A 57,162-nucleotide genomic window follows, 5' to 3' on the forward strand; every position below is an offset into this window, starting at 1 on the left:
CCGGCGCGTTCGGTTTCGTGAGTGGCGAACTGCATGCTCAGTTTGTCCAGCCGCATCCCGGGCCCGGGCCGCTTGCCGTAGAACGACAGCGACACCTTCGATGCGTCCGCCAGGTCGAAGGTGAGGTGGTCGGGACCTTGCGCTCCGACGCCCGAACCGGCAGGGAACATGCTCCTCGGTGGCTCTCGGAACGCTATCGAAATGATGCGTTGGCCTTCGGCGAGACGTTTCCCGCTACGGAGGTAGAACGGCACACCTGCCCAGCGCCAGTTGTCTATTTCGCATTTCAGTGCGACGAACGTGTCGGTGTCGGAATCGGGGGCGACACCTTCCTCCGAGCGGTAGCCCGTATATTGTCCGCGCACAACATTTTTCGGGTCCAGCGGGACCATCGATCGAAACACCTTGTTCTTCTCTTCACCGATCGCACGCGGTTCGAGTGCCGTCGGCGGTTCCATCGCCATGAACGCGAGCACCTGGAACAGGTGAGTGACGACCATGTCCTTGTACGCACCGGTGGACTCGTAGAACCCGGCCCGACCGTCGAGGGCGAGCTCCTCCGGGATGTCGATCTGAACGTGATCGATGAAGTTGCGGTTCCAGATCGGCTCGAACAGCCCGTTGGCGAAACGGAACGCCAGGATGTTCTGCGCCGGTTCCTTGCCGAGGAAGTGATCGATTCGATAGATCTGTTCTTCGTCGAAGGTCTCGTGCAGGCGAGCGTTCAGGTCGATTGCGCTCTGCAGATCGGTTCCGAACGGCTTCTCCATGATGATGCGCGATCGCTTGACCAGGTCTGCGGAGGCGAGCGTATCCACTACGGCCAGTGCAGCTCTCGGCGGAACCGACAGGTAGTGCAACCGCCTGGCGTTGCCCTCCGAGTTCGATCTCGGCCTCGGCTACCGCGGCACCCAGCGCCGCCGGCCCGGCTTTCTGCGAGACGTACGTCAGCCGCGACGCGAACTGCCGCCACTGTTCGTCGCCGACTTTGCGGCTGGAGTACGCATTGATCGATTCGCGAGCGAGGGCGCGAAATTCGTCGGTGGACATCTCCTCGAGCGAGGTACCCACCACGCGGATGTTCGGTGCCAGCTCGGACAGCGCCAAGTGCATCATCCCGGAGAGCAATTTCCGTTTGGCGAGATCTCCCGTCGCCCCGAACAGGACGACGACCTGGGGTGGGAGTTCGGTGTCGATGCCTGTCGGAAAAGTGGTCATGCTCGAAAATACTGGCACCGATCCGTACCGAGCGCACGCCGGATCATGTCATCGCAGCGCAGCGACGAGATCACCTCGGGTACCCACCACCACACGTTCGAGTTCGAGCCACTCCGCCATCTCGTGCAGGACGTCGCGCAACCGGGGTGCGATGTCGCGTGGATCGCGGTCGCCTTCGACGTACGCCGCTATGACGTGTAGTTCCGAGTTCGCCCGTACGGCCTTGAGATCGACGCGTGCCACGAGATGGCCGTCCAGCAGGAAGGGAAATACGTAGTACCCGTGAATTCGCTTGTGCTGCGGGGTGTATATCTCGATGCGATAGTGGAAATCGAAGATTCTCTCCACACGCGGCCGATAGAAGATCATCGGATCGAACGGGCACAACAGGGTTGCGACGGTGGCAGTCCTCGGTGTTCTGGCGTCGCGGTGCACATAGGCCGGCGCGTTCCACCCTCGGACGGACACCTGCTCCAGGACACCGTCTTCCACGAGGTCGGCGATTGCGGCCTTGGACTGCTTCTGGGAGAGCCGATAGTAGTCCCGCAGATCCGGCTCGGTGCCGATTCCCAGTGCACGAGAGGACTTTTCGATCAGGGCCCGCACCGCATCCGCTTCGTCGACCTGCCTGCGGAGAACAGCGTCGGGAAGCACCCGTTCGCTGAGCTCGTACTGCCGAACGAACCCGGACCGTGCCGGCACGCTGACCACTCCGGCAGCGAAGAGTTGCTCGCACACGACCTTGACGTCGCTTCGATCCCACCAGGGACCCTTGCGCCCGGGCTTCTCGACGTCGAGATGCTTCTCGATCTCACCCGCACTGGCCGCGCCGTGCTCTGCGATCACGGCGAGAACATCGTCCACCAGTGTGGGTTCACGATCGAGAATGCGGGCGGCTCCACCCCATCGACCGTGTCGGTACAACTCCATGCGCCACCGCATCAGCGGCCAGTCCTCCACCGGGAGCAACGCTGCCTCGTGCGCCCAGTATTCGACCAACCGCCTCGGGCGTCGGGTGGTGTCGGTCCAGGCGGCGTCGTCGAGGATTTTTCTGTCGTAGGCACCGACGCGACTGAACACCGGCGCGTAGTGCGCGCGCACCACCACCGACACCGAATCGATCTGCAACAACCCGGTGGTGTCGATGGCTCCGTGCACCGCGCTCTTGCTCGCCGGCCGCGTGCGCGATCGGGTCGACGCCAGTCCTTGGGCGGCCAAGGCGGTGCGGCGCGCCATGGCAGCGCTCATGTCTCGCATCGGGCCACCCTGTCACGATCCACCGACACGGTGGTTCAGGTGCTGAAGAGATTCTTGGCCTTGAGGATCAGCTCGTACAGTCCGTAGGCGAACGGCACGGACACCCAGAGCCATGCGATCACCATCGTTCCCTGCATTCGCGCGGTGGTCATGCCTTGGCTCCTGTCGAGGTCGTCGAATCGGCGGCGTCGGCCGAATCGGATTCATGGAATTTCGACGCCACCGGTTTGATGGCTTCGTTGGCCAGGAACCCGACGACCAACAATCCGATCATCACGTAGAAGGCCGGGAGGTACCGGCCGGTGGTTCCCGCCTCGCCGGCGTCGGCGATGGCGTTGACGATCAGTGGTCCCAGAACACCTGCCACCGACCATGCGGTGAGCAGACGTCCGTGGATTGCGCCCACCTGGTACGTACCGAAGAGGTCCTTGAGATAGGCCGGAACGGTTGCGAATCCCGCGCCGTAGAACGACAGGATCAACAGCGCCGACACCATGAAGAGGATCTTGTTCGTGTTGGTGAACAGTGCGATGTACAAGTACAGGAGCGCGCCGACACCGAGGTACAGACGATAGATGTTCTTGCGACCCACCACGTCCGAGACCGAGGACCAGACGAAGCGACCGATCATGTTGGTCAGAGACAGGAACGCCACGAAACCAGCGGCCGCCGCGGCCAACGATTCCGGGGAGGTGGCGTCCGGAAAGAAGTCTTGGTAGATCCCGGAGCCGCGTTCGAGGATGCCGATGCCGGCAGTGACGTTGAAGCACAACACCACCCACAGGAGCCAGAACTGCGGAGTCTTGACGGCGTTGGCCGCGGAGACGTTGTGCGTCGAGATCATCGCCGACGCCGCGGGAGGCGTCCAGCCTTTCGGTGTCCACCCCTCGGCCGGGACTCTGATCAGCACGACTCCCAGCGCCATGAACACCGCGTACCCGACGCCGAGGGTGAGGAACGTCTTGGCGATCGAACCATCGGTGAAGCCGCCGAAGTTCACCATCAGTTGGCTGGTGAGAGGTGACGCGATCAGGGCGCCGCCGCCGAAGCCCATGATCGCGATACCGGTCGCCATTCCCGGCCGGTCCGGGAACCACTTCATCAGCGTCGACACGGGCGAGATGTATCCGATTCCGAGGCCGATACCGCCGATGAAGCCGTATCCGAAGATCACCAGCCAGAACTGGCCGAGTGCCATGCCGAGTGCGGAAATCAGCAGTCCCGATACGAAGAAGACAAGTGAAACGGCCATCGCCCAACGCGGGCCGTTCTTCTCCACTCTGGTGCCGAAGATCGCGGCCGACAGGCCGAGCATGACGATGGCGAGCTGAAACGGTATGGCGGTGACCGTTCCGCTGAGCCCCAGGGCGTCGGGCTGTGAGATGGCGTTCTTGAATACGCTCCAGGCGTACGCAGATCCGATCGCCAGGTGTATCGACAGGGCTGCCGGGGGTATCAGCCAGCGACTCCACTCGGGCGTAGCAACGATTCTGGAGCGGTCGAGAATGGGGAGGGTCATCGAAATCCCTTGGTATGGAGAGCGGTACAAATGTCGACTATCCCCTGCAGTCAAACACGAGCACGACCCTGCCTGCTCACAATCGGACATAGTTTCTTCACCGAACTCACTACATCGAGCCGCGTATCCTCGCGTGAGTGGATGTCGAGCGGTGGCGTAGCAGATTGCCGGTGAAACGAGCCTCGGACGGCGAGGTGATCGGATGGACCGTCGCACACAGCGCGGGTGAATCGTCCCCGTACGACGAACACGACGAGGGATACCTGGTCGATGCCGTCAATCCGGTGGGTATCACTGTTGCGCTGGGTGTGTCGCTGGAGGACGCGATTGCCGCCCTGGAGGAACGCGGACTGGCGTCCCTGTCGTTGCCGCACTGGACGAAAGCCCCACTGCCGTTGCAGCCCGAGACCGATCTGCTGACACCGCAGGACGATTGGCAGTGGCGCCGGGTGTTGATGACTCAGCTCGACGACAACCGTGTCTGGATCAGACCCGCGTACCCGAGTTGGCCGGAACGACTTCTGGAAATTCCGTTGTCGATCCCAGCCGACGACGTGCTGCGATCCCACTCCCCTGTCGAGTCGGACTGAGTCGGTACTCGCGCGGCCGCAGCGTGCCGAGACGTACACGCCGACTCGGGCCGCAGTCAGTCGGACAGACCGGCTGCGATCGTCCCGCCGAGCTCGTAGCAGCGCTCCCGCGACTCCTTGCCGCTGTCCACCAGGTGAGCGGTCTCGGCAACCTTGTCCAATCCCCAACCCGCTGCAATACTTTCGATTGCCCGCCCGGCACCAGCGGTGTCACTGTTTCCGTACACCCACGCACCGTAGGGCTTTCCGGATACCGCATCGAGACTCGGGTAGTAGACGGTGTCGAAGAAGTGTTTCAGGGCACCACTCATGTAACCGAAGTTCGCCGGGGTACCGAAGAGAAAGCCATCGGCGGCAAGCACATCCGGGACTGTCGCGCCGAGCGCAGGCACACTGCGCACGTCCACACCGCTGATCTCGGGATCACGGGCTCCGGCGAGGACCGATTCGAGCAGTTCCCGCATCGGCGGGCTCGGAGTGTGGTGAACGATCAGCAGAGTGCGCGCCATGTCCGTCAGCTCTCGGCACGTTCCAGTGCCACAGCACGTTTCATCGTCTCGCGAGCTCGCCCGCGATCACCCGCGTAATCGTAGGCCCGCGCCAGCCGATACGAATTGCGCCAGTTGTCGGGGTCTTTTTCCCATTCGGCCTTGACCTGTTGGAAGAGTTCGTCGGCCGCGTCTCGTTCGATGCGCCCCGACGGCCTCCTCGGCAGATCGTCGACGTCGAGTTCGAGGCCTTCCTCTCGGATGCGCGACGCCAGCCGCTGATGGTCCAATCCTGCTTTGAGCGTCGCCCACACGATCCACAACCCGACGATCGGCAGCAGAATCACCCCGATCCCCAGGGCAATACTGGCCACCCCGCCGTTCTGGATCAACGTCACTCCGCGCTGTCCGAGCAGGAAGAAGTAGAAGCCGAGGATCAACACCATCACTGCAATGATGGCGACGACTTTGGTCGCTTTGTTCACTGTCGATCAGCTCACAGATCCAGAAGCGGGTCGAGGCCGACGGTCAGCCCCGGACGGGCAGCGATCTCTCGGACTCCGAGCAGTACGCCGGGCGCAAAGGACGTCCGGTCCAGCGAGTCGTGTCGGATGCTCAGCGTCTCCCCCTGTGTCCCCAGCAGAACCTCTTGATGCGCAACGAGTCCCGCCAGTCGGATGGAGTGCACGCGCACCCCGTTGACGTCGGCTCCGCGAGCACCGTCGAGCTCCGTCGTCGTCGCATCGGGACTCTTCGGGGTGCCCGCTGCCGCCCGCGCTTCGGCGATCAGCGCGGCGGTACGGTACGCGGTCCCCGAGGGCGCATCGGCCTTGTTCGGGTGGTGCAGCTCGATCACCTCGACGGAATCGAAGAATCGGGCTGCCTGCTGAGCGAAGCGCATCGACAGCACCGCTCCGATGGCGAAGTTCGGTGCAATCAACACACCCGTCTGTGGGGATCCGGCCAACCACTCACGAACCTGCTCGAGCCGCTGCTCGTCGAAACCCGTCGTGCCGACGACGGCATGGATGCCGTGCTCGACCAAGAACTGCAGGTTGTCCATGACCACATCGGGATGGGTGAAATCCACGACCACCTGCGCACCGCTGTCGACGAAGTTCGCCAGCGGATCGCCCTGGTCGACAGTTGCCACGAGCTCCAGATCGCCGGCTGCGTCGACTGCGGCGCAGATCGCCTGACCGACCTTGCCGCGTGACCCCAGTACCCCTACTCGAACAGGTGCCGTTGCACTCACGTCGTTCCCACACTCGTTTCGTCGTCGTCTTGTCGTCCTACCGAAGACCGAGCCTACTTCCAGGCCCCCGACACCGGCAGCTACGGTCGGTCGGTGAAGTCCAGCGTTCTGTTCGCCGACCGCGTCGATCTCGTCCGTGGCGGCCGCTATCTCCTCAGCGATGCGACCGTGCGGGTCGACGAAGGCGAGCACTGGGTGTTGCTCGGTGCCAACGGTGCCGGCAAGAGCACCCTGCTCAGCTTGCTGGGAGCCGTCGTCCATCCCACGCGGGGCGCGGTGCACGTACTGGGCCACCGCCTGGGCCGCGTGGACATGCGCGAATTACGCACGCACATCGGACACGTCGACCCTCGTCTGAAGATCGAGGCCCCGCTGACTCTGCTCCAGGTCGTCCTGACGGGACTGACCAACACGCCCGATCTGATCCCGAGGTGGTCGGCCACCGAGGACCAGGTCGCTCGCGCCAACCGGCTCGTCGAGTCGCTGGGAGTTGCCCACCGCGTGGACGCGTCGTGGCACACCCTCTCCCAGGGCGAGCGGGGCCGGGCACTGATCGCTCGCGCACTGCTGCCCGATCCGGCGCTGCTGCTACTCGACGAACCCGCCACCGGCCTCGATCTCGCTGCCCGCGAACAACTCCTGACGGCGCTGGACTCGCTGCGTGCCGAACATCCCGGGCTCGCCAGCATCCTGGTCACCCACCATCTCGAGGAAATCCCCACCTCGACCACCCACGCATTGCTGATCCGCGACGGGCGCGTGCACGCTCAGGGGCCTGTCGACACGGTGCTGACGACGGACAACATCAGCACGTGCTTCGACCATCCGATCGACATCTCTCGCCGTCGCGGGCGGTGGGTGGCCACCGCGGCCCACCGCTGACGGTCAGTCGAAAACGATGACCTGACGGATGGCGTTGCCGTCGGCCAATTCGTCCATGCCGCGGTTGATCTCGTCCAACGTGATGCGCGAGGAGATCAGCTTCTCGACGGGCAGTCGACCCTCGCGCCACATCTGGGCGTACGTCGGAATGTCGCGCGCCGGGACGGCCGAGCCGAGGTAACTACCGATGATCGTGCGCGCCTCGGCTACCAGACCGAGAGGTGAGATCGACGAACGGGCGTCGGGAGCAGGTAGGCCGACGGTGATCGTCTTTCCACCGGGAGCCGTTGCCGCGACAGCAGTTTCGAATGCACGGGCGTTTCCCGCTGCCTCGATGACGATGTCCGCCTTGATCCCCTTCTCTGCGAGATCCGCAGGTGAATAGACCTGTGTTGCACCCAGATCGGTTGCGGCGACGAGCTTGTCGGGGACGCCGTCGACACCGATGACCTCACCGGCACCGATCGATACCGCGGTCAGTACGGCCGCCATGCCCACTCCGCCGAGGCCGACCACCATCACCGACTGCCCTGGCTTCGGAGTTCCGGCGTTGAGGACAGCGCCGCCGCCGGTGAGCACTGCACAACCGAGGACCGCTGCGATGTCGGCTGGGATGTCGTCGTCGACCGGTACCACCGACTTTCTACTGACCACTGCGTGTGTGGCGAAGCCGGAGACTCCGAGGTGATGCTTGATCTCGGCACCGTCTCGATGCAATTTGATGTCTCCGCCGAGCAACGTGCCCGCATTGTTCGACGCGCTTCCCACGACGCAGGGCATCTGGCCGTCCGTGGCGCACCCCGCGCAGTCACCGCAGCGCGGCAGGAACGTCATGACCACACGGGTTCCGACTGCTATGTCGTCGACGCCCGCGCCGACTTCCTCGACGCGGCCCGCGGCCTCGTGGCCGAGCAGCATCGGTACCGGACGAACGCGATTACCGTCGACCACCGACAGATCCGAGTGGCACAGTCCGGCGGCTTCGATCCGGACGAGCAGTTCCCCGTCACCCGGTGAGCCCAGTTCGAGATCGGAGACGGTGATGGGATGCGAGTCCGCGAAGGGACGAGATCGGCCGATTTCTTCGAGTACAGCGCCGCGAATCTTCATCCCGCCAGACTATGCGGCTGCGCCGCATGTGCGTGGATTTGGAGTGGAGCCCGCGGAACGACCCGAAAACACTTCGTAGCCCACTACGAAGTTCCACTCACATGGGCCGCAGGCCCTCACAGCGGCAGACGGGGCCTGAGCAGGTGCGCAACCAACGCCGTCCAGCCGGTTTGGTGTGTTGCTCCGAGTCCCTCGCCGGTGTCTCCGTCGAAGTACTCGTTGAACGTGGGGTGCTCACTCCACAGTGGATCCGAACTCGATTCGATCCGCTGACCGTCGGCAGGCCGCTTACCGTCGACCGGACGGAACAGTCCGGCGAGACCGTTGTCGATCAAGTCGGCAGCGTCGGTGAGGGTGCGGTGGTTGCCCGATCCGGTGGGGATTTCGATGGTGAACGAGTCGCCGTAGTAGCGCCCGTAGGCGCGCAGCTTGTCCGCCAGCAGCACGTTCACCGGGAACCACACCGGCCCTCGCCAATTGGAGTTGCCCCCGAACATTCCGGTCCGTGACTCCCCCGGCTCGTACTCGATGGACAGGCTTCGACCGTCGACGTCGAACGTGACCGGCTCGCGGTACGAAGCCGACAAGGAACGAATACCGAAGTCCGACAGGAACTCTTCCGAGTCGAACATGCGAGAGAGGATCCGCTTGAGACGTTCGGGCTGCACGAGGGTGAGCAGAAGGCGCACCTCGTTGCCTTCCCGACGCGCCAGCAGCGGTGAGACCATTTCCGGCCGACGGTGCTGAACCCACCGCAGCCGCGCCGCGAGGTCCGGGCACTCCGCCTCGACCCAGGGCGGAATTTCCGTGGCCCCGAGAATGGGAAGCAGACCGACCATGGATCGCACTCGCATCGGTACCGCGTCGCCCTCGGGTTGCACGAGAACGTCGTAGAAGAATCCGTCTTCCTCGTGCCACAGCGAAATGTGCTGCGAACCGAACGAGTTGACCGCCTTCGCGATCGAGAGGAAGTGCGAGAAGAACTTGGTCGCGACGTCGTCCCAGGCGCTGTCGTGGCGCGCGAGCTCGAGTGCGATCTTGAACATCTGCTGGCAGTAGAACGCCATCCAACTCGTGGCGTCGGACTGTTCCAGACGGAAACCGGGCGGCAGCGGAGCGGAGCGATTGAACAATCCGATGTTGTCCATACCGAGGAACCCGCCCTCGAAGATGTTCGACCCCTCCGAATCCTTGCGATTGACCCACCACGCGAAGTTGAGCAGCAACTTCGTGAACACCCGGACCAGGAACTCGCGATCCCGGTACCCGTCGATCCGATAGACGTGCCAGGCCGCCCAGGCGTGGACCGGGGGGTTGACGTCGCCGAACTCCCACTCGTAGGCCGGCAGTTGGCCGTTGGGATGCATGGCCCATTCCCTGCACATCAGGACCAACTGCTCCTTAGCGAAGTCCGGGTCCACATGTGCGAGAGGAATAGCGTGAAAGGCCAAGTCCCAGGCGGCGAACCACGGATATTCCCACTCGTCGGGCATCGAAATCACATCGGCCAGTGCGAGGTGACGCCAATGGGCGTTACGGCCCTTGGGGTCCTGACGCGAGTGCGGCGCCGGGGCTCCCACCTTGTCGCCCTCGATCCACTGCTCGACGTCGTAGCGGTAGAGCTGCTTGGTCCACAACAGCCCCGCATATGCCCGCCGCGCCACGTGTCGATCGGCATCGGTGAGGTCCGCACCGATCACTGCGCCGTAGAACTCGTCCGCCTCCGCACGACGGTCACCGGTGACCGCGTCGAATCCCGCACCGAACGTCTGCTCGTCCGGCCGATGGGGCGACAAGCGCAGTCGCACCGATTCGGTTGCACCCGAGGCGATGTCGTCGAATCTATACCAGAATGCAGCCTTCGTTCCGGTCTGCTCGGGGTTCACCGCACCCTGTTCGCCGTCGACGACATGTCGGCCGATGCCGTCCTTGGGATATGGGGAGATGTTCTCCTGCCCCCACAGGGCCTCGGCGTTGGTTTCGTTGTCGCAGAACAGGACCGCCGGCGTACCTTCGGCGCTGAGGTAGTACCGACCGAGAAAGCCGTGATCGGCGGCAACGCCCTCGAGGCCGCCGGCCAGCAGTTCCGGTCGGGTCAGCTGGGTGAGCGATCCGCCGCGATCGTCGCGCCCCCACGACCAGGTGTTGCGCAGCCACAGTTGCGGCAGCAGATCGACCGATGCCGCCTCGGGTCCGTGATTGGTGATGGAGATCGTGATGCAGATGTCGTCGGGCGACGCTTTCGCATACGTGACCTGAACGTCGAAGAACCGGTTCTCGTCCAGGATCCCGGTATCGGCCAGTTCGTATTCGCGGTCGTCTCGGCCGCGTCGGGCACTCTCCTCGCGCAGGTGCGCGTACGGATACTCCGCATGCGGGTAGCGGTAGAGCCACTGCATCCAACTGTGCGTCGGGGTGCCGTCGATCGCCCAGAAATACTCCTTGACGTCCTCGCCGTGATTCCCCTCCTCGTTGGCCAACCCGAAGAGTCGTTCCTTCAGAATCGGATCCTTGCGATTCCACAGGGCGAACGCGAAATTCAGGAAACCGAATCGATCGCAGATTCCACCGATTCCGTCCTCACCCCAGCGGTAGGCACGCTTGTGCGCCTGATCGAACGGAAACGACGCCCACGCGTTTCCGTCCTCTGAGTAGTCCTCTCGCACCGTGCCCCACTGCCGTCCCGCCAGGTACGGTCCCCACTGACGCCATGGCCCGCTGACCCCTGGTGACTCCGCCAAACGGTTGTGTTCGACGGTGGACGGGGTGGGAACGCTCACGGGATTGGTGGTCACGGCACACAGTCTGGTGCTTCCCGGTCAGCGATGCACGCCGACATTGGCGGCGAGGTACCCGACTCGGCGTTGCACCGCGGCGATCTCTCGGATGCCGTCGGTGAGCAGACTGCGCTCGAGCGGTGAGAGATCGGCCATGATCAGCACATCACCGGGCCGATGGCCTGCCGTCACCTGATCGATCTGGTGTGACAGCCGCAGCCGTTGAAGCAACGCGAACACCTCGGTCAACGTGGTGACGTCCCGTTCGGAGAGCATCCCGTTGCCCGACGCGGCCGCCAGACGCGCCGGTGTCGAGGCCGAGGCCATTCCCACCGACAGTCCACCCCACCGAGCGAGATTGACGATGGGAGTCAGTGCATGGGCCTTGAGGTCGAACGTACCGCCGCGCCGCGCCAGCACGTCTCGCAGCGAACGCAGCCTGGCCCGTCCGGCGAGGGCATCTCTGAGTTGCAGTCGCAGAGCATCGGGGTTGTCCACCAGCAGTCGGCGATAGGCGTCGGGAACGGTGTTCAACTCCCGCGGGCCCCACACCACCCTGCCGTCGATCATCAGCGAGGACATGATGAGGCCGGAGTCCCCAGCCGGAGTGGAGCCTGCGGAACGACCAGAGGTTCCTGCTTTGCCACGATCGCCGAAGGGGTTGCTGAGCCAGTGGGCCGCGGCACTTTCCCACTGTCCGGCCGAGCGTGCGAATCTCGGCGAACTCGCAACCGCACCGTTGGTGTCGGACGGCAACCCGGCACCGTCGAGGCTCGCGTGTACCCGAGCGGCCAGGCCCATCAGCACTTCGTCGCGAGTTCTCGGCACCGAGTTCGATCGTCCACGCACGTAGGGGTCGGCGGTGGTATCCGACCAAGTCAAAGCGCTGTCGACGTCCGAGGAGGGCATCGCCTCCCGTCGGGCGACGCTGCCCAGGGTGATCCAGGCGAAGTTGTGTCGCGGTACTTCGGGCCGCGCCGCCCATTCGATCTCCACGGCTCGGCGAACGAGGCTGTCGACCACGACGGACAGAATCGCGCTGACGGCCAGGGCGTCGGTCCCACCCCGGAACAGGTCCGCCACCAATCCCGGAACGAGCCTTCCTGCGTCGGCGAGTTCGGCCGATGTCGTTGCCGAGGTCACCGCGCGACGAACCACGAAGCTGCGACGCGTGGACGCGGCATGCAGATCGGAGTCCTCGACGACGCCGAGAACCTCGCCTCGGCTGGACACGACGGGCATGTGCCGCAGTCCCAGCTCGAGCATGTCCATCAGGACGGTGCCGGCCAACCGGTCCGCGGTGACCGTCTCGGTGGGCGACGTCATGACGTGCTCGACCGGGGTGTCGACGCCGATTCCCGCGGCGACCACCCGCACCCTGAGGTCACGGTCGGTGAATATTCCGTAGCGCGAACCTCGCAGCGGAACCAGGACGTACGAGCTGCCCTGTTCGGTCATGTGCCGAACTGCGTCTCGGACGGAGGTGCCGACGGAGACGAACACCGTTGGGGCCGAGAGCAGTTCGCCGACGGCGCGGCCGGCACTACCCTCGGCCGCCCCACCGCGATGCGTGCTGGCCGAGGTGACGGCGTCGGCCAGAAACGCCAGCCCGGTCGGCGTTGCGAACAGCGGTCGAATCAGCTCTCCGGGCAACCGAAGAACGGTGCTCGGCTCGGTTGCGCGCGCACAGAATTCGACCGTCCCGCCGACAAGCAACGCCGAGAAACCGAAGACCCCGCCCGGACCGATGGTGTCGATCGGTACGGCGGCGGGCGAGGTGTCGTCGTGGTGCACGATCACCACTCGACCGGTACGCACCACCCACACGGTGTCGGCCACATCGAGCTTCGACGTCGGGCCCACAACCCATGCGCCACTGGCATAGTCGAGTTCGACGGCTGCTCCGGCGATGTCGGTCAGTACCGCAGGTGACGCGCCCTGGAACGGTGGGTGCGCGCCGAGGAAGTCGGCAAGCTCCGATCTATCCGCCACGGATCAGGTCGGCGCACTTTTCCGCCATGGTCATGACCGTGATGTTGGGATTGACATACGGCAGCTTCGGCATCGCCGACGCGTCGACCACGCGCAGGTTCGAAACGCCCTTGACGCGCAACTCGGGATCGAGCACGGCCATGGTGTCGTCCACCGATCCCATCCGCGCCGTGCCTGCCGGGTGATAGACCGTGTTGTGGGTCTTGTGCACGTAGTCGAGCAGATCATCGTCGGTGACGGCATCGGGCCCGGGTGCGAGTTCGCGTTCGATCCAACCCGCGAGTGGACCGTCTGCGGCGATAGCGCGCGCCAGCTTCAGACCGGCGAGCATCACCGCGTCGTCATGGCCGTCGGCATCGGTAAAATAGCGCGGATCCACCTTTGCGCGATCGCGAAAGTCCCTGCTGCGCAACCGAACAGTTCCCCTAGAACGACCCTGGGTGACGTTGGGCGTCAAACAGAACCCGTTGTCGGTGCTCGGATAACCCCACCGGAGAGTGTTCATGTCGAACGGCACGCTGCCGTAGTGCATCATGATGTCCGGGTAGTTCAGCGACGAGTCGGTCTGCGCGAACACGCCGATCTCCCACCACTGCGAGGACGTGGTGACCATGGGCTTGCTCGCCTCCCAGAACACCAGCCCCTCGACGTGGTCGTCGAGGTTCTCTCCCACTCCCGGTGAATCGACCCGAACGGTGATTCCCATCTCCTGCAGCTGTGCCGCCGGTCCGATTCCGGAGAGCATCAACAACTTCGGAGTGTCGATGGCACCGGCGGTGACGATCACTTCGCGTCGCGCGGACACGGTGTCGTAACCGGTCAGGTCGGGGCGTTGGTACCGCACACCCGTAGCGGTCAGCGACTCGTCGATCAGAATCTCGCTGATCCAGCAGTCGGTGCGCACCTCGAGGTTGGGCCGCGATCCGATGATCGGGTGCAGGTAGGCATGGGACGTCGACATACGCGACCCGTCCTCACCCGCGTTGATCTGAAACCAGCCGGCACCGTTGAGTACCGGCGTCCCGCGGTTGAATGCAACGGTGGGAAGCCCTACTCCGGCGGCCGATTCGAGCACTGCTGCACCGCATGGATCGTGCGGCGGCACGTCGCGGATTCGAACGGGTCCGTCGTGACCGCGGCCGGTGTCGTTGTTCTCTACGCGCGCAACGAACGGCAGGATGTCCGACGCGCCCCAGCCCGTCGCACCGGCCGCGGCCCAATCGTCGAGAGTTTCCGCCGGCGGATGAAAAGCGATGCAGGAGTTGTGCGACGAGCAACCGCCGAGCACTTTCGCACGCGCATGCCGCATGAAGCTGTTGCCACGTTCCTGCGGTTCGACGGGGTAGTCCCAGTCATAGCCGGAGTCGAGCAGATGCATCCACTCGACGAGTTCCCGGATCGCTTTGTCGCCGACGTCGGTGGGACCTGCCTCGACCAGGCAGACGCTGACGGAAGGATCCTCGCTCAGCCGCGCGGCCAGGACGCACCCCGCCGTGCCACCTCCCGCGACGACGTAATCGAACTGGGTGTCTGTCACTGCACGCTCCTTCTAGTTGCCCGTGGAGGCATGTGATTTCAGAGTGCCGATGTGCTTGCGCCCCTTGATTGCGTACCACAGCAGGCCCACGCCCAGGATGCCACCGATGTAGACGAACGCACCGAACGTGTTGTACCAGGGGGTTCCGTACACGGCCTCGCGCGGCCAGGCGAGGTTGAGCGCCATCCCGGCACCCCACACCACCGCCGCAATGTTGACCGGCAGGCCGAACTTACCCATCGTGAAGTATCCGCCGGGTTTGAGATCCTCCGGCGGCCACTCGCCTTTGATGCGCTTGACCAACAGTGGTCCGGTGACCATCAGATACGCGAGATAGATCATGATGATCGCGATCGAGGTGAGGACCGTGAAGATCTGCGGCTGACCGATGTTGACGACGAGGATCACGATGGCCAGCACTCCGATGGTCACCGCGGGCACCACCGGGGTCTGCGTCTTCGGATTCACCTTGGCCAGGCTTTCGCCGAAGGGCAACGCGTTGTCTCGCGCCATGGCGAACGTGAGCCGGATCGCCGCGGTGTGTACTGCCAGTGAGCAGACGAAGACCGCAATGACGATGCAGATGAGGAAGACGGTGCCGAGCGGGCCCCACATCACCGATTCGACGATGGATTGCAGGCTGCCGTCGGGGCTGCCGAGGGAAGGATCGTTCAGGTCCGGCGCGGCCATGACGGCGAACACCAGGATGGCTCCACCGATGACGAACGAGGCGAGGATGGCGCGAAAGATCGCTTTGGGAGCGGTGCGCCGAGGTTCGACGGTTTCCTCCCCGAGCGAGCTCGCGGTGTCGAATCCGTACATGACGTATCCCGACGCCAGCGACGCGACCAGGAAGGCACCGAGGTAGCCGCCGCTCTCACCGGCACCGTAGCCGTTGGTGGAGAAGAACACCTCGGGTCCCCGAGTGATGTTGGCCGCGAGCAAGATCGCGATGAGCACGGCCGCGATGAGTTCGATGAACACACCCGCACTGTTGATCATCGCCATCAATCGAACGCCCAGCGCGTTGATCGTGGTGGTGATGGCGATCAGAATCGCACCGAGCAGCACTGCATTGGCCGCGAAGTCGGTGGCACCCGAGCCGTCACCGATGATCTGAAATCCGCTCCAGATACGTGGCAGATTCAGCTGCAGAGCGAGGGCAACGGCGGCCAGTGTCACGATCGATGCCGTGAGCATCAACCAGCCCGCCGACCAACCGACGATCCTGCGGCCCAACAGCTTCGCCCAGTTGTACACCGATCCCGCCACCGGATACTTCGCTGCCAACTCCATGAAGCACAGTGCCACGCAGAGCTGACCGACGAAGACCGCAGGCCACGACCACAGGTATGCCGGTCCGGCGGTGCCGAAGCCGAAGTAGAACAGCTGAAAGGTGCCGGTGAGGATCGAGATGTAGCTGACGCCTGCGGCGAAGCTGGCGAATTTGCCGAGACTGCGGTCGAGCGATTCCTTGTAGCCGAAATCGTCCATTCCGCTCGAATTGTCGTTCAGTATTGCCATGCCTGTGGCCTTTCCCATCGTGCTCTATCGGGTACCGAACCACCCCGCCGCTGTAGGTGAGGTGTTGTGCCAAATATGCTTCGCTTCTTGATATTCGGACATACCGGACGGTCCGAGTTCGCGGCCGTTCCCGGACTGCTTGAAGCCGCCCCATTCCGCGGCCGCCGTGTAGACACCGAAGTCGTTGAGCCACACCGTTCCATGACGAAGCCCACGCACCATTCTTTCGCCTCGCGCGGCGTCGGACGTCCGAACACCCGCGGCGAGACCGTAATTCGTATCGTTACCCAGTAGAAGCGCCTCGGCCTCGGTGTCGAATCGCTCCACAGTGAGTATGGGCCCGAACGTCTCGTCTTGCACGATATTCATCGACCGATCGCAGTGATCGAAGATGGTGGGCAGGAAATAGCTACCTTTGCTCAAGGACGGATCGTCCGGCTTGGTACCTCCTATGACCAAGGTGGCCCCCTCCTCGATACCCGTCGCCACGAAGCCTTCGATCTTCTCGCGCTGCGCCTGCGACACCAGCGGTCCGGTCTCACTGGCCGGGTCCATACCCGGCCCCATCACGATGGTCTTCGCGCGCTCTGCCACGGCGGCCACGAACCGGTCGGCCACTGATTCCTCGATGATCAATCGGGTACCGGCCGAACACACCTGACCGGAATGCAGAAACACTCCGGTCAGTACGTTGTCGACCGAATCGGCGAACGACTGCTCGTCGGCCACCGCGTCGGCGAACACGATGTGTGGATTCTTTCCCCCGAGTTCCACCGCCACCTTCGTGACGTTCTCCGCGGCCGCGGCAAGAATGTGCCTGCCAGTGGCGAGTCCGCCGGTGAAGGAGACGAAGTCGACGTCGCGGTTCCTGGTGAGCGCATCTCCGAGCGTTGCGCCGCTGCCCTGCAGCAGGTTGACCACACCGGCAGGCACTCCCGCTTCTTCCACGAGCTTGGTGAACGCGATGGTGCTCAGTGGCGTCACCTCGCTGGGTTTGAGCACCATGGTGCACCCAGCAGCCAAGGCGGGGGCGATTTTCCACGAGATCTGCAACAGCGGGTAGTTCCAGGGTGCGATCATGACGCAGACACCGATGGGCTCGTGCACCACTCGGCTCAGAATTTCCGGACGGTCGACGTCGATCAGTCGATCTGCCTGCACCACAGCGAGATCGGCATAGAAGCGGAACACCGAGGTGACGTCGTCGATATCGATCTCACTCTCGCCGAACGTCTTTCCGGTATCGAGGGTCTCGATATGCGCCAACTTCGCCTTGTCCCGTTGGAGCAAGTCCGCGATGCGATTGAGCAGATCACTGCGCTCACCCACCGTCACCGAGCGCCAGGGGCCGTCGTCGAACGCTGCCCGCGCCGCGGCAACCGCAGCCAGGGCATCGTCGGGTGTCGCCTCGTCGACGACGGCCACCACGCTGCCGTTGGACGGATCGACGATGTCGCGGGTCCCGCCGTCACCGGCTTCCTGCCATTGCCCGTCGATGAACAACGACGGCCGCAGTGAGCTCGGGTCGAATCCTGCATCGGAGTCGGTCACTCGACACCTTCTTCCGTGTGGGGGCCTGTTGGTGTGTCTACGGTATGCCTCAGCGGCCGGTGACTCCATCGATCTGTTCGCGGATGATGTCCGCGTGCCCGTTGTGCCGCGCATATTCACTGATCATGTGCACGTAGACCATCCTCAATGACATCGGCCCGCCGCGACAGTCGACCGGATCCTCGAACGAGTATTGGGCAGCGACCACGTCCGAGGCCTCGCACTCGGCAGCGAATCGCGCGAAGTCCGACTCTGCACTCGATGCCGTCGCGCCCAGGAAGTCGGAATCCTTACCCAACGCAGCGTCGTACATCGGATCGAACGACATCGACGCCAGTCGCTCTCGAAACCAGATGCGTTCGACCTTCGCGAGGTGCCGGACGAGTCCGAGGAGGGAGAGCGTCGAGTGCGAGAAGGGGCGTTGCGCAAGCTGTTCGGCATCGGCACCGGCACAGATGTTCGACAACGTGGCTCTATGCCAACGCAGCATTCCTTCGAGAATGGGTCTGTCGTCACCGACGAGCGGACCGTCGACGGGATCGGGCGTGGGCGCGGTGAAGCTCATACTGCGATTGTCGAGCACGAAGTGGCTCCTGCCGAACGACCCGCCCGAAACAGAGTGCGAAGCCCCAGCAACAACCCATTCGGACAATTCACACTACGGTGGGATTCATGACAATCGAAGATGTGGGCGGCAGGCGAACGGTGACGGCGGATGAGCTTCTTCTGTTGGTGGGTGATCATCTCCTCATCGAGGAGGGTGTCGCGACCGGGTTCATCGAAAGCGCTGGGCAGGTTGCCGAGAACGTGGCGGTGACGGTCACCGATGGCGTCGACGGAACCACCACGACCGAGCGAGTTTTCCTTCCCGACGCCGAGGTGACCATCGAACCAGCTGACCGCGGACGCGCTCCGGTCACGATGTGACGATCGAGTTCAGCCGACACCGAAGTACAATCCTGTAACTCGAGCAACTCGGATCACACCAGCCACACTGGCACCGAACTGAGCTAGGGTGACGAAAACCCGTCACCGTTCAGGAGGGCAGCCGACAATGCGATCCGGCCGACAACAACCGTCGATTCGCGTTGCCGTGGTCTCCTGTGTCGCCGTGTTCGGGCTCGCCCTGGGATCCAGTTCGGCGACGGCCGAGCCCGCTGCGCCGATCTCGACCCCAACGATTGCCGACGCAGTACGTTCGGCCGCCGCGCAGCAGTACAACGATGCGCAGAATGCTTGGTCAAGGGTCGCTACGAGGCCGGTTTCGCCGCACTGGACGCGGTTGCCACCGCCGCACCGAACGATGCCAATGTCGCAGCACTGCAGACGTTCTACGCCAACGCAACCGATGATGCCGACGCGCGAGCGCAGCACTCGGCCCGCCTGCGCGCCCTGTCTCCCCCGCTTGCCGATGCGGTGGATCGGGCTATCGAAGTCATCGACGAGGCGGCGACGGAGGCGATCGACTTCACGCCTGCGACCGATGGCGTGAGGACGGCAATCGTGGTGCTCGGCCTGGGCCTGAACGACGACGGCAGTATGGCACCGGAATTGGTGCAGCGACTGAAATCCGCTGCCGCGGTCGCCGAGCGTTCCCCCGAATCACCCATTATCGTCACCGGCGGAAATCCGCAGCGCGGCGTCACCGAAGCCGAAGCGATGAAGAAGTGGCTGATCGACAACGAGATTGCGGCCGACCGCATTCACGCCGAGTCCACTGCGAATTCGACGGTGCAGAATGCGCAGCGCGCCACCCCACTGGCTACTGAGATCGGTGCTGTGAATCTGGTGCTCGCAACAACTCCCAGCCATCTTCGGCGAGCGATCTCCGACTTCGAGATCGCCGGTGCCGACGTGATCGGTGCCGCCACATCCACCCCCGACGATCTTCCGGCCCTGCCCGCGCTCGCTCCGACAGCACGGTTGGGCATGACCGTCGACGCCACCAAGATCATCGGGATACCGCGCACCTACTGACGCATCCACCCGCGCAGCACAGACGCCGCCCCGGCGTCGAACATCACCCGACGATCCTCGTCGTCGGCCATCCCGGGTATCGACAACTCGAGCGACACCAGACCGTGCACGATCGCCCAGAACGAGTGGCTGATCACGTCCACCGACGCGCCGCTCATCGTGCCTGCCTCGACGGCGCTCGCCACCGCCGCCCGAAGCGGATCCATCGCGGCGGCCGCGAGGTGTGCTTGATCGGATACGTCGACCGAACCGAGCACTCCGCCGAACATCACTGCGTAGAGGTGTGGGTTGGCCATGGCCCAGCGGCGGTACGCAAATGCCAGTTCGCGCAGGTCGACCTCGGATTCCCCGGTGACAGGAACGCTGCGTTGCGCGTCACCGAAACTCGAGAACGACGCGCCGAACAGAGCCACCAGCAGCTCCGCTCGACCGCCGAACAGCGAGTAGATGGCCGTGGTCGAGGTGCCCTGCGCGGCCGCGAGTTTACGCAACGACAACGAGTCGACGCCATGGCGCGCAACGGTTTCCGCTGCGGCTTCGAGTAGCCGGGTGCGCAGTTCGGCATCGTGAATTCTGGGTCTCGCCACTTGCGAAATCTATCACAACAGTGTTTTATAACAGTGTCACGCCATGCGCTCGGCCCCGAAACGAACAGACGGGAACACGTCATGCAATCCATCATCGACGGCCGCACCACGGTCGAATCCGACCGCGACACCGTCACGGTCTTCCTCATCGGAATGCGCATCAACAATCCCCTTGCCGTTCGCTCCTGGCTTCCCGCCGCGCGCGCGATGCCGCGGATGCTCAGCCACCTCGAGCAGGATCCCACCTCCGGACTGCTCGGCTACCACTCGTGGTTGGGCCGCACCACCATGCTCGTCAGTTACTGGCGCAACGCGGAAGACCTGACGCGATTCGCCTCCGATCCCGACGCACCACATGCCCCCGCATGGCGTGCCTTCAACCGATCGGTCGCTGCGACCGGCCATGTCGGCGTATGGCACGAAACCTATACCGCGACAGCCCAGGACAGTGAAGCGATCTACGTCAACATGCCGACATTCGGCCTCGCGGGAGCCATCGGTGGAATCCCCGTGGGCACCGGCTCGCACACGTGGAAGCAGCGAATGAAGTCCGCTAAGTAGGCCTGTACGAGCTAGAGGAAGTTCCCGGCCCGCGCGGCGATATCGAGAACGGGCTGAGGAAAGACTCCCAGTGCCACGGTGACGATCACCGACACCCCGATCGCACAGGCCACCGGCGCGGTAGGACGCACCACCGTGGCGGTCCGTTCGCTGGGTTCGGTGAAGAACATCAGCACGATCACGCGCACGTAGAAGAACGCTGCAATCGCACTGCACACCACTCCGACCACGACCAGTGCGGCTCCCCCCGCACCCGAGGCTGCGCTGAACACCGCGAACTTACCGATGAACCCACTGGTGAGCGGGATCCCGGCGAACGAAAGCAGGAACAAGCCGAACACAGCGGCGACGAGCGGCGAGCGGCGACCGATACCCGCCCATCGCTCCAGGTCGCTCACCTCACCGCGTTCGTCTCGGGCCAGACCGATGACGGCGAATCCACCCAGCGTGCTGAAGGCATAGGCAAGCAGGTAGAACATCGTGGCCGACACCCCCGAATCACGTACATCACCCGAACTACCCAGCGCAGTCACTCCGGTGAGGATGAACCCGGTGTGCGCCACGGACGAGTAGGCCAGCATTCGTTTGACGTCGGTCTGCGTCACCGCGACAACCGAACCGAGCACCATCGTCGCGATGGCGATCACCCACAACATCGGACGCCAACTCGACTCGAGACCGGGCAGCGCCATTCCGAAGATTCGCAGAATCGCACCGAAGGCCGCCACCTTGGTCACGGTGGCCATCAGCGCCGTCACCGGAGTAGGGGCACCCTGGTAGACGTCGGGAATCCACGAATGGAAAGGCACGGCACCGACTTTGAACAGCAGACCCACCGCAAGCAAGGCGGTTCCGATCAGCGCGAGTGATCTGCCCTGGCCGTTTGCCGTGATGGCGTCGGCGATGCCGTCCAATCGGACCGTCCCGGCGTAGCCGTAGAGGAACGCGACTCCGAACAGGAAGAACGCAGACGAGAACGCGCCCAGCAGAAAGTATTTGAGGGCTGCTTCCTGAGAGAGCAGTCGTCGTCGTCTCGCCAGTCCGCACAGTAGATACAGCGGCAACGACAGCACCTCCAGCGCCACGAACATCGTCAGCAGATCCGTGGACGCCGGAAACAGCAGCATGCCGCCGATCGCGAACATCGCCAGTGGAAAGACCTCGGTCTGGGCGACGCCTGCATCGATGGCCTGCTTCTCTGCCACGCTGCCCGGCGTGGTCGAGGCCTGCGGAGTGAACGAGTCGATGCGGCGCTCGGCCCCAGCCCCGGTGACGGCGACGGTGCGCTCCGCCAACAGTGCAATGGCCGGAATTGCCACGAGCACAATGGTTCCCTGCAGGAACAGAGTCGGTCCGTCGATCGCGACGGCCCCGTTCATCGCGGCTGCCTCGGTGCCGGCCAGGCCGAGCACTGCCGCGAGGGCGCCGACCAGCCCTGCCAGAGCGAGACCCACGTGGGTTGCGCGACGAGCACGTAGCGGTACGAACGCCTCGACGAGAACCCCGAGAACCGCGACACCGAAGACGATCAACATGGGCGACAGCAGACCGTACTGCACTTCGGGAGTGGTCATCGTTGACCTCCTGCACTGTCGACGATCGTGGATTGCACTGCCGGAGTGATGATGTCGAGTGCCGGTTTCGGGTACACCCCGAACACGATCAGCAGCGCGAGCAACGGGACCACCACCAACGCCTCACGGGGAACGAGATCGGAGATCTTGTCGCTGCCCTCTCGGACGGGCCCCGTCATCACCCGTTGGTAGAGCCAGAGAATGTAGATCGCCGACAGCACGAGCGCACCGGTGGCCACGATTGCGGCGACGCCGTAGCGACCGAATGTGCCGATCAGCAACAAGAATTCGCTGATGAACGGGGCAAGACCGGGTAGCGAGAGCGTGGCCAGACCAGAGATCAGAAACGTTCCGGCGAGCACCGGCGCGACCTTCTGGACGCCGCCGTAGTCGGCGATCGCGCGTGAACCACGACGGGACACGAGAAAGCCTGCGATCAAGAACAATGCGGCGGTGGAGATTCCATGGTTGACCATGTACAGCGTGGCACCGGCCTGACTCTGACCGGTCATCGCGAAGATGCCGAGGATGATGAATCCGAAGTGCGAAATCGAGGTGTAGGCAATGAGTCTCATCATGTCGGTCTGACCGATCGCCAGTATCGCGCCGTACACGATTCCGATCACTGCGAGCGTGATGATCCACGGGGCGAACGTCTGCGACGAACCGGGAAAGAGCTCGAGGCAGAAGCGCAGCATGGCGAAGGTGCCGACCTTGTCCACCACCGACATCATCAGCACAGCAGTCGCCGGGGTGGACTGCACTGCAGCGTCGGGTAGCCACGTGTGGAACGGCCACAGCGGTGCCTTGATCGCGAACGCGAACATGAAGCCGAGGAACAGCGCGTTCAGAACCATCGGATCCACACCGAGTCCCCCCGATGACGCCGCATCCGCGATCGCGCGTAAATCGAACGTCCCGCCGTCGAACGGGCCGTCGGGCCTGGCCGTGACGACGTACAACCCGATGACGGCAGCCAGCATCACCAGGCCACCGAACAGGTTGTACAGCAGGAACTTCACCGCGGCACGCGTGCGCTCGGTACCACCGAAACCACCGATGAGGAAGTACATCGGAATCAACATCGCCTCGAAGAAGATGTAGAACAGCAATACGTCCAACGCGAGGAACGAGACGAGCACCATGGACTCGACCACCAGGATCAACGCCATGTAGGTGTGCGAGACCCGGCGCGATCCGTAGTTCGCCACACGGCTGCCGTCGTGCCAGCCCGCGACGAGGAGCAATGGGGTCAGAACGGTGGTGAGCAACACCAGCACGAGGCCTATTCCGTCGAGGCCGAGCGTGTAGCGCGCACCGAATGCCCCTATCCAGGAATGATCTTCGAGGAACTGGTAGCGATCGCCACCGGAGTCGAATGCCACGGCGAGTACCACCGACACCACGAGTGTGCCGGCAGCGAACCCCACGGCGACACCACGCGCGATTGTCGGACGATCGGCCGGCACCAGGGCGACGACAATCGCGCCGAGAATCGGCAGAACCCACAGGACGGTCAGCCAGGGGAACGTCACAGGACCACCACCATCAGCACGACGAGAACTGCCCCCGCGAACATCGCCAACGCATAGGACCGTACGAATCCGGTCTGCAGCCGCCTCGATCGAGTCGATACTCCGCCGATCGATCTCCCCACCCCGTCCACGACCGCGTCGATACCCGCCTTGTCGGCGAATACCATTGTGTTCGTGAGCTTTTGACCGGGCCGCATGAATGCTACCTCGTTGAAGGCGTCGCCGTATAGGTCAGCGCGTGCGGCTCTGGTCAGCACCGATACGTCCTCGGGTGGAATCGGGGGAACGTCACGAGCGATGTACTTCCGGTACGCGACGCCGGCACCCACGAGTACCACCGCCAAAACTGCGACCGTCACGACCCAGGCAGGTATCGCGTGTTCTTCGTGCGCCGATCCCACCACCGGTTCCAGCCACGTCTCGAGGCGTCCACCCACCGCAAGGAAGGCACCCGATGCCACCGAGCCGACGGCCAACAGAATCATGGGGGCTGTCATCGTCGCCGACGCTTCGTGCGGGTCTGCCTGCGCCGACCAGCGTTTCGGGCCGAAGAACGTCATCAGCATCACCCGAGTCATGTAGAAGGCCGTCAAGCCCGCACCGAGCAACGTGACGCAGCCCAGCACCACACCTGCCGCTCCCCCGGCCGCGAACGCGATCTCGATGATCGGATCCTTTGCGAAGAAACCGGAGAACGGCGGAACTCCGATGATGGCGAGGTAGCCGAGACCGAACGTGACGAACGTGATCGGCATCGCGGCACGGAGCCCGCCGAACCGTCGCATGTCGGTCTCGTCGTACATCGCGTGCATCACCGAGCCGGCCCCGAGGAACAGGCCTGCCTTGAAGAATCCGTGCGACAGCAGCAGCACGATGGCGAAGGCATAGCCGGACGGGCCGAGTCCGGCCGCGAGCACCATGTACCCGATCTGACTCATCGTCGAGGCGGCGAGCGCCTTCTTGATGTCGTCTTTCGCACAACCGATGACGGCACCGAACAGCAACGTCACCGCGCCGACCGTGACGGTCGCCGCCCGCGCCACCGGCGAGGCCTCGAACACCGGTCCGGATCGGACGATGAGATACACCCCGGCGGTGACCATCGTCGCCGCGTGGATGAGTGCGGAGACCGGCGTCGGGCCCTCCATCGCGTCGCCGAGCCACGACTGCAGCGGCACCTGGGCCGACTTCCCGCAGGCCGCCAGCAGCAACATCAGTGCCATGGCGGTCGCCACCGATTCACCCGCGTTCCCGATTCCCGCGAACACCACGTCGTACTGCACAGACCCGAAGTTCACGAACATGATCATCAGGGCGATGGCCAAGCCGATATCGCCGACGCGGTTGACCACGAACGCTTTTCGAGCAGCCGTCGCTGCCGATGGCTTGTGTTGCCAGAATCCGATGAGCAAGTACGACGCCAGACCGACACCCTCCCACCCCAGATAGAGGCCGAGGAAATTGTCTGCCAGCACCAGCAGCAGCATGGCTGCGAGAAACAGATTGAGGTACGCGAAGAAGCGTCGCCGCTCCGGGTCATGGCTCATGTACCCGATCGAGTACACGTGAATGAGTGATCCGACCCCGGTGATCAACAGGACGAAACAGATCGAGAGTTGATCGGCACGCATGCCGAAGTCGACCTGCAATTGGTCGACGGGCACCCAGCGGAACAGCGTGTGAGTCAGTGTTCTGTCCGACTCGTCCCGTCCGAGCATCGACGAGAACACCAGCGCCGCAACGACGAACGACGACACCGCGGCGGCCGTCGCGAAAAGGTGGCCCCACGAGTTGCAGCGCCGGCCACCGAGCAGCAGGACGGCCGCACCGAACGCCGGCAGAGCCGGGAGAAGCCACAGGATCGACATCGTTTCTGCTCCCCCGTCAGTTCTTCATCAGATTGTTCTCGTCCATCGAGATCGAGCGACGAGAACGGAAGATGGCCATGATGATCGCCAGGCCCACCACCACCTCGGCTGCAGCTACCACCATGGTGAAGAACGCGAACAATTGGCCGTCGAGATTGCCGTGCATGCGAGAGAACGCGACGAACGCGAGATTGACTGCGTTGAGCATCAATTCGATGCACATGAACACGATGATGGCGTTGCGCCTGACGATGACTCCCGCCGCGCCGATCGTGAACAGCAGAACCGACAGGTAGAGGTAATTCTCTGGATTCATCGCGTGTCACCCCCGTCCACCTTGTACTCGATGCCTCGATCGGCGAACAGTGCGTTGACGGACGAGTCCGACTCGCTTCCGTCCGGGAGCAGAGCCCGTCGATCGACGCCGTTGTGACGAGCGAACACACCGGGGCTCGGCAGCGGCGTCACCCTGGAGCCGTCACGGAACCGGTCCTGCGACATCTCCCGCTGACCCTTCACCGGTCCCAGAGCCTCCCGGTGCGCCAGAATCATCGCCCCGATGGTGGCCGTGATCAACAGCGCGCCGGTCAGCTCGAACGCCCAGACGTACTCGACGAAGATCAGCTCGGCCAGGCCTTCTACGTTTCCGGTGGAGTTGGCCGCGTCGAGTCCGGCGAAATCGAGTCGCCCGGCGCGGGCCGAGTCGCGCAGCAGCACCCCGATGATCAACAGCCCGAAGCCGATTCCGATGACAACGGCCGCGATACGGTGCCCGCGCAGTGTCTCGGTCAACGACTCCGAGGTATCGACCCCGACGAGCATCAGGACGAACAGAAACAGCATCATGACCGCGCCGGTGTAGACGACGATCTGCACGACACCGAGAAACAGGGCCCCTTGGGCCATGTAGAAGGTAGCGAGAACCACCATGGTGGCCGCGAGGAACAGTGCCGAGTAGACGGCCTTCGTGCTCATCACCACACCCAGTGCACCGATGACCGCAACGACACCGAGGGTCCAGAACTGCACGGCCTCGCCGGTGGAGGTTGCCTCGAGCGCGAGCTGAACGGTGGCAGTCATCGAACCGGCCCTCGATCGGTGTCGGCCTCGCTCTCGGCACCGGTGACGGCACCGCGGTAGTAGTCCTCTGCCGAACGCCCCGGTGCCATCGCGTGCGGCGGCGGCACCATGTCCGGCTCCAGCGGTGCCAGCAGCGAATCCTTCTCGTAGATCAGGTCGGCTCTGTTGTCACCGGCCAGTTCGTATTCGTTGGTCATCGTCAGAGCCCGTGTGGGACAGGCCTCGACACACAGTCCGCAGCCGATGCACCGGAGATAGTTGATCTGGTAGACCCCGCCGTATCGCTCGCCCGGCGAAAACCGTTCGGTCTCGGTGTTGTCGGCACCTTCGACATAGATCGCGTCGGCCGGGCAGGCCCACGCACAGAGTTCGCAACCGATGCACTTCTCGAGCCCGTCGGCGTACCTGTTGAGCTGATGGCGGCCGTGATAGCGCATCTCGGTCGGCTTCTTCTCCTCCGGATACAGCTCGGTTTCGGGCTTTTTGAACATGGTGGCGAAGGTGACACCGAAACCTGCTATAGGACCGAGGAATTCAGGCATCGGCGTTCTCCTTCTGGGACGCGGCCACGGTGGACCGTGCGCCGGCGTGCCGGCTCGCGATGTTCGTGCCCTGCTTCGGAATGGGAGGTACGGGAAACCCGCCCGCCGCAGCGTCGAACGGTGCGACGGGTGCAGCAGGCGGCAGGTTTCGTGTGCGCGCGCGGCGGCGCAGTAAGAGCAGCAGCGAACCCAGGACGGCGACTGCAAAGATCGTCGACACCACGAATGTGACCAGAGGTACGTCGTATCGCCCGGCCCCCAGAACCCGCACCGTCGCGATCACCATCACCCAGATCAGAGCGACGGGAATGAGGATCTTCCAGCCGAAGTTCATGAACTGGTCGTAACGCAATCGCGGCAACGTCGACCGCAACCAGATGAAGACGAACAGGAACACCCACACCTTGGCGACGAACCACAGCACCGGCCACCACCCGGAATTGGCACCGCTCCACAGACTCAACGGAATCGGAGCCCGCCAGCCACCCAGGAACAACGTGGTCGCGAGCGCCGACACCGTGACCATGTTGATGTACTCGGCAAGCATGAACATCGCGAAACGCAAGGAGGAATATTCGGTGTGGAACCCGCCCACCAACTCCCCCTCGGCCTCGGGCAAGTCGAACGGCGCGCGGTTGGTTTCACCCACCATGGCCGTCACGTACACCAGGAACGACGGCAACAACAGGAACACGTACCAGGTGCTCTGTTGCGCACCAACGATTCCGGACGTCGACATGGTGCCCGCGTACAGGAACACCGCAGCGAACGAAAGCCCCATCGCAACCTCGTAGGAAATGACCTGAGCCGTCGAACGCAGTGCACCCAGCAACGGATACGTCGAACTCGACGCCCAACCGGCCAGGACGATCCCGTACACACCCACCGAGGTGACCGCGAGGATGTACAGAACCCCCACCGGCAGGTCGGTCATCTGAAGCGGAGTCGTAGTGCCGAACACCGACACCTCGGGACCGAACGGAATCACCGCGAAGGCCATGAAGGCAGGGACCACCGAAATGATCGGAGCCAGAATGTAAATCGGCTTGTCGACGCCGGTCGGAGTGATTCCCTCTTTCAGAGCGAGCTTGATCCCGTCCATCAGAGACTGCAACAGTCCCCACGGACCCACCCGATTGGGCCCGACGCGCATCTGCATCCACGCCATGATCTTGCGCTCGGCATAGATGGCCACGAGCGGTGTGAGCACAAGAAAAACGAAGACCGCCAGGGCCTTGCCGACCACCAGCCACCACGGGTCGGTGCCGAACATCGACAGATCGGTCGGCGCTGCGACAATCACGATGCACCACCCCCGGGTCGTTCCGCAGGCTCCACTCCCGCACTCCCGAGTCGTTCCACAGGCTCCACTCCTGCACCCTCAGGTCGCTCCGCGGGCTGATCCCTGCGAATCCTCACCACCGCACCCGACTCCGCGCCGAGTGAGCCGTACACCGAAGACCCCGGTGAGTTCATCGGCACCCACACCACGTTGTCGGGTAGATCGGTGACTTTCAGTGGCAACGTGATCGAGCCCCGGCCCGTCTCGACCCTGACCAGGTCGCCGGGCGACGCTTCGATGCTCGACGCCGTCGTCTCGGACAGCCTGATCACGGGTGCCCGGCCGGTCTGCGCGAGATTGTCCTCGCCGTCCTGCATCCGTCCCGAATCGATGAGCATTCGCCAGGTGGCCAGAATTGCCTGGCCGATGGAGAGCGTCGGCATATCTCGCCGTGGTGCCACTCGGGCCACAGGAATCCGTGATCCGCTCCAGGCTCCCAGCCGTGCCAACTCGCCGCGCGCCGCCGCCGCGTCGGGTAGCGACAGTTCGACTCCCATCTGCGCGGCAATGGCGTCGAGAACGCGTTGGTCGGGCAATACTGCGCCGGCACCGAGTGCCGTGTCGAACGTGCGAGGCCTGCCCTCCCAGTCGACGAAGGTTCCGGGCTTGTCGACCACCGGTGCCACCGGAAACACCACGTCGGCCCGCTCGGTGACGGCGCTGTGGCGTAGTTCGAGGCTGACCACGAATGCCGATCGGTCCACCGCGTCGAGCGCACCCTGCGGATCGGGCAGATCGTCCGGGTCGATCCCTGCGGTGATCAGGGCGCGGTCAGGCCCGGCATCCGCCAGTATCGCCGCGGTATCTCGGCCCGCGTCCGTAGGCAGTTCTGTCACTCCCCACACGGCTGCCACCTCGGCGCGGGCGGCGGCGTCGGCGACGGGCCGCCCGCCCGGCAGCAGGTTCGGCAACGTGCCTGCGTCGAGGGCACCGCGCTCCCCTGCCCGTCGCGGAATCCATGCCAGGTTCGCTCCGGTGTCGTCGGCCAACTTCGACGCTGCGGACAATGCACCGGGAACGGAACCGAGCCGCTCGCCCACGAGCACGATCGCTCCAGGGCTCCGGAGGAGCTGGGCGATCGATTCGGTACCGCGGTCACCCACGTGCAGTGCGTCGAGCCACTGTGGTTCCTCGCCGGGAATCGACTGCAGGAGCACCCCGTCGAGCTTGCGCAGACCGCGGCTGGCCCAGGATGCGATGGACGCCACGACCACGCCGCGGGTCCGGCGCGCCTTGCGCAACCTGAGGAACATCAGCGGTGACTCTTCTTCGGGCTCGAACCCCACCATCAACACCACAGGAGCGTTTTCGAGATCCGAGTAGGTCACGCCCAGCCCCGTCGCCGCGATACGACCGGCCAGGAACTCCGCTTCCTCGGCGCTGTGAGCACGGTTGCGGAAGTCGATGTCATTGGTGTGCAGCACTGTTCGCGCGAACTTGGCGTATGCGTAGGAGTCTTCGACAGTCGATCTTCCGCCCACGAGTACCGCAGCGTTCCCGATCGACGCAGCCAGTCCCGTTGCCGCCGCCGCCAATGCGGCCGACCAGGACGTCTCGACCAGAGCCCCCGATTCGTCTCTGACCATCGGTGCGCCGATGCGGTCCGGCTCGCTGGCGTACTTGAATGCCCACCGGCCCTTGTCGCAGTTCCACTCTTCGTTGACCTGGGGATCGTCACCAGCCAACCGGCGGAGGACCTTGCCACGACGATGATCCGTGCGTTGCGCACAGCCTCCTGCGCAGTGTTCGCACACGCTCGGCGAGGACGTCAGATCGTACGGGCGCGCTCGGAACCGATACTCGGTGTTCGTCAGTGCACCCACGGGGCAGATCTGGACGGTGTTCCCCGAGAAGTAGGAGTCGAACGGCTCGGTGCCGAAGATGCCGACCTGTTGCACGGCACCGCGTTCGAGCAGCTCGATGGATGGATCACCGGCAACCTGCGCCGCGAAGCGAGTACATCGAGCGCACAGGACACAGCGTTCGCGATCGAGCAGAACCTCGGCCGACAACGGAATCGGTTTGGGATACGTACGTTTGGTCTCAGTGAACCTGGACTCGGTGCGACCCGCGGCCATCGCCTGATTCTGCAGTGGACACTCACCACCCTTGTCGCACACCGGGCAATCGAGAGGATGATTGATCAGCAGCAATTCCATGACGCCACGTTGCGCTTTGCCCGCGACCTCCGACGTCACCTGAGTGCGCACCACCATGCCCTCGGCCACGGTCGTCGTACAGGACGCCAACGGCTTGCGTTGCCCCTCGACATCGACCAGACATTGGCGGCAGGCGCCCACCGGATCGAGCAGCGGATGATCGCAGAATCGCGGAATCTGTACGCCCATCAACTCGGCCGCGCGAATCACCAACGTGCCCTTGGGAACACTGATCTCGTGGTCGTCGATGGTCAGTGTCACCATCTCTACTGGGGCGACCGACTGCTCAGGGCTGGCAGGAGTGGAGCCCGCGGAACGACCCGAAGATGCAGGAGTGGAGCCCGCGGAACGACCATGTGCTGCTGCAGTCATGACGTCAGCTCCTCTGCCATCAGGGTCGATCGGTGTGGATCGAATGGGCATCCCTGCTCGGTGACGTGACGGATGTATTCGTCACGGAAGTACTTCAGCGAAGACACGATCGGGCTGGCAGCACCGTCTCCCAACGCGCAGAAGGACTTTCCGGCGATGCCGTCGGCGATGTCGAGCAAGGTCGTCAGGTCGGCCTCGGTACCGGTTCCACCGTCGAGGCGACGCAGAATTTGCACCAGCCAGTACGTGCCCTCCCGGCACGGTGTGCATTTGCCGCAGGATTCGTGTGCGTAGAACTCGGTCCAGCGCAGCACCGCTCGCACCACGCAGGTCGTCTCGTCGAATATTTGCAAGGCCTTGGTGCCCAGCATCGATCCGGCGGCACCGACGCCCTCGTAGTCGAGTGGAACATCGAGATGCTCGCCGGTGAACATCGGCGTCGAGGATCCTCCCGGCGTCCAGAACTTCAGTTCGTGTCCCGGTCTGATCCCGCCCGCGTAGCCGAGCAACTCCCGCAGCGTGATCCCCAACGGTGCCTCGTACTGGCCTGGACGGCAGACGTGGCCCGAGATGGAGTACAGCGTGAAGCCGGGTGACTTCTCGCTACCCATCGATCGGAACCACTCGATTCCCTTGCGCAGGATCACTGGAACGCTGGCGATCGATTCGACGTTGTTCACCACAGTCGGGCGTGCGTAGAGGCCCGCCACTGCGGGAAACGGTGGCCGCAGCCGAGGTTGTCCGCGCCGACCTTCCAACGAGTCGAGGAGGGCTGTTTCCTCGCCGCAGATGTACGCGCCGGCTCCGGCGTGGATCACCAACTCCAAGTCGAATTTCGTTCCGAGAACACCCTTTCCCAGATAGCCCGCCGCGTAGGCCTCGGCGACCGCAGCCTGCAGCCTGCGTAGCACCGGCACTACCTCGCCGCGGACGTACACGAATGCATGGGATGCGCGAATTGCGTACGCGGCGATCACTATTCCTTCGACCAGCGTGTGCGGGCTCGCCATCAGCAGGGGCATGTCCTTGCAGGTACCCGGCTCGGACTCGTCTGCATTGACCACCAGATAATGCTCTTTACCGTCGTTCTGCGGGATGAAGCTCCACTTCGTTCCGGTCGGAAATCCTGCGCCGCCGCGACCGCGTAATCCGGATTCCTTGACGAAGGCGATGAGGTCGTCGGGGTCCATCGCGAGGGCCTTCTCGAGCCCGCGGTATCCGTCGTGGCTGCGGTATACGTCGAGCGTCCAGGAATCCTTCTCGTCCCAGAACTCGCTCAACACCGGCGTCAGGGCCATGTCACGCTCCCTTCGTCGGTGGATCGGTCTCGGTGGTGTTCGGTTGTGGTGGCACGGTCGCCGAGGGTGCCGGTGCGGGCTTGTCTCGCACCGTCTCCGGTGCGGCCGCGGCTCCGACGTCCGGGTGATCGTCGTTCGGTCGTGCTCCGGCCTCGGGTGCCGACATCGCGTGTTCGCGCGCGTATCGAAGACCGGCCAGGGTGGCGTCGCCTGCACTACCGGTCGCTTCGAGTGCTTCGGGCCGATCGTCGGAAAATCCGGCGAGAATTCGCTCGGTCTCGCGGAACGTGCACAGCGGTGCTCCACGCGTCGGAGTGACCTGGGTGTCGGATCGAAGTGCATCGACCAAATCCCGCGCAGACGACGGGGTGCTGTTGTCGAAGAACTCCCAATTGACCATCATCACCGGGGCGTAATCGCATGCGGCATTGCACTCGATGTGTTCGAGGGTGATCGTGCCGTCGGCGGTGGTACCTCCGTGCTCGACGTCCAGGTGATCACGCAGCGCGTCCATGATGGCGTCGCCGCCCATGACAGCACACAGCGTGTTGGTGCACACGCCGACGCGGTACGTCCCGGTGGGTTCGCGTCGATACATCGAGTAGAAGGTCGCGACTGCAGTCACCTCCGCCCCGGTGAGTTCTAGTACCTCCGAGCAGAATTCGATTCCAGCGGGCGTGAGGCAGCCGTCCTCGGCTTGCACGAGATGGAGCAGCGGCAGCAGGGCCGATCTGGCCTGCGGATAGCGCGCGACGACGATATCGGCGTCGGCGTGCAGCCGGGCGAGCACCTCGGGGGGATACGACGTTCGTGCACCCGCCGCGGCCAGTTGCACCGGTTCGTCCGGCCGGGCTCCGAGTTGAATCAGAACCGGTTCCGACTGGGGCTGCGTTGTCATCGATCCACCCCACCCATCACCGGGTCGATACTGGCGACCGCGGCGATGACGTCGGAGATCATTCCGCCCTCGCACATTGCCGCCACCGCTTGCAGGTTGGTGAAGGACGGATCTCTGAAATGCACTCGGTACGGCCTGGTTCCACCGTCGCTGACGATGTGTACCCCGAGCTCCCCTCGCGGCGACTCCACCGAGGACAACACCTGGCCGGCCGGGACCCGCATTCCCTCGGTCACCAGTTTGAAGTGGTGAATCAGCGATTCCATCGAGGTGTCCATGATGGTCCGCACATGCTCCTGAGAGTTGCCCAGGCCATCGGGTCCCGAGACCAGCTCGGCCGGCCACGCGATCTTCTTGTCGTCGATGACGACCGGACCGGGACGCAGGCGGTCGAGGGCCTGTTCGACTATCTTGAGCGATTCCTTCATTTCTTCGACGCGAATCAGATATCGCCCGTAGCAGTCGCATCCGGTATCGGTCACCACGTCGAACTCGTAGTTCTCGTACCCGCAGTAAGGATCGGACCGTCGCAGGTCGTAGGGCAGTCCGGTCGAACGCAGCACCGGACCGGTGACGCCCAGCGCCATACATCCGGTGAGATCGAGATAACCTACGTTCTCGGTTCTGGCTTTCCAGATCGGGTTGTCGTTGAGCATGAGTTCGAGGTCGCGCAGGCGTCCCGGCAGCACGCGAAGGAGCTCACGTATTCTGCCGACCGCGTCCTCGGGTAGGTCCTGCGACAGTCCGCCCGGCCGGATGTAGGCGTGGTTCATGCGCAGGCCGGTGATGGCCTCGAAGACGTCGAGTATCAGCTCGCGCTCACGGAACCCGAACAGCATCGCGGTGACCGCTCCCAATTCCATTCCGCCCGTGGCCAATGCGACGAGATGCGACGAGATGCGATTCAGCTCCATCAGCATCACCCGGATCACCGTGGCGCGCTCGGGAATGTCGTCGGTTATACCCAGTAGCTTCTCCACGCCGAGGCAGTATGCGGTTTCGTTGAAGAACGGCGACAGGTAGTCCATGCGGGTGACGAACGTGACGCCCTGGGTCCAGTTTCGGTACTCGAGATTCTTCTCGATTCCCGTGTGCAGATACCCGATCCCGCAACGAGCCTCGGTGACGGTCTCGCCCTCGATTTCGAGAATCAACCGCAGCACGCCGTGTGTTGACGGGTGCTGCGGGCCCATGTTGACCACGATCCGCTCGGTACTCGATCCGCGGGCCAACTCGACGACGTCGTCCCAGTCCTGTCCGGAGACCGCGTAGATGGTTTCGTCCGTTGCACTCATCAGTTGTACGACCTGCGCTCGTTGGGAGGCGCGACGCGAGCGCCCTTGTACTCGATGGGAATTCCGCCCAGCGGATAGTCCTTGCGTTGTGGATGACCGACCCAGTCGTCGGGCATCTCGATCCGCGTCAATGCAGGATGACCGTCGAAGACGATGCCGAAGAAGTCGTAGACCTCGCGCTCGTGCCAGTCGTTGGTGGGATACACCCCGCACAGCGACGGACTGTGTGGATCGTCGTCGGGGACGGCAACTTCGAGTCGGAGCCGACGGCCGTGCGTGATGGAGACCAGATGGTACACAACGTGCAACTCCCGGCCGATCAGGTCCGGATAGTGCACACCCGATGCGCCGGTACACAATTCGAATCGCAATTCTTCGTCGTCCCGTAGCGCCTGGGCGACGGCAGGCACGTACTCCCGCACCAGATGCAGCGTCAATTCGCCGCGATGAATCACCACCCGTTCGACGGCGGCGTCGAACGTAGCGACGGGGTTCACAGCAAGAAGGACGGTGGCCAACCGATCGACGAGGGCATCGAAGTAGCCGCCGTAGGGCCGCGTCGCGGTGTCCTCCGCTGCCGCCGGCGGCACCAATCGGCCGTAGCCCGACGTGTCGCCACTACCGCGAACCCCGAACATCCCGCGTGGCCGCTGAGACATTTTTCCTGGCGGCTGAGACATCCCACCCGGCGGCTGCGCCGTCATCGGAGCAAACCTTTCAGATCGATCGTCGGGGTGGACGAGAGTGCGGCCGCCTCGGCGGCCGCTCGCACCTGTTCCCGGTTGATACCCAACGGCATCTGCTGAATCTTCTTGTGCAACTCCAGGATTGCGTTGAGCAGCATCTCGGGCCGAGGCGGGCACCCGGGCAGATAGATGTCGACGGGCACGATGTGGTCGACTCCCTGGACCACCGCGTAGTTGTTGAACATTCCGCCCGAGGATGCACAGACACCCATGGCGAGAACCCATTTCGGTTCTGCCATCTGGTCGTAGACCTGCCTCAACACCGGAGCCATCTTCTGGCTGACGCGGCCGGCCACGATCATCAGATCCGCCTGCCGGGGGGACGCGCGAAACGCTTCCATTCCGAATCGCGCGAGATCGAAACGGCCGGACGTGGTGGCCATCATTTCGATGGCACAACATGCGAGCCCGAAGGTGGCGGGCCACAGCGAGCCCTTACGTGCGTACCCGGCCAACCCCTCGACGGTGGTCAGCAGGAATCCGCTGGGTAGCTTCTCTTCGAGTCCCATCGATCACGCTCTTTCGCTTCCGCAGAATGAGAACAGTGCATCGTGCCGTCGTCGTATCCGAGATCGTGTGGTCAGTCCCAACCGAGCCCGCCTCGCCGCCACTCGTACACGTAGGCCACCGACACGTTCACGACGAACAACGCCATCGCGACGAGCCCGAACGCACCGAGAACGTCGAGGTGGACGGCCCAGGGATACAGGAAGACGATCTCGATGTCGAAGATGATGAACAGCATCGCGGTGAGATAGAACTTCACCGGAAATCGTTGTCCCGTAGGCGCATGCATCGTGGGTTCGATCCCACATTCGTACGCGTCGAACTTCGCTCGGTTGTATCGGGCGGGTCCCACCATCGTGCCGACCATCACCGAGAAGACCGCGAACGCGACTGCGACGGCACCCAGGACGAGAATCGGAACGTAGGCGTTCATTCGGGCATCCGCTCCCTCGATCGACGACCGCGCCGCCGCGAAAGTAAATGCGACGGCCGTACCAATGTGACCTGAACCACACAGTATGGGTTCGGTGCAGATCTCGCGGGATTTCGAGCAGTCCAGTTTCGTAAACCGTTGACGCGCATGGGCCACCCACCCTCGGACCCAATCATTGATGTGATCCACATCACTCTTGCCTCACATGCGGTCCACACCGCGAGGGACGACCAATCACCGAACATTTCCGGCCACCCGACCCGGGCTGCCGCCACCACTAAGGAGAGACGATGAAGTCGATTTCCGTCTCGGCGCTCGCCGCCGAGGGACTGGGAACTGCCCTGCTCGTGATATTCGGCGTCGGCACCGCCGTCATCGCGGGCGACACCGTCGGAACCCCGGGCATCGCCCTGGCGTTCGGACTCACACTGCTTGCCCTCGTCTACGCGATCGGCCCGATCTCGGGCTGCCACATCAACCCGGCCGTGACGATCGGAGCCCTGATAGCTCGCGCCATCACCCCGATCAAGGCTGCGTTCTACATCGCCGCCCAGGCCGCAGGTGCAGTGATCGGCGCGCTGGTCGTACTGTTGGTCGCATCAGGCCGTCCCGGGTACGACATGTCGTCGGACGGTCTGGGCACCAACGGATTCGGCAGCTCCTCGCCCGGAGCGTACGGCTTGGCGTCGGTCGCGGTGTTCGAGACGATCGCGACCGGCCTGCTCGTCCTCGTCGTACTCGCCACCACGGCCCCCACCGTTCACCCCGTCGTGGCGGCCGGCATCCCGATCGGCCTGACCCTGACCGTGGTTCACCTGCTGGGCATCGGAATCGACTCGACCTCGGTCAACCCTGCTCGGTCCCTCGGCCCCGCCCTCGTCGCCGGCGGCCCTGCCCTGTCACAACTATGGGTGTTCGTGGTGTTCCCCATGCTCGGAGCTGTCGTCGCCGGCTCGATCCACCGGTTCGTGCTGACGGTGCCCGCATCGGAGAAAACGGTCTGATCTACCGCGATCGGGAGACCCTGGCACCGACGCGACCCGAGTGCTGCCTCAGCAGATCGACCACCGCGCGCCCGAGTCGGATCGGATCCACTGGATGGGGAACTGCGGCCTCGGCGCGCGACCAGTCGGCCAACCACCGGTCGTCGGGGCGTCCGATGAGCACCAGCACCGGCGGGCAGTCGTCGATCTCGTCCTTGAGTTGCTTTGCCAAACCCAGTCCGCCGACAGGCGAGGACTCACCATCGAGGATCGCCACATCGATTCCACCCGCGTCCAGGTGCTCGATCACCACGGCCGCGGTGGCAACCTCGACGAAGTCGACGACGCCGAGCGCCGGATCGGGCCGGGTGCCCACCGCAGACACCACCTGAGCGCGCGTGGCCGCGTTACTGCTGTACACGAGCACACGCACCTGACCTGCCGAACTTGCTCTCGCTGTGGCGTCGGACACACCGCGATGGTAGCGCGGCCCCCGGTGGACCGGGCCCGAACGCACGTCGCAGAGGTACTTTCGCGTCGTCGACGTCGTGTGGCGGCAGCTCAGGAGATGGTGACGACCACGGCGGCCGGTTCCTCGGTGCTGTGCACCGCGAAGTCCGGACGGTCGGACGCCACGGCGACGAAGGACTGTGAGATTCCATCGGCATCGGCCAGGAAGTCGACTGCCACCACGGCGGAGTCCGGCTCGTTGCGAATCCGATCCGGCCCGGCATACGGAACGACGGTGACATCCGGCTCGGTCGAGGTACCGGCGATGTCGACCTGGAGTACGGCTCGCCCGGGAAGCGCGACCGGCTCACTGGTTCCGTATCGGACGGCCTCGTCGACGTAGCGCACCGTGTAGGACACCGGCCCGTTGCCGCGCAGTCGATACTCGACGGAGGAGGCTCGCAACACCACGTCCGTCACCGCCACGGGTGAGCCCGACGGGTGACGAATTCCCTCCAGCGACAGTCCCGGCACGACCGGCGGCACCGTTTCGGTGGGGGCGGTCGGCGCGGTGAACGGGTCACCGACCACGAGCGAGCCGGTGGCGGTCTCGAAGTTCGGTGGCGGTGACGCATCGGGCGTCGGGCGAGCGGCCTCACCGGCGGAGCAACCGACGAGCAGCACAGCAGCGAGCAGTGGTGCTACGACCGACCCGGCCGCCACAGGCCTGCGATACCCCTCGCTCATCGACTCACCGTACAGATGAAACCGATCGGTTCGATAGTGTCGATCGGCCCGGTTCGGTCACGGTCCCACCTGCCGCAAATCCTGCTAGCGTCGTCGAGCATGGAGCCCACGAGCTATTCGTCCGGTGAACGCGTGTTCGGACCTCCCAACGGGACGTTCGACGCGGACTGGGCGGCCACCGCGCTGCGGTCCAACCGACCGGAATTGGACCACCCGACCTCGGTGCGACTGGTCGAGCGGGCCTGGGAGTTGCTTCGATCGTCGAATCTTCGCGGCGAGCCACTCGCGACGGCTCTGGATCTCGAGCCCGGCCTCGCCTCGGCGGTCGCGGCCGTGGCAACGGAGACGGCGGAGCTCTACCTCGACCGACGGTAGGTCTATCGGTCGGCCACCTCGGTCGCCAACCTCGCGTTGCGGCGCCCGTAGGCGAAGTAGATCAACAGACCGAGGGCCAACCAGACCAGGAACCGAATCCACGTCTCCACCACCAGGTTGGCCATCAGGTAGACGCACGAGAGCCCGGACAGAATCGGCACGACGGGAGAGAGCGGAACCCGAAAGGGCCGCTCGAGATCCGGCTTGGTCCGACGCAGGATCGGCACTGCCGCCGAGACCAGCAGAAACGCGAACAGGGCTCCGATGCTGACCATCTCGGCCAGTTCCTTCAGCGGTACCAGGGCCCCCAGCAGCGCCACGAACACCACGACGCCGACGGTCAACCGGGTCGGAGTCCCGAAACGGGGAGACACCTTCGCAACCGACTTGGGTAGCAAACCGTCCCTGCCCATCGCGAAGCCGATTCGGCTGATGGTCACCAACTCGACCAGAATGACCGACGTCAGACCCGCGACGGCCGCTATCGAGACCAGAACACCCGCCCAGCCTGCACCCACAGAATCGAACGCCTTGGCAATGGGTGCGCTGTCGTCGAGGTCGGTGTATTTCACCATGCCGGTGACGACGAACGCGACCATCATGTACAGCAACGTGCATGCCACGAGCGTGCCGATCAGTGCACGAGGCAGATCATGGGCGGGCCGCTCGGCTTCTTCACTGAGATTGGCAACGGCCTCGAATCCTGTGTAGGCGAAGAACACGACCGCTGCAGCGGTGACGACGCCGGCAAATCCGAACGCCGAGGGTGCGATTCCGGCCACGGCCTGCATCAGGGGCTGATCGAGCGTCGAGCCACCGGCCTCGGCGGGCACGGACTCGGGCACGAAGGGAACCAGGTTCGACTTCTGGACGAAGAACAGGCCGGCGATCACGATGAACACCGAGATGGCGACCTTGATCAGGACCAGCACGTTGGTCACTCGCGCCGACTCCTTGACTCCCACAGCGGCAATGACGCCCAGCACCGCGACGATGGCAACAGCCCCCACGTTCACCGGCGCTTCCTCCGTGAACAAGCTGGGTGGCAGAGAAAAGAGATCCGCGAGGTAGCCGGACCAGCTTCGAGCGACAACGGCAGCCCCCAAAGCGAATTCGAGGATCAAATCCCATCCGATGATCCACGCGAACAGCTCCCCCAGGGTGGCGTACGCGTACGTGTACGCACTGCCCGCCGTCGGCACGGCCGATGCAAGTTCCGCATAACACAGTGCGGCAAGCAAACTCACGACACCGGCGATGACGAAGGAGATCACGACCGCCGGGCCGGCATTTTCTTTGGCCTGTACACCGGTGAGCGTGAATATGCCGGTTCCGATGACGATGCCGACCCCGAAACCGACCAAGTCGCGTAACCCGAGCTGCTTGCGCAGACTGCCGGACCCCTCGTCGTCGACGTCGCTCTCGATCTCGTCGACGGACTTCGTGCGAAACATTCCCATTTCCCGACGCTAAGCCATCCACTGTTTCCGCGCCGGAGGAAAGGTGGTGTTTGTTTTCGCAATTGTCGGTTATCCGGACAAATCGGAAATGCTTGCGTCACAACGGTCCTCGGGACCGAGCGACACTAGGACCGTCCCAAGAATTGTTCGGCGAAAAATCCGGCCAGCAGTACCGCGGTCCCGCCGATCTCGCCGACGATCAGAGCGAGCATGAACAGGTGCGTCCCCGGAACGGGATGGACGAACTGATTCTCGGTGTCTCGCCGGATCCCGTGCACGGTGTAGCCGGCGATCGCGGCGACGAAGAACACCAGCACCACCACCGCTGCGGTCAGGTCGACCACCGTCGGCCAGGCGCTGTAGTGCGCGAGAGCCGCAAGAACGAGCGCAGCGAAGGAGTACATCAACGCTGCCCGATGCGCGATGTCGACGTATCGGTGCGCGGTTCCGTCGCTCGACGTGGACATCTGGTGGTACTTGAGCACTCCGAGCGCCAACGCCCACATCAGCAACACACCCGACGCGAACACGATCACTTTCGTGTCGATCTCCAGCTGCATCCGCGCCTCCCCTGGTTCCGCTGTCCGCGCCGAACGTAGCACCGGACACAATGTTGGTTACGGTTCCGCAATGCCGGTCGACTCCGCCCACACTCAGAACGACTGCGCATTGCGCTTCGAGTGGGGCCTGTCCGCGATCGACGCTGTGGTCGCCGGTGCCGACATCGCCGTCGTCGTGGACGTCCTGTCGTTCACGACCACTCTGACGGTGGCGGTGGACGCCGGAATCGACGTCGTACCCAGCCGATGGCGCGACGACCGTGCCACCCACCTGGCCGAGCAACACGACGCCGTTCTCGCAGTCGGCCGTTCGGTTGCCACGCCGGGAGACGTCAGCTTGTGTCCTGCCACCGTGCGCGCCGCCGCACCGCCACCGAGTCGACTCGTGTTGCCGTCGCCGAACGGTTCCACGATCGCCCACGCACTCGCCGCCCGGGTCGACGCGTGCGTGGGCGCATCGCTCCGCAACGCCGCCGCGATCGCGCAGTGGGTCGTCGACGAGCACCCCCACAGCGTGATTGCCGTCATAGCCGCCGGCGAGAGATGGCCCGATTCGTCGTTGCGGCCCGCAGTGGAGGACTTGTGGGGTGCCGGAGCCGTGCTGGCACCGCTCGTGGAGTCCGGCCTGTTCGATCCATCCCCCGAGGCGGTGGTCGCTGCGACCGCGTGGCACGCGGCCGCGGCGGATATAGCTACCCAGCTGCGGCGATGCGGCTCGGGGCGGGAGCTCATAGCGATGGGCCACCCCGAGGACGTCGACATCGCCGCCGAAGTCGGTTCGAGTTCCTGCGTGCCGATACTGCGCGGCGATACCTTCGTCGAGCACCGAGGCCGATAGCCCCATCGGGCCTCCAAAACCCGCACCGACGCGGCCGATCGTGTCCGAAATTTTGATCGGAACACGGAATCACGGATCATACGGTGGTGAGTACGGAACGAGTCGCCCCGAAGACCACCGTCGTTGTACCGACGTACAACGAACGCGAGAACCTCCCCAAGCTGGTCGAACTGCTGGCCGGGCTGAAGGTCGAGGGGCTCGGTGTTCTCGTGGTCGACGACAATTCCCCCGACGGAACCGGTGACATCGCCGACAAACTCGCCATCGACGGCCCCCTCGAGGTCTCCGTTCTGCACCGCACCGAGAAGAACGGACTGGGCCGCGCGTACGTCGCAGGTATGACCCGCGCCCTCGACGAAGGTGCCGACATCGTCATTCAGATGGACGCCGATCTGTCGCATCCCACCGAGGTGATCCCGGCGATGATCGACAAGCTGAACACCAGCGATGCTGCTGTCGTTCTCGGGTCTCGCTATGTTCCCGGCGGAGCGGTCGCCGCCGATTGGCCGTGGCACCGCAAGGCCCTGTCTGCATGGGCGAATTTCTACGTCAACACGATCCTGCGACTGGGCGTCAAGGATGCGACAGCGGGATTCAAGGCGTGGCACGCGCACACGCTGCGCACCATCGATGTGGCCTCGGTCGAGAGCAACGGGTACGCATTCCAGGTCGAGATGAACTACCGCACCGTCAAACACGGGCTCACGCTCGCCGAAGTCCCCATCACGTTCGAGGAGCGCAGCGAGGGCGAATCCAAGATGAGCCTGTCGGTCCAGCTCGAATCTGCCTTGGTGCCCTGGAAGTTGTTGCGGAACAGAAAGAAGCTCTGACCGAGGCGCCGCGCCGTGATCACGGCGTGAAGCGTCGGAATCCACCTTCGGCGCCGATTACCTGACCGGTGATCGAGCCCGAATCGGGCGAGAGCAACATCGCCACGACCGCTGCGGCCTCTTCTGGTGAGTTCCACCGCCCGCGCGGCATGTGGCGCGAGACGAACTCGTCCAGATCCGCGCCGGCCCAGCCGGTGTCGGTAGGACCCGGATTTATCGTGTTGACGGTGATGCCTCGCTCGATCACCGAGTCGGCCAGGGTAGGGGTGATCGACGCGATGGCACCCTTGCTCACCGCGTAGGGAATCTCGGTCGGCATCGGCCCCTCGTCCTGACCGGACGTGAACAGCACGACGCGTCCGCCGTCCGGGTGATGCACATACCGTTGGGCAAATTCCTGCACCAGCAACAACGACGCCCGCACGTTCACCGCCCACGTCAGGTCGAGTTTCGTTGCCGTCAGAGAACCCAGACCACCCAGCTGTGATCGCGCATGATTGATCACAAGCGAGTCGATAGCACCGAACCTGGATTCCGCCGCGTCGAACAGTGCTGCAGGAGCTGCCGGATCGATGAAATCGACGTCGAGGTGGCCGAGCCTATCGGTGGCGGTCGACAGTTCGGCCAGGACCTTCTTCGCTCCCGCTGCGCCGGCTCCCCACGGCTCGGTGACGTCGTAGCCGTCACACGACTGTGCGAAGACGCGGGTGGCATCGTCGCGAAGCAGACGGCGGGCGATGGCGAAGCCGATTCCTTCCCTCCGACCGACGCCGGTGACGAGGACTGTTCTTCCACGCGCCTGCACGTCCGAGGTCATGCCGCGTCCTTGACTGTCGCGGCGTACACGTCGACGTACTCCTGCCCCGACAGGTTCGCCAGCGCTGTCATCACCTCATCGGTGATCGCCCGCAGAATGGCTTTACTGTTCTGTCCCCCAGCGTATCTCGTGAAGTCCAATGGTTCGCCGACGACCATGCGCACCTTGCCCGGGCGCCACATCCTCGAGCCCACCGGGTTGATTCCGAGCGTCCCGTGCATCACCACCGGCACGACGGGCGCTCCCGTCTCGATCGCTACTCTCGCCAACCCGGTCTTCCCCTTGTACAACCGGCCGTCGGGAGATCGCGTCCCTTCCGGGTACACCGCCCACACTTTCCGTTGTCGCAGAATACTTTTCGCGGCGTCGAGCGCCGGAGCCGAAGCATCTGCCCCGCGTCGGTCGACGGGAACCTGACCTGTCGCGCTGTAGAACCAACGAAGCGCCGCGCCCTTGATTCCCCGGCCGGTGAAGTACTCTCTCTTGGCGATGAACGTGACTCGGCGACGAACCAGGAGGACGAGAAAGAACGAGTCGACGACGGTGAGGTGGTTGCCGGCGATGATCACCGGTCCCGTCTTCGGGATATTGCCTGCGCCGACCACCGACGGACGGCCGAGAACTCGGAGAATCGGGCCGATCAGCACATATTTGAAAAGCAGATACCACATTGATCGATCCTCTCGGCTGGACATCGTCACGGCTGAGAGTAGACAATGTCTACGTGGCTGACAACCTTCGGACTCGACTGGTGGACGCAGGCGTCCGCCTGCTCGAAAACGAGGGACAGGGCGGGCTCACCATCAGAGCGGTCACGCGTGAAGCCGGCGTATCGCACGGCGCACCGAGACGGTATTTTCCGACACTGAGCGCTTTGGCCGCGGCCGTGGCCCGAGTCGGTCTGGTCGATCTCTCGACCGCACTGAATTCTGCTGCACAGCAGTCGGATTCGCCCCGAGATGCACTGGATGCGATGGCGCACGCGTACGTGCAGTTCGCGGCGCGGCGCCCCGCGATGTTCGCGCTCATCTTTCGACACGACCTGCTCGAGGGCTCCGGCGAGAATCTGCGCGGACAGTCGCGACCCCTGTTCGAGGCTCTCACCTCGACACTCGATGCCGTCGTGCCGGAGAATCCACAGTTCACAGCGCTGAGACTGTGGACCTCCGTGCACGGAATTGCGGCGCTCCACGCCACCCGAGCGTTCGAGCCGATCACCGACACCTCGGCGGTGACATCCCTGATCCGCCGCGCAGTGCGCGACGCGATCAGGAACGTCAGCGAATCAGAGACTTGACCGACGCGGGCAATTGCCGGACCGACTTGTACGGCCCCACCACGGCGGCACCGAAGGGCCGATCGAGCAACACCGCCGCGACCTCACGCACCTCGTCGTTGCCGACACTGTCGATACGCGCCAGGGTGTCGGTGATGTCTCGGTGATTGCCGTAGTTCAGTTCGCTGCGACCGATACGGTTCATCCGAGAACCCGAATCTTCCAGTCCCAGCACCAATCCACCGCGCAACGACCCCTTGGCGCGAGCGCACTCGGCATCGGTGATGCCCTCGGCCGCAACCTTGGCGAGCACCTCGCGAATCACCGTGGTGACCTCGCCCAGGTTCTCCGGCTGGCATCCCGCGTACACCGAGAACGCCCCGCTGTCGGCAAACGTATCCACCGAGGAGTACACCGAGTAAGCCAGTCCGCGCTCTTCCCTGATCTCCTGGAACAGGCGAGAACTGAGCCCACCGCCGACAGCAGAATTCAGTACCGACAATGCCCAGCGGTGTCCTTCGTGACGTCCGAACGCCCGTACGCCCAGGCACAGATGCGCCTGTTCGCTGTCCCGGGTGGTCAGGCTCAGCGTCGGATTCTGGCGCAATCGCGCTGTGCCGCTACGCTTTTCGGCCGGCCTCAGGCCCTTTTCCAGATGACCCGCGAAGGCGCGACGTACCAAGGACACAATCTGCTTGTGATCGACGTTGCCTGCGACGGCGACGACCATCCGTTGCGGCGTATAGCGGCGAACATGGAACGAATGCAGTTGGGAACGGGTCATCGATTCGATGGATTCGACAGATCCGATGATCGGACGCCCGATCGGGTGATCACCGAACATCGCTTCCAGGAAAGCATCTCCCAGGAGATCCTCGGGATCGTCGTCGCGCATGGAGATCTCTTCGAGGACCACCTGACGCTCGACGTCCACATCTGCCGATCTACACCGACCACGAAGCACCACATCGCTGACGAGATCGATCGCGAGCGCGACGTCCTCGTCGAGCACGTGCGCGTAGAAGCACGTGCTCTCCTTGGAAGTGAATGCGTTCAGCTCTCCCCCGACACCGTCCATCACCTGGGCGATCTCGAGCGCACTACGCGTCGGCGTCGACTTGAACAGCAGATGTTCGAGGAAGTGCGCGGCACCGGCGACGCTGGGTTGCTCGTCGCGCGAGCCGACGCCGACCCACACACCGACCGATGCCGAGCGAACGCCGGGAACGAACTCGGTGACGACCCGAAGGCCGCCGGGCAGAGTCGTGCGTCGAACGCCCGTGTCGGTGCCGCTGGTCTCTGGAACGGCCGAACGGTACGTCCCGAGGGGACGTACCGTTCGGCTCGCTTGCTTCTTACTCAGCGCTGACCTCGGCGGGTGCCTCGGGAGCGTCGGCGGGAGCAGCTGCATTGTCGTCTTCGACGGGAACGAGGCTGATCTTGCCGCGGTTGTCGATATCGGCGATCTCGACGCGCAACTTCGACCCGACGCTCACGACGTCCTCGACCTTGTTGATGCGCTTGCCGTTACCGAGCTTCGAGATGTGCACCAGTCCGTCGCGGCCCGGGAGCAGCGAGACGAATGCACCGAAAGCCGTTGTCTTGACGACGGTTCCGAGGAATCGCTCGCCGACCTTCGGCAGCTGCGGGTTGGCGATGGCGTTGATCATGTCGATCGCGGCCTGTGCGGACGGGCCGTCCGCTGCACCGACGTAGACAGTGCCGTCATCTTCGATCGAGATGTTGGCACCGGTCTGCTCGGTGATGGAGTTGATCATCTTGCCCTTGGGCCCGATGACCTCGCCGATCTTGTCGACCGGCACCTTGATCGCGGTGACGCGAGGTGCGTACGGGCTCATCTCGTCCGGGGTGTCGATGGCCTCGGCCATGACCTCGAGGATCGTCGTGCGAGCATCCTTCGCCTGTGACAGCGCGCCGGCGAGCACCTTGGAGGGAATGCCGTCGAGCTTGGTGTCGAGCTGCAGGGCGGTGACGAAGTCCTTGGTTCCGGCGACCTTGAAGTCCATGTCGCCGAACGCGTCCTCGGCACCGAGGATGTCCGTGAGGGCGACGTAGCGAGTCTCGCCGTCGACCTCGTCGGACACGAGGCCCATCGCGATACCGGCAACCGGGGCACGCAGCGGCACACCGGCATTGAGCAGCGACAGAGTCGATGCGCAGACCGAGCCCATCGAGGTCGAGCCGTTGGAGCTCAATGCCTCGGAGACCTGGCGGATGGCGTACGGGAACTCTGCCTGGCTGGGCAGAACCGGCAGCAGAGCGCGCTCGGCGAGTGCGCCGTGACCGATCTCGCGACGCTTCGGCGAACCGACGCGGCCGGTCTCACCGGTGGAGTACGGCGGGAAGTTGTAATGGTGCATGTAGCGCTTGGACGTCTCGGGCCCGAGCGAGTCGACCTGCTGCGCCATCTTGACCATGTCGAGGGTGGTGACGCCCAGGATCTGGGTCTCGCCGCGCTCGAACAGAGCCGATCCGTGGGTACGCGGGATGATCGCGACCTCGGCGGACAACGACCGGATGTCGGTGATGCCGCGGCCGTCGATGCGGAAGTGATCGGTGAGGATGCGCTGGCGAACCGACTTCTTGGTCAGTGCGCGGAACGCGGCACCGATCTCCTTCTCGCGGCCGGCGAAGCTGTCTCCGACCGAGGTGAGGACCTGAGCCTCGACCTCGTCGAGCTTGTTCTCGCGCTCGGCCTTGCCGGCAATGGTCAGTGCCTCGTTGAGCGGGATCTTCGCGGCGTTCTCGACGGCTTCGAAGACGTCGCTCTGGTACGCCGGGAAGACCGGGTAGTCGCCGGTCGGCTTGGCGGCCTTGGACGCGAGCTCCTGCTGTGCGGTGCACAGGGCTGCGATGAAGGGCTTCGAGGCCTCGAGGCCCTCGGCGACAACTGCCTCGTTGGGTGCGGTAGCGCCGCCCTCGATGAGCTCGATGACGTTCTCGGTGGCCTCGGCCTCGACCATCATGATCGCGACGTCGGCGTCGGCACCTGAGCCGGAGACGATGCGGCCGGCGACGACCATGTTGAACACGGCCTTCTCGAGCTGCTCGTTGGTCGGGAACGCAACCCACTGCTTGTCGATCAGCGCGACGCGAACGCCGCCGATCGGACCGGAGAACGGCAGGCCGGCGATCTGGGTCGATGCCGACGCGGCGTTGATCGCGACGACGTCGTACAGATCGGCCGGGTTGAGGCTCATGACCGTGATGACGACCTGGATCTCGTTGCGCAGTCCGTCGACGAACGTCGGACGCAGCGGCCGGTCGATCAGGCGGCAGGTGAGGATGGCGTCGGTGGACGGACGGCCCTCGCGGCGGAAGAACGATCCGGGGATACGGCCCGCGGCGTACATGCGCTCTTCGACGTCGACCGTCAGCGGGAAGAAATCGAATCCCTCACGGGGGTGCTTGCCTGCCGTCGTTGCCGACAGCAGCATGGTGTCCTCGTCGAGGTACGCGGCGACTGCGCCTGCGGCCTGCTGTGCGAGGCGACCCGTCTCGAAGCGGATGCTCCGCTTACCGAAAGAGCCGTTGTCGATGATCGCTGTTGCTTCGTAGACGCCTTCTTCGGCGCCCAATGTTGTGGTGTCCGACATGTGTTCTGTTCTCGTCCTCTCGTCTTTGCCGTGCCCGCGTGGACACACCACCAGCCCTCCTGGCTGTGGCGGCATACCTGTGCCGTCCATCTCCGAGAGTTCGTCTCGGGACGCGGCTGCGCGGAGGCGGCCATCGATCGAAGCCCTCCGGATCTCGTATCCGAAAAGCCACTACCGAAGACCGACACCACGGCGTGACAGGCATACACGGCGGTGTGCGGATACCGTGTATCCGCTGGTCGTGCTGACTATCCTGATGTTGCGGTACAAACACAGAAAGCCAACGAGGAACAGTCTAAGCACTGCCTCGTTGGCTACTGCACTATTGCTGCGAGTCGGGTGTACACCGGCGCGTCGAACCATGCATCGGCAACATCCTCGCGTCGATCGAAATTATCGACGCAGACCCAGACGCTCGATGAGCGAACGGTAGCGAGTGACGTCTACCTTCGCGATGTACTTGAGCAGACGACGACGACGTCCGACCAGCAGCAACAGGCCGCGGCGGGAGTGGTGATCGTGCTTGTGCATCTTGAGGTGCTCGGTCAAGTCGACGATGCGCTTGGTGAGCATTGCAACCTGCGCCTCGGGCGAACCCGTGTCGGTGGGGTGCAAGCCGTACTCGCCGAGAACGGCCTTCTTCTGTTCGGTGGTCAATGCCACTGGTACTACTCCTGATCAATGACGTCCGCGTGAAAGGAAGCAACGGGCCCCGCCGTGGACGATGCATGATCATCCGGGCGGTATCGAAGCCGGTGCAGCCGCCGCGGACCGCAGCGAACACCGAGGAGTCAGCCTATCAGGCTGCGCTGGCGGCCAGGATCGAGCGGGCCCGGTCGGCGTCCCGGCCCATCTCCTCCACGAGAGCTTCCATGGAATCGAACTTCTCCATTCCGCGCAGTCGCTCGACGAAGTCGACGGCCACGTGCTGCCCGTAGAGGTCTCCCTCGCCGTCGAGCACGAACGCCTCGACGGTCCTGGTGCGTCCCGAGAACGTGGGATTCGTGCCCACCGACACCGCCGCCGGGTGCCGCTCCCCCGGAGTGACCGTCCCCATGATCGGACCCGGACCGAGCACGGTGAACCAGGCGGCGTAGACCCCGTCCGCCGGTATGGCCGAGTACATCGGCGGAGCGACATTGGCTGTGGGATAGCCCATTTGACGGCCGCGTCCGTCGCCGTGCACGACGACACCCTCGACGCGATGCGGGCGGCCGAGCGCTGCAGCTGCTGCCGCGACGTCCCCGGCGTCCACGCACGACCTGATGTAGGTGGACGAGAACGTGACGGCATGCTCGGCCAACAGGTTGACTCCGTCGACTGCGAAGCCGGACCGTTCGCCGATCTTGCGCAGCATGGGGACCGTCCCGAGCGCCTTCTTCCCGTAGGTGAAGTTCTCGCCGACGACCACTTCTGCAACGTGCAGGCGTTCGATGAGGATCTCGTGCACGTATCGCTCGGGGGTGAGTTTCATCAGTTCGGGCGTGAACGGCATGACGCAGAACACGTCGATGCCCAGTTCCTCGGCCAGTTCGGCACGCCGGGTCAACGTCGTCAACTGCGCGGGGTGACTACCCGGACGGACCACTTCCATCGGGTGGGGGTCGAACGTCATGAGCACACTGGGTACGCCGCGTTCCCGAGCTGCGGCCACTGCTCTACCGATCAACTGCGCATGTCCGCGGTGAACGCCGTCGAACACACCGATCGTGAGCACACATCGGCCCCAGTCGGCAGGTACATCGTCGAGACCTCGCCATCTCTGCACACCGCGAAGCCTACGGCCCGGCGGCCGCTCGGTCATCCTCGGACAGGCGTGTCGCGTGCGGCAGGTATGGACAAAAGGGTGTCCCCACGGTAAATATTTCGGGGTGCCTAACTTATTTCTTCGATCTCGCGGATCTCGCGTGGGTCGAATCGTTGCGAGCTGGGCCGTGGCGGGACTGCTGGTAGCGACGTCGAGCGGATGCGCTCGCGCGGTCGGCGACGACGAGCCGACGTCGATGGACGACGGCAGACCGTTGGTGCTGACGACGTTCACGGTGCTGGCCGACATGGCCGCGAACGTTGCAGGCGACCATCTCCGTGTGGAGTCGATCACCAAGGCCGGAGCCGAGATTCACGGGTACGAGCCCACACCCGGCGACCTACGCACTGCCGAAAGCGCCGATCTGATCCTGGACAACGGTCTGGGACTCGAGGCGTGGTTCGAAAAGTTCGTCGAGCGGGTGCCCGCACCGCACGCGGTCGTCAGCGCACACGTGGAACCCGTCTACATCCGCGACGACGCGTATGCGGGCAAGGCCAATCCACATGCCTGGATGTCGCCGGTCGTGGCGGAGACCTACATCACCAACATCGCCGACGCGTTCGTGGCGCTCGACGCTGTCCATGCCGAGGAATACCGCGCCAACGCCGCCGCGTACATCACCGAGCTGCGGTCGGTCGGCGACGAACTGGAATCCGATCTGGCCCAACTTCCGGCGCAGCAACGTGCTCTGGTGACGTGTGAGGGCGCGTTCGGCTATCTGGCCCGCGACTTCGACCTGCAAGAGGCGTATCTGTGGCCGGTCAATGCCGAACAGGAAGGGACACCCAAACAAGTGGTCCGCACCATCGATTTCGTACGTGACAACGACGTGCCTGCCGTCTTCTGCGAGTCGACCGTCTCGGACAAGGCTCAGCTCCAGGTCGCCGACGACACGGGTGCCCGCTTCGGCGGAAAGCTGTACGTCGACTCCCTCAGCGCCGCCGACGGACCCGTGCCCACCTACCTCGATCTGCTGCGTTACGACGCGCGGCTGATCGCCGACGCGTTGGTGGGCACGCGATGACCCGGCACATCTCGGGTGCGAACCGGGACGGTGCCGCGCTGACCGTCGACGCCGTCGACGTTCGGTACCGAGACGTCGTGGCGCTGGTCGGCGCGAGCCTGACCCTCGCACCCGGACGCGTCTGCGGCCTGGTCGGAATGAACGGATCGGGTAAGTCGACGCTGTTCAAGGCCATCATGGGCGTCGTCAAGACCGATGCCGGTTCGATCACGGTCTTCGGCGGCGACCCCGCCCGGGCCCGCAAAGCCGGGACGGTCAGCTACGTGCCCCAAGCCGAATCGGTCGACTGGACCTTCCCCATCAGCGTCCGGGACGTGGTGATGATGGGTCGTTACGGCAAACAGAACTTTCTCCGAACACCTCGAGCGGCAGACAGAGCTGCGGTGGACGCGGCCCTGAGACGAGTCGATCTCACCGAGCTCGCCGATCGACAGATCGGGCAACTCTCCGGCGGACAACGCAAACGGGCATTCGTGGCCCGCGCCATCGCTCAGGAAGCGTCGCTGCTGCTGCTCGACGAGCCGTTCGCAGGAGTGGACAAGAAGACCGAGGCGACGATCACGCGACTCCTCCGAGAACTGGCCGCTCAGGGTGCGTCCGTCCTGGTGTCCACCCACGATCTGCACGCCCTTCCGGAACTGTGCGACGAGGCGATCCTGCTGCAGCAGCGGGTCCTGATGCACGGCAGTCCAGCCGAGGTGTTGCGCCCGGAGAACCTGGCACTGGCCTTCGGCATGGACCCGTCGAAGATCGACGAACTGGGCGCGAGCTCTCCAACGTCGGAAGTGAGCTGAACCGTGTACCTGATCGACTTCGTCGTCAATCCTCTCGAATACACCTTCATGCAGCGTGCGCTGTTGGTGACCGTCACCGCCTCGATCGTCTGCGCAGTGTTGAGCTGCTGGCTCGTACTCATCGGCTGGTCACTGATGGGGGACGCCGTATCGCACGCGGTACTCCCCGGCGTCGCCCTGTCCTATCTGCTGGGTGCGCCGTTCGCCATCGGTGCCCTGCTGTTCGCACTCATCGCGGTCGGTGCCATCGGGGTGGTTCGCAACACCACCATCGTCAAGGAGGACGCCGCGATCGGCGTCGTGTTCACCACGTTGTTCGCCCTCGGCGTCGTCCTGATCTCCAAGTTTCCGAGCCAGATCGACCTCAACCACATCTTGTTCGGAAACCTGCTCGGGGTGTCGCAGTCGGACATGATCCAGGTGTTCGTGCTCGGCGGGCTGGCGTTGGCCGTGATGGTGATCAAGCGTCGCGATTTCACTCTGTTCGCCTTCGACCGCACGCAGGCTCGCGCTGTCGGCATCAATCCGAGCGTGATCTCGGCCGCGATGTTGACGCTGCTCGCGCTGACGACCGTCGTGGCGCTACAGGCCGTCGGCGTCATCCTGGTCGTCGCCATGCTGATCACACCCGGCGCAACCGCATACCTACTCACCCACAGCTTCGGCCGCATGCTGGTGATTGCCCCCGCCATCTCGGTGGGCTGCGCCCTGGTCGGTATCTACGCCAGTTTCTATCTCGACGTCTCCTCGGGTGGCAGCGTGGTGCTGGCCCAAGGCCTGGTGTTCGTGCTGGCGTACCTGTTCAGCCCGGCGCAGGGCATCGTCACGCGCGCTCTACGCCGCCGAGGACAGGTGACGGTGGCTCCGGCCGGGTGAGATGTCTTTTTCCATTGGATTGCCTAAGCTCGGCGACGTGGCGCAACGAAAAGACGATCCAGCTCCGGCCGACGAGGGCGTCCAGCTGTCCGCAGTTGCGCAGGACTACCTCAAGGTCATCTGGACGGCCAGCGAATGGAGTGAAGACTCCGTCAGCACCAAGATGCTCTCCGAACGAATCGGCGTGTCCGCATCCACGGTGTCCGAGGCGATTCGCAAACTCGCCGATCAGGGCATGGTGGACCACGCCCGGTACGGTGCCATCTCACTCACCGAGAAGGGCCGACTGGCGGCCATCGGCATGGTCCGTCGACACCGTCTCATCGAGACGTACCTCGTTCGCGAACTCGGGTACGGCTGGGACGAGGTCCACGACGAGGCAGAAATCCTCGAACATGCGGTATCCGATCTGATGATGGATCGGATAGACGCCAAACTCGGCCACCCCGAACGAGATCCACACGGGGACCCGATTCCGTCGGCCAACGGATCGATCGACACGCCGTCCGCAACCAGACTGAGCGAGTACCTCGACGGTCAGTCGGGACGAGTGGCTCGTATCTCCGATTCGGACCCCGCAATGCTCCGGTACTTCGATTCGGTCGGCATCGAGCTCGATCTACCGATCACCGTGGTCGAACGACGCGACTACGCCGGCACGGTGGCGATCGAACTCGCCCGACGCGGCAGCACGGAGTCCATCGATCTCGGTCACCGCGCCGCCGAAGCGATCTGGATGGTTCCGGCCACCTGAGCGGTGCAGTCCCCTCGGTCGCAGGGCCGATCCGAACGGGAATCAGTACCCGCGCAGTGTTGCCGGCCGCACCACCATCACCGAGCTCGCCCGCTTGCCCTTTTCCTGGAGTAACGCGATGGTGTGCCCGGTGGGATCGACAGCCGCGTAGACCCCCTCGATTCCGACGGGATCGAGCCAGCGTCCCTGGCTGAGCGACTCCGCTTCGGCGGCATCGATCTGTCGGTGCGGAAATGCGGTGCGCGCGGCCTCGTCTATATCGAGGCCCACAGCGGGATTCTCGGCCAATTCTTCGAGCGTCACGGCGTGGTCGAGCGTGAACGGCCCGACCCTGGTTCTGCGCAGAACCGTCAGGTGGCCGCCGACGCCCAGTGCTGCGCCGAGATCCCGTGCGAGCGCGCGCACGTACGTCCCCGACGTGCAGTCCACCTCGACATCGAGGTCGACGAACCGGCCATCGGAATCGACGACATCGCGGCGAGCCGTCACGTCGAAGCGAGTGACAGTGACCTTGCGAGCGGCGAGGGTGAACTCCTCACCGGCGCGCGAGAGCTTGTGTGCCCGCTGACCGTCGACCTTGATGGCACTGACACTGGCCGGAACCTGCTCGATGTCACCGGTGAGTGCGGCAACCCCGGCCGCGATATCCGAATCCGAGACATTCGTGGCCGGGACGTCGGCGAGCACCTCACCCTCGGCGTCATCGGTCGTCGTACTGCGCCCCAGTCGCACGGTGGCGGTGTACGACTTGGTCGTCAGCGTCAGCAATCCGAGCATCTTGGTCGCCCGCTCGACGCCCAGAACCAGCACCCCGGTCGCCATGGGGTCCAACGTCCCCGCATGACCGACCTTTCTGGTCTGCAACAACTTTCGGCACGACGCGACGACATCGTGACTGGTGACGCCCGGCCCCTTGTCGACCACCAACACACCGGCACCGACGAGACCGGACGAGATCTTTCCGCGAGCACTCACGAGAGTGCATTGTGCCAGGCGCGACGAGCCGGTCGTCACATCACCGAGATCGCCGTCATCACCAAACCGTCGGACACCATCCATCGACCGTCGAAAGCCGTCAGCGGAGGTCCGGACACGGTGTCGCCGGGGACCAGCAGTTCGGATCGAAACGTTCCCGAGATGTCGTCACCGGTGCCGGTGCGCTCGAACGTGATGTGCGCGTCCTCGAACCCCAGCCAGCGACCGGTCAGCGGCTCCCAGGCCTTGTACGTCGCCTCCTTGGCGCAGAACAACACTCGATCCCAGTGGACGTCTTCTCGGCCCGCGGTCGAGAGCCACTCGCGCTCGGCTTCGAGGCTGACCGCATCGAGCACACCGTCGGGAAGAGGTCCGTGTGGCTCGGCATCGATTCCCACCGAGCGAACCTGCATGGCGTAGCCCAGAACGGCACCGCGGTAGCCGTCGCAATGCGTCAACGATCCCACCACTCCCTTCGGCCACTGCGGTGCGCCGGAGGTGCCGCGCATGATCGGCGCGGGCTCCACACCGAGCTTCTGCATCGCCACACGCGCGCAGTGTCGAGCCGAGGTGAACTCACGCTTGCGCTTGTCCACCGCCTTGGCGACCAACGGCGCTTCGAGTGGGTGCGGCATCAAACCCGGTGGATCGGTGAACAATTCGGCCGAGACAACACCATTGGGGAGAAGCGATTCGATCACTGGCCTGCCCTCATCTTCTCGACCTCTGCCTCCATCTCGGGCGTCACGGTGAAGTGCCCGCCCCATTTGTTCAACGTGCCCGGCGGATACTCGGGAACCGGAAGAATTTGGCGCAGAACGTTGTTCGGCAGTCCACGGCGCTGCCATTCGCGCGGGTAACCCACCGAGACCTCCTCGAAGCGGACGCCGTCGTAGTAGGTGGTCCGCGGGATGTGCAGGTGACCGTACACCGAGCAGATCGCGTTGTACCTGATGTGCCAGTCCGCCGTCAGCGTCGAACCGCACCACAGGGCGAACTCCGGGTAGAACAACACCTCGGTCGGCTGACGCACCATCGGAAAGTGGTTGATGAGCACGGTGGGAACCGTGGTGTCCAGCGCGTCGAGGCGCTCGCGGGTGGCGTCGATGCGGGCATGGCACCAGGCATCGCGCGTCGCATACGGCTGAGAGGACAGCAGGAACTCGTCGGTGGCGACGACGTTCTTCTCGCGCGCGATCGCCAGCCCGTGCTCCTTGTCCCGCGCACCCTGCGGGAGAAACGTGTAGTCGTAGAGCAGGAACATCGGCACTATCGTCGCGGGTCCACCTTCGCCTTCCCAGAGCAGGTAGGGATCCTCGGGAGTGACGACGTCGATCTCGCGGCAGAGATTGACCAGGTACTCGTACCGAGCCGCTCCGTGGATCTGAACGGGGTCCTTCACCGTCGTCCACAACTCGTGATTGCCAGGAACCCAGATCACTTTCGCGAAGCGGCTGCGCAGCAGCTCGAGCGCCCATTTGATGTCGTCGGTCTTCTCCGAGACGTCTCCGGCGACGATCAGCCAATCCTCGGGTGACTCGGGATGAATGTCCTCGGTGACAGGTCGATTGCCTCGATGTCCGACATGAATGTCGCTCACTGCCCATAACTTGGCTGCCACTGATGATCCCTTCCGATGCACTCGGCCGCCGACGTCGAATCGCCACAACCGCCCGAGAACGTACCAACCTCCAATACTCCCCGGAGATTCCGCAGCGGTGCACGCGGGGGTGAACCGCTGCGGTTCGTCCGACGGCTCCGAAAGGAGGGTCCACGCAGCAACGACCGCAGATTCGGGTATATGGTGCCTTTCATGACGCTTTTGCGGATAGCTGCAGGAAACGGCATCGTGCGATGACGGCACCGCCGATACGGGTACGCGACGCCGCCGCACTGCTCGGAGTCAGCGACGACACCGTCCGCCGGTGGATGGACAGCGGGACCCTGCCCTCCCGCGACGACGAGACGGGCCGCAAGGTCGTCGACGCGCGCGCTCTCGCGCAGTACGCCCGCGAGCACGCCGCTCCCCCGCCCGAGGTGGCATCGGGCGGTAGCTCGGCCCGGAACCGACTCGTGGGGCTGGTGACCGAGGTGGTCTCCGACGCGGTCATGAGCGAGGTCCGCATGCAGTGTGGGCCGTTCACCATCGTGTCCCTGATGAGTACCCGGTCGGTCCAGGAATTGGGGCTCGAACCGGGCTCCATCACCGTCGCGGTCGTCAAGGCCACGACCGTCATTGTCGAAACCCCCTAGGACCGAAGGACGATGTCAGTGAAGAACATTCGAGCGGTTCACGGTGCTCTGGTCGCGGTCGCCCTGATGCTTGCAGGGTGCGCGGCCGACCCCGCTGCCGAGGACGCTCCGCAGGACGGGGGTTCGAGCACGCTGACCGTGTTCGCGGCGGCATCACTGCGCTCGACGTTCACCCCGCTCGGCACCCGCTTCGAGCAGGAACATCCCGGTACCACCGTCGATTTCAGCTTTGCGGGCTCCTCCGATCTG

At 64.3% G+C, this 57,162-nt stretch carries 57 protein-coding genes and 1 pseudogene (2 of these 58 only partly in view); 16 read left to right on the forward strand and 42 right to left on the reverse strand.

All coding sequences use genetic code 11. From position 1 onward, the window contains the following. The 4 genes and pseudogenes from zwf to RFA01S_RS13550 all read right to left on the reverse strand — a co-directional run. Positions 1–1,218 (reverse strand): annotated as a pseudogene (zwf, locus tag RFA01S_RS13540) (glucose-6-phosphate dehydrogenase); it reaches 238 nt to the left of the window's first position. A 48-nt stretch (positions 1,219–1,266) separates the two neighbouring features. Then, positions 1,267–2,475, reverse strand: coding sequence for a winged helix-turn-helix domain-containing protein (locus RFA01S_RS13545; RefSeq protein WP_032383355.1), 1,209 nt, complete (start codon positions 2,473–2,475; stop codon positions 1,267–1,269). A gap of 35 nt (positions 2,476–2,510) precedes the next feature. After that, entirely contained in the window at positions 2,511–2,627 is a 117-nt protein-coding gene (locus RFA01S_RS28630) for an MFS transporter small subunit (RefSeq protein ID WP_420030340.1), read from the reverse strand. Further along, entirely contained in the window at positions 2,624–3,994 is a 1,371-nt protein-coding gene (locus tag RFA01S_RS13550; protein ID WP_027496813.1) for an OFA family MFS transporter, read from the reverse strand. Before RFA01S_RS13550 ends, RFA01S_RS28630 begins: the two co-directional genes overlap by 4 nt. Positions 3,995–4,164: 170 nt before the next feature. Here RFA01S_RS13550 and RFA01S_RS13555 point away from each other — a divergent pair, with 170 nt between their 5' ends. Next, positions 4,165–4,584: a hypothetical protein gene (locus RFA01S_RS13555; protein ID WP_174557254.1), complete on the forward strand. Its 420-nt coding sequence runs from the start codon at positions 4,165–4,167 to the stop codon at positions 4,582–4,584. 56 nt (positions 4,585–4,640) lie between these two features. On the opposite strand, the gene RFA01S_RS13560 is transcribed toward RFA01S_RS13555, so the two are convergent. Genes RFA01S_RS13560 through dapB form a run of 3 tightly spaced genes read right to left on the reverse strand, consistent with a single transcriptional unit; the run spans position 4,641 to position 6,327 of the window. Continuing rightward, entirely contained in the window at positions 4,641–5,093 is a 453-nt protein-coding gene (locus RFA01S_RS13560; protein ID WP_032366463.1) for a flavodoxin family protein, read from the reverse strand. A 5-nt stretch (positions 5,094–5,098) separates the two neighbouring features. Beyond that, a complete protein-coding gene (locus tag RFA01S_RS13565) occupies positions 5,099–5,518 on the reverse strand; it encodes a hypothetical protein (protein WP_072692106.1) in 420 nt (139 codons plus the stop codon). Between the two features lie 50 nt (positions 5,519–5,568). Beyond that, complete coding sequence (gene dapB, locus RFA01S_RS13570; protein WP_032387272.1) at positions 5,569–6,327, reverse strand: 4-hydroxy-tetrahydrodipicolinate reductase; 759 nt, start codon at positions 6,325–6,327, stop codon at positions 5,569–5,571. A gap of 93 nt (positions 6,328–6,420) precedes the next feature. On the opposite strand from dapB, the gene RFA01S_RS13575 reads away from it, so the two are divergent. Further along, the gene (locus tag RFA01S_RS13575; protein ID WP_032387271.1) at positions 6,421–7,209 is read left to right on the forward strand and encodes an ABC transporter ATP-binding protein; all 789 of its coding nucleotides are present in this window, start codon (positions 6,421–6,423) and stop codon (positions 7,207–7,209) included. 3 nt (positions 7,210–7,212) lie between these two features. Here the strand turns inward: RFA01S_RS13575 and RFA01S_RS13580 are convergent, their stop codons facing one another. The 7 genes from RFA01S_RS13580 to RFA01S_RS13610 form a co-directional block, all read right to left on the reverse strand. Further along, positions 7,213–8,319: an alcohol dehydrogenase catalytic domain-containing protein gene (locus tag RFA01S_RS13580; RefSeq protein ID WP_032407080.1), complete on the reverse strand. Its 1,107-nt coding sequence runs from the start codon at positions 8,317–8,319 to the stop codon at positions 7,213–7,215. A gap of 116 nt (positions 8,320–8,435) precedes the next feature. Next, positions 8,436–11,114, reverse strand: a complete 2,679-nt coding sequence (locus RFA01S_RS13585; RefSeq protein WP_238325087.1) for an MGH1-like glycoside hydrolase domain-containing protein — start codon at positions 11,112–11,114, stop codon at positions 8,436–8,438. Between the two features lie 24 nt (positions 11,115–11,138). After that, the gene (locus RFA01S_RS13590; RefSeq protein WP_032407079.1) at positions 11,139–13,088 is read right to left on the reverse strand and encodes a putative nucleotidyltransferase substrate binding domain-containing protein; all 1,950 of its coding nucleotides are present in this window, start codon (positions 13,086–13,088) and stop codon (positions 11,139–11,141) included. Beyond that, complete coding sequence (locus tag RFA01S_RS13595; RefSeq protein WP_032407078.1) at positions 13,078–14,625, reverse strand: GMC family oxidoreductase; 1,548 nt, start codon at positions 14,623–14,625, stop codon at positions 13,078–13,080. Before RFA01S_RS13595 ends, RFA01S_RS13590 begins: the two co-directional genes overlap by 11 nt. Before the next feature lie 12 nt (positions 14,626–14,637). Beyond that, a complete protein-coding gene (locus tag RFA01S_RS13600) occupies positions 14,638–16,149 on the reverse strand; it encodes an APC family permease (RefSeq protein ID WP_032407077.1) in 1,512 nt (503 codons plus the stop codon). A gap of 24 nt (positions 16,150–16,173) precedes the next feature. Continuing rightward, complete coding sequence (locus tag RFA01S_RS13605; RefSeq protein WP_052060648.1) at positions 16,174–17,700, reverse strand: aldehyde dehydrogenase family protein; 1,527 nt, start codon at positions 17,698–17,700, stop codon at positions 16,174–16,176. 49 nt (positions 17,701–17,749) lie between these two features. After that, positions 17,750–18,265 carry a DinB family protein gene (locus RFA01S_RS13610; RefSeq protein WP_032366611.1) on the reverse strand — a complete coding sequence of 172 codons (516 nt, stop codon included), beginning with the start codon at positions 18,263–18,265 and terminating at the stop codon, positions 17,750–17,752. 107 nt (positions 18,266–18,372) lie between these two features. On the opposite strand from RFA01S_RS13610, the gene RFA01S_RS13615 reads away from it, so the two are divergent. Both RFA01S_RS13615 and RFA01S_RS13620 read left to right on the forward strand, forming a co-directional pair. Continuing rightward, positions 18,373–18,627, forward strand: coding sequence for a hypothetical protein (locus RFA01S_RS13615; RefSeq protein WP_032370974.1), 255 nt, complete (start codon positions 18,373–18,375; stop codon positions 18,625–18,627). A gap of 309 nt (positions 18,628–18,936) precedes the next feature. Next, positions 18,937–19,677 carry a YdcF family protein gene (locus RFA01S_RS13620; RefSeq protein ID WP_052060647.1) on the forward strand — a complete coding sequence of 247 codons (741 nt, stop codon included), beginning with the start codon at positions 18,937–18,939 and terminating at the stop codon, positions 19,675–19,677. Here the strand turns inward: RFA01S_RS13620 and RFA01S_RS13625 are convergent. Then, entirely contained in the window at positions 19,671–20,264 is a 594-nt protein-coding gene (locus RFA01S_RS13625; protein WP_027496788.1) for a TetR/AcrR family transcriptional regulator, read from the reverse strand. The two genes, RFA01S_RS13620 and RFA01S_RS13625, sit on opposite strands and share 7 nt — an antisense overlap. Before the next feature lie 81 nt (positions 20,265–20,345). Here RFA01S_RS13625 and RFA01S_RS13630 point away from each other — a divergent pair, with 81 nt between their 5' ends. Beyond that, positions 20,346–20,825: a DUF4188 domain-containing protein gene (locus RFA01S_RS13630; protein WP_032370831.1), complete on the forward strand. Its 480-nt coding sequence runs from the start codon at positions 20,346–20,348 to the stop codon at positions 20,823–20,825. Positions 20,826–20,836: 11 nt separating this feature from the next. On the opposite strand, the gene nuoN is transcribed toward RFA01S_RS13630, so the two are convergent. The 14 genes from nuoN to RFA01S_RS13700 all read right to left on the reverse strand — a co-directional run bounded on the left by nuoN (position 20,837) and on the right by RFA01S_RS13700 (position 36,474). Beyond that, positions 20,837–22,399, reverse strand: a complete 1,563-nt coding sequence (nuoN, locus tag RFA01S_RS13635; protein ID WP_045841815.1) for an NADH-quinone oxidoreductase subunit NuoN — start codon at positions 22,397–22,399, stop codon at positions 20,837–20,839. Continuing rightward, positions 22,396–23,934 (reverse strand): NADH-quinone oxidoreductase subunit M, encoded by a 1,539-nt coding sequence (locus tag RFA01S_RS13640; protein WP_032407075.1) that lies wholly within the window; start codon positions 23,932–23,934, stop codon positions 22,396–22,398. The genes nuoN and RFA01S_RS13640 overlap by 4 nt, the downstream gene beginning before the upstream one ends. Beyond that, entirely contained in the window at positions 23,931–25,802 is a 1,872-nt protein-coding gene (nuoL, locus tag RFA01S_RS13645; RefSeq protein ID WP_032407074.1) for an NADH-quinone oxidoreductase subunit L, read from the reverse strand. The genes RFA01S_RS13640 and nuoL overlap by 4 nt, the downstream gene beginning before the upstream one ends. A 16-nt stretch (positions 25,803–25,818) precedes the next feature. Next, positions 25,819–26,118: an NADH-quinone oxidoreductase subunit NuoK gene (gene nuoK, locus RFA01S_RS13650; RefSeq protein ID WP_027496783.1), complete on the reverse strand. Its 300-nt coding sequence runs from the start codon at positions 26,116–26,118 to the stop codon at positions 25,819–25,821. Next, positions 26,115–26,882, reverse strand: a complete 768-nt coding sequence (locus RFA01S_RS13655; protein WP_032366452.1) for an NADH-quinone oxidoreductase subunit J — start codon at positions 26,880–26,882, stop codon at positions 26,115–26,117. Before RFA01S_RS13655 ends, nuoK begins: the two co-directional genes overlap by 4 nt. Then, positions 26,879–27,424 carry an NADH-quinone oxidoreductase subunit NuoI gene (gene nuoI / locus RFA01S_RS13660; RefSeq protein ID WP_027496782.1) on the reverse strand — a complete coding sequence of 182 codons (546 nt, stop codon included), beginning with the start codon at positions 27,422–27,424 and terminating at the stop codon, positions 26,879–26,881. Before nuoI ends, RFA01S_RS13655 begins: the two co-directional genes overlap by 4 nt. Then, entirely contained in the window at positions 27,417–28,697 is a 1,281-nt protein-coding gene (gene nuoH / locus RFA01S_RS13665; RefSeq protein ID WP_032407118.1) for an NADH-quinone oxidoreductase subunit NuoH, read from the reverse strand. The genes nuoI and nuoH overlap by 8 nt, the downstream gene beginning before the upstream one ends. A 26-nt stretch (positions 28,698–28,723) precedes the next feature. Then, positions 28,724–31,297 carry an NADH-quinone oxidoreductase subunit G gene (locus RFA01S_RS13670; RefSeq protein WP_081371332.1) on the reverse strand — a complete coding sequence of 858 codons (2,574 nt, stop codon included), beginning with the start codon at positions 31,295–31,297 and terminating at the stop codon, positions 28,724–28,726. Further along, positions 31,294–32,595, reverse strand: coding sequence for an NADH-quinone oxidoreductase subunit NuoF (gene nuoF, locus RFA01S_RS13675; RefSeq protein ID WP_032407073.1), 1,302 nt, complete (start codon positions 32,593–32,595; stop codon positions 31,294–31,296). The genes RFA01S_RS13670 and nuoF overlap by 4 nt, the downstream gene beginning before the upstream one ends. Position 32,596: 1 nt before the next feature. Further along, on the reverse strand, positions 32,597–33,493 hold the full coding sequence (nuoE, locus tag RFA01S_RS13680) for an NADH-quinone oxidoreductase subunit NuoE (RefSeq protein ID WP_032387259.1): 897 nt from the start codon (positions 33,491–33,493) through the stop codon (positions 32,597–32,599). Beyond that, entirely contained in the window at positions 33,490–34,788 is a 1,299-nt protein-coding gene (gene nuoD, locus RFA01S_RS13685; RefSeq protein ID WP_032387258.1) for an NADH dehydrogenase (quinone) subunit D, read from the reverse strand. Before nuoD ends, nuoE begins: the two co-directional genes overlap by 4 nt. Further along, positions 34,788–35,492, reverse strand: a complete 705-nt coding sequence (locus RFA01S_RS13690) for an NADH-quinone oxidoreductase subunit C (RefSeq protein WP_174557255.1) — start codon at positions 35,490–35,492, stop codon at positions 34,788–34,790. Before RFA01S_RS13690 ends, nuoD begins: the two co-directional genes overlap by 1 nt. Then, positions 35,489–36,043, reverse strand: coding sequence for a NuoB/complex I 20 kDa subunit family protein (locus RFA01S_RS13695; protein WP_032387257.1), 555 nt, complete (start codon positions 36,041–36,043; stop codon positions 35,489–35,491). Before RFA01S_RS13695 ends, RFA01S_RS13690 begins: the two co-directional genes overlap by 4 nt. A gap of 71 nt (positions 36,044–36,114) precedes the next feature. Further along, positions 36,115–36,474: an NADH-quinone oxidoreductase subunit A gene (locus RFA01S_RS13700; RefSeq protein WP_027496775.1), complete on the reverse strand. Its 360-nt coding sequence runs from the start codon at positions 36,472–36,474 to the stop codon at positions 36,115–36,117. Between the two features lie 290 nt (positions 36,475–36,764). Between RFA01S_RS13700 and RFA01S_RS13705 the strand changes: the two genes are divergently transcribed. Next, positions 36,765–37,478, forward strand: coding sequence for an aquaporin (locus RFA01S_RS13705; protein WP_032387256.1), 714 nt, complete (start codon positions 36,765–36,767; stop codon positions 37,476–37,478). Between the two features lies 1 nt (position 37,479). Here the strand turns inward: RFA01S_RS13705 and RFA01S_RS13710 are convergent, their stop codons facing one another. Both RFA01S_RS13710 and RFA01S_RS13715 read right to left on the reverse strand, forming a co-directional pair. Continuing rightward, a complete protein-coding gene (locus RFA01S_RS13710) occupies positions 37,480–37,929 on the reverse strand; it encodes a DNA-binding transcriptional response regulator (protein ID WP_052057262.1) in 450 nt (149 codons plus the stop codon). A gap of 89 nt (positions 37,930–38,018) precedes the next feature. After that, positions 38,019–38,654 carry an AMIN-like domain-containing (lipo)protein gene (locus RFA01S_RS13715; protein WP_139278447.1) on the reverse strand — a complete coding sequence of 212 codons (636 nt, stop codon included), beginning with the start codon at positions 38,652–38,654 and terminating at the stop codon, positions 38,019–38,021. Positions 38,655–38,753: 99 nt separating this feature from the next. Here RFA01S_RS13715 and RFA01S_RS13720 point away from each other — a divergent pair, with 99 nt between their 5' ends. Further along, the gene (locus RFA01S_RS13720; RefSeq protein WP_027496773.1) at positions 38,754–39,029 is read left to right on the forward strand and encodes a hypothetical protein; all 276 of its coding nucleotides are present in this window, start codon (positions 38,754–38,756) and stop codon (positions 39,027–39,029) included. A gap of 2 nt (positions 39,030–39,031) precedes the next feature. Here RFA01S_RS13720 and RFA01S_RS13725 read toward each other — a convergent pair whose 3' ends face one another. Together RFA01S_RS13725 and RFA01S_RS13730 are read right to left on the reverse strand one after the other, a co-directional pair. Then, positions 39,032–40,489 (reverse strand): APC family permease, encoded by a 1,458-nt coding sequence (locus RFA01S_RS13725; RefSeq protein WP_032407071.1) that lies wholly within the window; start codon positions 40,487–40,489, stop codon positions 39,032–39,034. 125 nt (positions 40,490–40,614) lie between these two features. Further along, positions 40,615–41,049, reverse strand: coding sequence for a hypothetical protein (locus tag RFA01S_RS13730; RefSeq protein ID WP_032366446.1), 435 nt, complete (start codon positions 41,047–41,049; stop codon positions 40,615–40,617). A 70-nt stretch (positions 41,050–41,119) separates the two neighbouring features. Here RFA01S_RS13730 and RFA01S_RS13735 point away from each other — a divergent pair, with 70 nt between their 5' ends. Both RFA01S_RS13735 and RFA01S_RS13740 read left to right on the forward strand, forming a co-directional pair. After that, a complete protein-coding gene (locus RFA01S_RS13735) occupies positions 41,120–41,887 on the forward strand; it encodes a 2-phosphosulfolactate phosphatase (RefSeq protein ID WP_032407070.1) in 768 nt (255 codons plus the stop codon). 86 nt (positions 41,888–41,973) lie between these two features. Then, positions 41,974–42,717, forward strand: coding sequence for a polyprenol monophosphomannose synthase (locus RFA01S_RS13740; RefSeq protein WP_032407117.1), 744 nt, complete (start codon positions 41,974–41,976; stop codon positions 42,715–42,717). Positions 42,718–42,736: 19 nt separating this feature from the next. Here the strand turns inward: RFA01S_RS13740 and RFA01S_RS13745 are convergent, their stop codons facing one another. Then, positions 42,737–43,534, reverse strand: a complete 798-nt coding sequence (locus RFA01S_RS13745) for an SDR family oxidoreductase (RefSeq protein ID WP_032407069.1) — start codon at positions 43,532–43,534, stop codon at positions 42,737–42,739. Beyond that, positions 43,531–44,205, reverse strand: a complete 675-nt coding sequence (locus RFA01S_RS13750; protein ID WP_032407068.1) for a lysophospholipid acyltransferase family protein — start codon at positions 44,203–44,205, stop codon at positions 43,531–43,533. Before RFA01S_RS13750 ends, RFA01S_RS13745 begins: the two co-directional genes overlap by 4 nt. 53 nt (positions 44,206–44,258) lie before the next feature. Here RFA01S_RS13750 and RFA01S_RS13755 point away from each other — a divergent pair, with 53 nt between their 5' ends. Continuing rightward, positions 44,259–44,831 carry a TetR/AcrR family transcriptional regulator gene (locus RFA01S_RS13755; RefSeq protein ID WP_052060646.1) on the forward strand — a complete coding sequence of 191 codons (573 nt, stop codon included), beginning with the start codon at positions 44,259–44,261 and terminating at the stop codon, positions 44,829–44,831. Here RFA01S_RS13755 and RFA01S_RS13760 read toward each other — a convergent pair. The 4 genes from RFA01S_RS13760 to RFA01S_RS13775 all read right to left on the reverse strand — a co-directional run bounded on the left by RFA01S_RS13760 (position 44,812) and on the right by RFA01S_RS13775 (position 50,195). Then, complete coding sequence (locus RFA01S_RS13760; protein ID WP_196250467.1) at positions 44,812–46,221, reverse strand: M16 family metallopeptidase; 1,410 nt, start codon at positions 46,219–46,221, stop codon at positions 44,812–44,814. The genes RFA01S_RS13755 and RFA01S_RS13760 overlap by 20 nt on opposite strands. After that, a complete protein-coding gene (locus tag RFA01S_RS13765; protein ID WP_032407067.1) occupies positions 46,166–48,427 on the reverse strand; it encodes a polyribonucleotide nucleotidyltransferase in 2,262 nt (753 codons plus the stop codon). The genes RFA01S_RS13760 and RFA01S_RS13765 overlap by 56 nt, the downstream gene beginning before the upstream one ends. A gap of 393 nt (positions 48,428–48,820) precedes the next feature. Next, complete coding sequence (gene rpsO / locus RFA01S_RS13770) at positions 48,821–49,090, reverse strand: 30S ribosomal protein S15 (protein ID WP_027496764.1); 270 nt, start codon at positions 49,088–49,090, stop codon at positions 48,821–48,823. A gap of 136 nt (positions 49,091–49,226) precedes the next feature. Then, positions 49,227–50,195 (reverse strand): bifunctional riboflavin kinase/FAD synthetase, encoded by a 969-nt coding sequence (locus RFA01S_RS13775; protein ID WP_027496763.1) that lies wholly within the window; start codon positions 50,193–50,195, stop codon positions 49,227–49,229. Between the two features lie 103 nt (positions 50,196–50,298). Between RFA01S_RS13775 and RFA01S_RS13780 the strand changes: the two genes are divergently transcribed. Genes RFA01S_RS13780 through RFA01S_RS13795 form a run of 4 tightly spaced genes read left to right on the forward strand, consistent with a single transcriptional unit; the run spans position 50,299 to position 53,685 of the window. Next, positions 50,299–51,261, forward strand: coding sequence for a metal ABC transporter substrate-binding protein (locus tag RFA01S_RS13780; RefSeq protein WP_027496762.1), 963 nt, complete (start codon positions 50,299–50,301; stop codon positions 51,259–51,261). Further along, positions 51,258–52,055, forward strand: coding sequence for a metal ABC transporter ATP-binding protein (locus RFA01S_RS13785; protein ID WP_052053322.1), 798 nt, complete (start codon positions 51,258–51,260; stop codon positions 52,053–52,055). The genes RFA01S_RS13780 and RFA01S_RS13785 overlap by 4 nt, the downstream gene beginning before the upstream one ends. Positions 52,056–52,103: 48 nt before the next feature. Next, positions 52,104–52,931 (forward strand): metal ABC transporter permease, encoded by an 828-nt coding sequence (locus RFA01S_RS13790; RefSeq protein ID WP_052053360.1) that lies wholly within the window; start codon positions 52,104–52,106, stop codon positions 52,929–52,931. Between the two features lies 1 nt (position 52,932). Then, the gene (locus RFA01S_RS13795; protein ID WP_370878688.1) at positions 52,933–53,685 is read left to right on the forward strand and encodes a metal-dependent transcriptional regulator; all 753 of its coding nucleotides are present in this window, start codon (positions 52,933–52,935) and stop codon (positions 53,683–53,685) included. A gap of 42 nt (positions 53,686–53,727) precedes the next feature. Here RFA01S_RS13795 and truB read toward each other — a convergent pair whose 3' ends face one another. The 3 genes from truB to RFA01S_RS13810 are packed head-to-tail and all read right to left on the reverse strand — an operon-like array spanning position 53,728 to position 56,281. After that, positions 53,728–54,660, reverse strand: a complete 933-nt coding sequence (gene truB, locus RFA01S_RS13800) for a tRNA pseudouridine(55) synthase TruB (protein ID WP_027496758.1) — start codon at positions 54,658–54,660, stop codon at positions 53,728–53,730. A gap of 35 nt (positions 54,661–54,695) precedes the next feature. Further along, positions 54,696–55,361 (reverse strand): 4'-phosphopantetheinyl transferase Npt, encoded by a 666-nt coding sequence (gene npt / locus RFA01S_RS13805; protein WP_032366441.1) that lies wholly within the window; start codon positions 55,359–55,361, stop codon positions 54,696–54,698. Beyond that, complete coding sequence (locus RFA01S_RS13810) at positions 55,358–56,281, reverse strand: metallophosphoesterase family protein (RefSeq protein WP_032366440.1); 924 nt, start codon at positions 56,279–56,281, stop codon at positions 55,358–55,360. The genes npt and RFA01S_RS13810 overlap by 4 nt, the downstream gene beginning before the upstream one ends. A gap of 233 nt (positions 56,282–56,514) precedes the next feature. Here RFA01S_RS13810 and RFA01S_RS13815 point away from each other — a divergent pair, with 233 nt between their 5' ends. Both RFA01S_RS13815 and modA read left to right on the forward strand, forming a co-directional pair. After that, on the forward strand, positions 56,515–56,913 hold the full coding sequence (locus RFA01S_RS13815) for a TOBE domain-containing protein (RefSeq protein ID WP_027496755.1): 399 nt from the start codon (positions 56,515–56,517) through the stop codon (positions 56,911–56,913). Positions 56,914–56,925: 12 nt separating this feature from the next. Next, on the forward strand, positions 56,926–57,162 hold the 5' end (the start) of the coding sequence (modA, locus tag RFA01S_RS13820) for a molybdate ABC transporter substrate-binding protein (protein WP_032366439.1). The gene runs 549 nt beyond the window's last position; 237 of the gene's 786 nt are visible here — the first part of the coding sequence; it begins with the start codon at positions 56,926–56,928; the stop codon falls past the right edge of the window.

It is taken from the genome of Rhodococcoides fascians NBRC 12155 = LMG 3623, assembly GCF_001894785.1.
GTDB classification, from domain to species: domain Bacteria; phylum Actinomycetota; class Actinomycetes; order Mycobacteriales; family Mycobacteriaceae; genus Rhodococcoides; species Rhodococcoides fascians.

Bases quoted from the DNA above. Each gene is read 5' to 3' on its own strand.
- RFA01S_RS13545 (WP_032383355.1), bottom strand. From the start codon at position 2,475: ATGCGAGACATGAGCGCTGCCATGGCGCGCCGCACCGCCTTGGCCGCC.
- RFA01S_RS28630 (WP_420030340.1), bottom strand. From the start codon at position 2,627: ATGACCACCGCGCGAATGCAGGGAACGATGGTGATCGCATGGCTCTGG.
- RFA01S_RS13550 (WP_027496813.1), bottom strand. From the start codon at position 3,994: ATGACCCTCCCCATTCTCGACCGCTCCAGAATCGTTGCTACGCCCGAG.
- RFA01S_RS13560 (WP_032366463.1), bottom strand. From the start codon at position 5,093: ATGGCGCGCACTCTGCTGATCGTTCACCACACTCCGAGCCCGCCGATG.
- RFA01S_RS13565 (WP_072692106.1), bottom strand. From the start codon at position 5,518: ATGGTGTTGATCCTCGGCTTCTACTTCTTCCTGCTCGGACAGCGCGGA.
- RFA01S_RS13580 (WP_032407080.1), bottom strand. From the start codon at position 8,319: ATGAAGATTCGCGGCGCTGTACTCGAAGAAATCGGCCGATCTCGTCCC.
- RFA01S_RS13600 (WP_032407077.1), bottom strand. From the start codon at position 16,149: ATGGCAATACTGAACGACAATTCGAGCGGAATGGACGATTTCGGCTAC.
- RFA01S_RS13610 (WP_032366611.1), bottom strand. From the start codon at position 18,265: ATGAGCTTCACCGCGCCCACGCCCGATCCCGTCGACGGTCCGCTCGTC.
- RFA01S_RS13615 (WP_032370974.1), top strand. From the start codon at position 18,373: ATGACAATCGAAGATGTGGGCGGCAGGCGAACGGTGACGGCGGATGAG.
- RFA01S_RS13630 (WP_032370831.1), top strand. From the start codon at position 20,346: ATGCAATCCATCATCGACGGCCGCACCACGGTCGAATCCGACCGCGAC.
- nuoN (WP_045841815.1), bottom strand. From the start codon at position 22,399: ATGACCACTCCCGAAGTGCAGTACGGTCTGCTGTCGCCCATGTTGATC.
- nuoL (WP_032407074.1), bottom strand. From the start codon at position 25,802: ATGTCGATCCTGTGGCTTCTCCCGGCTCTGCCGGCGTTCGGTGCGGCC.
- nuoK (WP_027496783.1), bottom strand. From the start codon at position 26,118: ATGAATCCAGAGAATTACCTCTACCTGTCGGTTCTGCTGTTCACGATC.
- RFA01S_RS13655 (WP_032366452.1), bottom strand. From the start codon at position 26,882: ATGACTGCCACCGTTCAGCTCGCGCTCGAGGCAACCTCCACCGGCGAG.
- nuoI (WP_027496782.1), bottom strand. From the start codon at position 27,424: ATGCCTGAATTCCTCGGTCCTATAGCAGGTTTCGGTGTCACCTTCGCC.
- nuoH (WP_032407118.1), bottom strand. From the start codon at position 28,697: ATGTTCGGCACCGACCCGTGGTGGCTGGTGGTCGGCAAGGCCCTGGCG.
- RFA01S_RS13670 (WP_081371332.1), bottom strand. From the start codon at position 31,297: ATGACTGCAGCAGCACATGGTCGTTCCGCGGGCTCCACTCCTGCATCT.
- nuoF (WP_032407073.1), bottom strand. From the start codon at position 32,595: ATGGCCCTGACGCCGGTGTTGAGCGAGTTCTGGGACGAGAAGGATTCC.
- nuoE (WP_032387259.1), bottom strand. From the start codon at position 33,493: ATGACAACGCAGCCCCAGTCGGAACCGGTTCTGATTCAACTCGGAGCC.
- nuoD (WP_032387258.1), bottom strand. From the start codon at position 34,788: ATGAGTGCAACGGACGAAACCATCTACGCGGTCTCCGGACAGGACTGG.
- RFA01S_RS13690 (WP_174557255.1), bottom strand. From the start codon at position 35,492: ATGACGGCGCAGCCGCCGGGTGGGATGTCTCAGCCGCCAGGAAAAATG.
- RFA01S_RS13695 (WP_032387257.1), bottom strand. From the start codon at position 36,043: ATGGGACTCGAAGAGAAGCTACCCAGCGGATTCCTGCTGACCACCGTC.
- RFA01S_RS13700 (WP_027496775.1), bottom strand. From the start codon at position 36,474: ATGAACGCCTACGTTCCGATTCTCGTCCTGGGTGCCGTCGCAGTCGCG.
- RFA01S_RS13705 (WP_032387256.1), top strand. From the start codon at position 36,765: ATGAAGTCGATTTCCGTCTCGGCGCTCGCCGCCGAGGGACTGGGAACT.
- RFA01S_RS13715 (WP_139278447.1), bottom strand. From the start codon at position 38,654: ATGAGCGAGGGGTATCGCAGGCCTGTGGCGGCCGGGTCGGTCGTAGCA.
- RFA01S_RS13720 (WP_027496773.1), top strand. From the start codon at position 38,754: ATGGAGCCCACGAGCTATTCGTCCGGTGAACGCGTGTTCGGACCTCCC.
- RFA01S_RS13725 (WP_032407071.1), bottom strand. From the start codon at position 40,489: ATGGGAATGTTTCGCACGAAGTCCGTCGACGAGATCGAGAGCGACGTC.
- RFA01S_RS13730 (WP_032366446.1), bottom strand. From the start codon at position 41,049: ATGCAGCTGGAGATCGACACGAAAGTGATCGTGTTCGCGTCGGGTGTG.
- RFA01S_RS13735 (WP_032407070.1), top strand. From the start codon at position 41,120: ATGCCGGTCGACTCCGCCCACACTCAGAACGACTGCGCATTGCGCTTC.
- RFA01S_RS13745 (WP_032407069.1), bottom strand. From the start codon at position 43,534: ATGACCTCGGACGTGCAGGCGCGTGGAAGAACAGTCCTCGTCACCGGC.
- RFA01S_RS13750 (WP_032407068.1), bottom strand. From the start codon at position 44,205: ATGTGGTATCTGCTTTTCAAATATGTGCTGATCGGCCCGATTCTCCGA.
- RFA01S_RS13760 (WP_196250467.1), bottom strand. From the start codon at position 46,221: ATGCAGCTGCTCCCGCCGACGCTCCCGAGGCACCCGCCGAGGTCAGCG.
- RFA01S_RS13765 (WP_032407067.1), bottom strand. From the start codon at position 48,427: ATGTCGGACACCACAACATTGGGCGCCGAAGAAGGCGTCTACGAAGCA.
- RFA01S_RS13785 (WP_052053322.1), top strand. From the start codon at position 51,258: ATGACCCGGCACATCTCGGGTGCGAACCGGGACGGTGCCGCGCTGACC.
- RFA01S_RS13790 (WP_052053360.1), top strand. From the start codon at position 52,104: ATGCAGCGTGCGCTGTTGGTGACCGTCACCGCCTCGATCGTCTGCGCA.
- RFA01S_RS13795 (WP_370878688.1), top strand. From the start codon at position 52,933: ATGTCTTTTTCCATTGGATTGCCTAAGCTCGGCGACGTGGCGCAACGA.
- RFA01S_RS13815 (WP_027496755.1), top strand. From the start codon at position 56,515: ATGACGGCACCGCCGATACGGGTACGCGACGCCGCCGCACTGCTCGGA.